Annotated in this window: 40 protein-coding genes and 3 pseudogenes; 20 read left to right on the top strand and 23 right to left on the bottom strand. The window is 58.8% G+C overall.

Annotation, left to right across the window (positions count from 1 at the left end):
* The 8 genes and pseudogenes from ACZCED_RS17025 to ACZCED_RS16990 form a co-directional block, all read right to left on the bottom strand.
* Positions 1 to 208, bottom strand: a pseudogene (locus ACZCED_RS17025) (NADP-specific glutamate dehydrogenase); the annotation flags it as partial.
* Positions 209 to 419: 211 nt separating this feature from the next.
* Complete coding sequence (gene aguB, locus ACZCED_RS17020; RefSeq protein WP_464861270.1) at positions 420 to 1,295, bottom strand: N-carbamoylputrescine amidase; 876 nt, start codon at positions 1,293 to 1,295, stop codon at positions 420 to 422.
* A gap of 67 nt (positions 1,296 to 1,362) precedes the next feature.
* The gene (aguA, locus tag ACZCED_RS17015; RefSeq protein WP_464861269.1) at positions 1,363 to 2,472 is read right to left on the bottom strand and encodes an agmatine deiminase; all 1,110 of its coding nucleotides are present in this window, start codon (positions 2,470 to 2,472) and stop codon (positions 1,363 to 1,365) included.
* 117 nt (positions 2,473 to 2,589) lie between these two features.
* Positions 2,590 to 4,263 (bottom strand): high affinity choline transporter 1, encoded by a 1,674-nt coding sequence (locus tag ACZCED_RS17010; protein WP_462970569.1) that lies wholly within the window; start codon positions 4,261 to 4,263, stop codon positions 2,590 to 2,592.
* A gap of 99 nt (positions 4,264 to 4,362) precedes the next feature.
* Positions 4,363 to 4,908: a 4Fe-4S dicluster domain-containing protein gene (locus ACZCED_RS17005; RefSeq protein ID WP_462970570.1), complete on the bottom strand. Its 546-nt coding sequence runs from the start codon at positions 4,906 to 4,908 to the stop codon at positions 4,363 to 4,365.
* A gap of 106 nt (positions 4,909 to 5,014) precedes the next feature.
* The gene (locus ACZCED_RS17000; protein WP_464861268.1) at positions 5,015 to 8,203 is read right to left on the bottom strand and encodes a putrescine aminotransferase; all 3,189 of its coding nucleotides are present in this window, start codon (positions 8,201 to 8,203) and stop codon (positions 5,015 to 5,017) included.
* Between the two features lie 252 nt (positions 8,204 to 8,455).
* Positions 8,456 to 9,058 (bottom strand): TetR/AcrR family transcriptional regulator, encoded by a 603-nt coding sequence (locus tag ACZCED_RS16995; RefSeq protein WP_464861267.1) that lies wholly within the window; start codon positions 9,056 to 9,058, stop codon positions 8,456 to 8,458.
* A 252-nt stretch (positions 9,059 to 9,310) separates the two neighbouring features.
* Positions 9,311 to 11,128 (bottom strand): sigma-54 interaction domain-containing protein, encoded by a 1,818-nt coding sequence (locus ACZCED_RS16990; RefSeq protein ID WP_464861266.1) that lies wholly within the window; start codon positions 11,126 to 11,128, stop codon positions 9,311 to 9,313.
* Between the two features lie 303 nt (positions 11,129 to 11,431).
* On the opposite strand from ACZCED_RS16990, the gene gabT reads away from it, so the two are divergent.
* From gabT to ACZCED_RS16960, 6 genes are all read left to right on the top strand, one after another.
* Complete coding sequence (gene gabT, locus ACZCED_RS16985) at positions 11,432 to 12,739, top strand: 4-aminobutyrate--2-oxoglutarate transaminase (RefSeq protein ID WP_462970574.1); 1,308 nt, start codon at positions 11,432 to 11,434, stop codon at positions 12,737 to 12,739.
* 37 nt (positions 12,740 to 12,776) lie between these two features.
* Positions 12,777 to 14,537 carry an aldehyde ferredoxin oxidoreductase family protein gene (locus tag ACZCED_RS16980; protein WP_462970575.1) on the top strand — a complete coding sequence of 587 codons (1,761 nt, stop codon included), beginning with the start codon at positions 12,777 to 12,779 and terminating at the stop codon, positions 14,535 to 14,537.
* Between the two features lie 14 nt (positions 14,538 to 14,551).
* Positions 14,552 to 15,529 (top strand): CoA transferase subunit A, encoded by a 978-nt coding sequence (locus ACZCED_RS16975; RefSeq protein ID WP_462970576.1) that lies wholly within the window; start codon positions 14,552 to 14,554, stop codon positions 15,527 to 15,529.
* Positions 15,530 to 15,743: 214 nt separating this feature from the next.
* On the top strand, positions 15,744 to 16,520 hold the full coding sequence (locus tag ACZCED_RS16970; RefSeq protein ID WP_464861265.1) for a CoA-transferase subunit beta: 777 nt from the start codon (positions 15,744 to 15,746) through the stop codon (positions 16,518 to 16,520).
* A gap of 127 nt (positions 16,521 to 16,647) precedes the next feature.
* Positions 16,648 to 18,033 (top strand): transaminase, encoded by a 1,386-nt coding sequence (locus ACZCED_RS16965; RefSeq protein ID WP_462970578.1) that lies wholly within the window; start codon positions 16,648 to 16,650, stop codon positions 18,031 to 18,033.
* Between the two features lie 31 nt (positions 18,034 to 18,064).
* On the top strand, positions 18,065 to 18,865 hold the full coding sequence (locus ACZCED_RS16960; RefSeq protein ID WP_464861264.1) for an SDR family NAD(P)-dependent oxidoreductase: 801 nt from the start codon (positions 18,065 to 18,067) through the stop codon (positions 18,863 to 18,865).
* Positions 18,866 to 19,055: 190 nt separating this feature from the next.
* On the opposite strand, the gene ACZCED_RS16955 is transcribed toward ACZCED_RS16960, so the two are convergent.
* Positions 19,056 to 19,607: a hypothetical protein gene (locus ACZCED_RS16955; RefSeq protein WP_462970580.1), complete on the bottom strand. Its 552-nt coding sequence runs from the start codon at positions 19,605 to 19,607 to the stop codon at positions 19,056 to 19,058.
* Between the two features lie 810 nt (positions 19,608 to 20,417).
* Between ACZCED_RS16955 and ACZCED_RS16950 the strand changes: the two genes are divergently transcribed.
* Positions 20,418 to 23,147, top strand: a complete 2,730-nt coding sequence (locus ACZCED_RS16950; protein ID WP_464861263.1) for a PAS domain-containing hybrid sensor histidine kinase/response regulator — start codon at positions 20,418 to 20,420, stop codon at positions 23,145 to 23,147.
* A 20-nt stretch (positions 23,148 to 23,167) separates the two neighbouring features.
* Here the strand turns inward: ACZCED_RS16950 and ACZCED_RS16945 are convergent, their stop codons facing one another.
* The 5 genes from ACZCED_RS16945 to ACZCED_RS16925 all read right to left on the bottom strand — a co-directional run bounded on the left by ACZCED_RS16945 (position 23,168) and on the right by ACZCED_RS16925 (position 27,816).
* On the bottom strand, positions 23,168 to 23,869 hold the full coding sequence (locus tag ACZCED_RS16945; RefSeq protein WP_462970582.1) for an ABC transporter ATP-binding protein: 702 nt from the start codon (positions 23,867 to 23,869) through the stop codon (positions 23,168 to 23,170).
* A complete protein-coding gene (locus ACZCED_RS16940) occupies positions 23,857 to 24,621 on the bottom strand; it encodes an ABC transporter ATP-binding protein (protein ID WP_464861262.1) in 765 nt (254 codons plus the stop codon). Before ACZCED_RS16940 ends, ACZCED_RS16945 begins: the two co-directional genes overlap by 13 nt.
* Positions 24,614 to 25,612, bottom strand: coding sequence for a branched-chain amino acid ABC transporter permease (locus tag ACZCED_RS16935; protein ID WP_464861261.1), 999 nt, complete (start codon positions 25,610 to 25,612; stop codon positions 24,614 to 24,616). The genes ACZCED_RS16940 and ACZCED_RS16935 overlap by 8 nt, the downstream gene beginning before the upstream one ends.
* Positions 25,605 to 26,519: a branched-chain amino acid ABC transporter permease gene (locus ACZCED_RS16930; RefSeq protein WP_464861260.1), complete on the bottom strand. Its 915-nt coding sequence runs from the start codon at positions 26,517 to 26,519 to the stop codon at positions 25,605 to 25,607. Before ACZCED_RS16930 ends, ACZCED_RS16935 begins: the two co-directional genes overlap by 8 nt.
* A gap of 127 nt (positions 26,520 to 26,646) precedes the next feature.
* A complete protein-coding gene (locus tag ACZCED_RS16925; RefSeq protein WP_464861259.1) occupies positions 26,647 to 27,816 on the bottom strand; it encodes an ABC transporter substrate-binding protein in 1,170 nt (389 codons plus the stop codon).
* A 356-nt stretch (positions 27,817 to 28,172) separates the two neighbouring features.
* Between ACZCED_RS16925 and arfB the strand changes: the two genes are divergently transcribed.
* The 4 genes from arfB (at position 28,173) to ACZCED_RS16905 (ending at position 30,805) form a co-directional block, all read left to right on the top strand.
* Positions 28,173 to 28,586, top strand: a complete 414-nt coding sequence (arfB, locus tag ACZCED_RS16920; protein WP_462971956.1) for an alternative ribosome rescue aminoacyl-tRNA hydrolase ArfB — start codon at positions 28,173 to 28,175, stop codon at positions 28,584 to 28,586.
* Positions 28,587 to 28,617: 31 nt separating this feature from the next.
* Positions 28,618 to 28,983: a translation initiation factor Sui1 gene (locus ACZCED_RS16915; protein ID WP_462971957.1), complete on the top strand. Its 366-nt coding sequence runs from the start codon at positions 28,618 to 28,620 to the stop codon at positions 28,981 to 28,983.
* Positions 28,984 to 29,219: 236 nt separating this feature from the next.
* Positions 29,220 to 29,438 (top strand): PAS domain-containing protein, encoded by a 219-nt coding sequence (locus tag ACZCED_RS16910; RefSeq protein ID WP_462971958.1) that lies wholly within the window; start codon positions 29,220 to 29,222, stop codon positions 29,436 to 29,438.
* A 65-nt stretch (positions 29,439 to 29,503) separates the two neighbouring features.
* The gene (locus ACZCED_RS16905) at positions 29,504 to 30,805 is read left to right on the top strand and encodes a two-component system sensor histidine kinase NtrB (protein WP_462971959.1); all 1,302 of its coding nucleotides are present in this window, start codon (positions 29,504 to 29,506) and stop codon (positions 30,803 to 30,805) included.
* Positions 30,806 to 31,036: 231 nt separating this feature from the next.
* On the opposite strand, the pseudogene ACZCED_RS16900 reads toward ACZCED_RS16905, so the two are convergent.
* Positions 31,037 to 31,603 (bottom strand): annotated as a pseudogene (locus tag ACZCED_RS16900) (ABC transporter ATP-binding protein).
* Between the two features lie 574 nt (positions 31,604 to 32,177).
* Between ACZCED_RS16900 and ACZCED_RS16895 the strand changes: the two are divergent.
* Complete coding sequence (locus ACZCED_RS16895; RefSeq protein WP_464861258.1) at positions 32,178 to 32,855, top strand: HAD family hydrolase; 678 nt, start codon at positions 32,178 to 32,180, stop codon at positions 32,853 to 32,855.
* A gap of 30 nt (positions 32,856 to 32,885) precedes the next feature.
* Here the strand turns inward: ACZCED_RS16895 and ACZCED_RS16890 are convergent, their stop codons facing one another.
* The 8 genes from ACZCED_RS16890 to ACZCED_RS16855 all read right to left on the bottom strand — a co-directional run bounded on the left by ACZCED_RS16890 (position 32,886) and on the right by ACZCED_RS16855 (position 42,318).
* Complete coding sequence (locus tag ACZCED_RS16890; protein WP_464861257.1) at positions 32,886 to 34,034, bottom strand: uroporphyrinogen decarboxylase family protein; 1,149 nt, start codon at positions 34,032 to 34,034, stop codon at positions 32,886 to 32,888.
* Between the two features lie 11 nt (positions 34,035 to 34,045).
* Positions 34,046 to 34,783 carry a FadR/GntR family transcriptional regulator gene (locus ACZCED_RS16885; RefSeq protein ID WP_462971962.1) on the bottom strand — a complete coding sequence of 246 codons (738 nt, stop codon included), beginning with the start codon at positions 34,781 to 34,783 and terminating at the stop codon, positions 34,046 to 34,048.
* 115 nt (positions 34,784 to 34,898) lie between these two features.
* Positions 34,899 to 35,060 (bottom strand): hypothetical protein, encoded by a 162-nt coding sequence (locus ACZCED_RS16880; RefSeq protein WP_462971963.1) that lies wholly within the window; start codon positions 35,058 to 35,060, stop codon positions 34,899 to 34,901.
* A 27-nt stretch (positions 35,061 to 35,087) separates the two neighbouring features.
* The gene (locus ACZCED_RS16875) at positions 35,088 to 36,635 is read right to left on the bottom strand and encodes an L-lactate permease (RefSeq protein WP_462971964.1); all 1,548 of its coding nucleotides are present in this window, start codon (positions 36,633 to 36,635) and stop codon (positions 35,088 to 35,090) included.
* Positions 36,636 to 36,791: 156 nt separating this feature from the next.
* The gene (locus ACZCED_RS16870) at positions 36,792 to 38,330 is read right to left on the bottom strand and encodes a B12-binding domain-containing radical SAM protein (RefSeq protein ID WP_464861256.1); all 1,539 of its coding nucleotides are present in this window, start codon (positions 38,328 to 38,330) and stop codon (positions 36,792 to 36,794) included.
* A gap of 251 nt (positions 38,331 to 38,581) precedes the next feature.
* A complete protein-coding gene (locus tag ACZCED_RS16865) occupies positions 38,582 to 40,444 on the bottom strand; it encodes an ABC-F family ATP-binding cassette domain-containing protein (RefSeq protein ID WP_462971966.1) in 1,863 nt (620 codons plus the stop codon).
* A 241-nt stretch (positions 40,445 to 40,685) separates the two neighbouring features.
* Positions 40,686 to 41,600 (bottom strand): M55 family metallopeptidase, encoded by a 915-nt coding sequence (locus ACZCED_RS16860; RefSeq protein WP_464861255.1) that lies wholly within the window; start codon positions 41,598 to 41,600, stop codon positions 40,686 to 40,688.
* Positions 41,593 to 42,318: a hypothetical protein gene (locus ACZCED_RS16855; protein WP_464861254.1), complete on the bottom strand. Its 726-nt coding sequence runs from the start codon at positions 42,316 to 42,318 to the stop codon at positions 41,593 to 41,595. The genes ACZCED_RS16860 and ACZCED_RS16855 overlap by 8 nt, the downstream gene beginning before the upstream one ends.
* Before the next feature lie 675 nt (positions 42,319 to 42,993).
* Here ACZCED_RS16855 and ACZCED_RS16850 point away from each other — a divergent pair.
* The 8 genes and pseudogenes from ACZCED_RS16850 to ACZCED_RS16815 all read left to right on the top strand — a co-directional run.
* Positions 42,994 to 45,141 carry a cache domain-containing protein gene (locus ACZCED_RS16850; protein WP_464861253.1) on the top strand — a complete coding sequence of 716 codons (2,148 nt, stop codon included), beginning with the start codon at positions 42,994 to 42,996 and terminating at the stop codon, positions 45,139 to 45,141.
* The gene (locus ACZCED_RS16845) at positions 45,134 to 46,549 is read left to right on the top strand and encodes a sigma-54-dependent transcriptional regulator (RefSeq protein WP_464861252.1); all 1,416 of its coding nucleotides are present in this window, start codon (positions 45,134 to 45,136) and stop codon (positions 46,547 to 46,549) included. The genes ACZCED_RS16850 and ACZCED_RS16845 overlap by 8 nt, the downstream gene beginning before the upstream one ends.
* A 264-nt stretch (positions 46,550 to 46,813) precedes the next feature.
* The gene (locus ACZCED_RS16840; protein WP_464861251.1) at positions 46,814 to 48,067 is read left to right on the top strand and encodes an ABC transporter substrate-binding protein; all 1,254 of its coding nucleotides are present in this window, start codon (positions 46,814 to 46,816) and stop codon (positions 48,065 to 48,067) included.
* Between the two features lie 284 nt (positions 48,068 to 48,351).
* Positions 48,352 to 49,239 (top strand): branched-chain amino acid ABC transporter permease, encoded by an 888-nt coding sequence (locus ACZCED_RS16835; protein WP_464861250.1) that lies wholly within the window; start codon positions 48,352 to 48,354, stop codon positions 49,237 to 49,239.
* The gene (locus ACZCED_RS16830) at positions 49,229 to 50,347 is read left to right on the top strand and encodes a branched-chain amino acid ABC transporter permease (protein WP_464861249.1); all 1,119 of its coding nucleotides are present in this window, start codon (positions 49,229 to 49,231) and stop codon (positions 50,345 to 50,347) included. The genes ACZCED_RS16835 and ACZCED_RS16830 overlap by 11 nt, the downstream gene beginning before the upstream one ends.
* A complete protein-coding gene (locus tag ACZCED_RS16825; protein WP_464861248.1) occupies positions 50,334 to 51,059 on the top strand; it encodes an ABC transporter ATP-binding protein in 726 nt (241 codons plus the stop codon). The genes ACZCED_RS16830 and ACZCED_RS16825 overlap by 14 nt, the downstream gene beginning before the upstream one ends.
* Entirely contained in the window at positions 51,046 to 51,756 is a 711-nt protein-coding gene (locus ACZCED_RS16820) for an ABC transporter ATP-binding protein (RefSeq protein ID WP_464861247.1), read from the top strand. Before ACZCED_RS16825 ends, ACZCED_RS16820 begins: the two co-directional genes overlap by 14 nt.
* Before the next feature lie 325 nt (positions 51,757 to 52,081).
* Positions 52,082 to 52,312, top strand: a pseudogene (locus ACZCED_RS16815) (IS110 family transposase); the annotation flags it as partial.

Raw genomic sequence — 52,312 nt, 5'->3', positions numbered from 1 at the left:
CCTGCACCTCGCCCTGGTCGTCCACCCAGGGCACCCGGAACAGGATCACCCGCTCGGGCTCCACCAGGCGCTCTAAAATCTTGGCGGCCCGGTACTCGGGGTTGCGGTCCATCACCGGCTTGATCGAGGCCATCACCTCCATGACCGCCTGGTGAAACTCCCGCTGCCCCGGGTCCTTGTCCTTTACCAGCTGAAGAATGTCAGACATGTGGTTTTCCTCCCGCTAAATAAAAAGTATCCGCCAATCGTGGCGTAAAATAGGTACATGATGCGGGGCAACGGTCTTTTCGGACCGAGCACCGTTTTTGCCGACGGCCAACGCCGGTTCCCGTCAGAATCTACCTTGCACGACCTTTCCGGAACCCCAGAGAAACAGTTGATTGGCCAATGCCGTCAGCCATGCGTCGCAGGTGATGGCTTCATGACGACGGATCTCCATCCAGGGTCAGCAGCCTTTTATAGGCCTCGGGGCGCCTGTCGCGGAACAGCCCCCACGCCGCGCGCTCGGCCGCACAGGCCGTCAGGTCCAGTTCGGCCGTAACGACGCCCGGAGACTGGCGGTCGGCTTGGGCCAGCAGCGCGCCCTTGTTGTCCGTGATGAAGGATGATCCGTAGAAGGTGAGGGTGGATCCGTCGATGGTTTCACTGCCGATGCGGTTCGAGGCGACAACCGGCATGAGGTTGGCGGCGGCATGGCCCTGCATGCAGGTCTGCCAGTGGGGCTGGCTGTCGTAGGACGGGCTCAGGGGTTCGGACCCGATGGCCGTGGGGTAGAGTAGCATCTCGGCGCCCATCAGGGCCATGGATCTGGCCGCTTCGGGAAACCACTGGTCCCAGCAGATGCCCACGCCGATGGCGGCGTAGCGGGTTTTCCAGACCCTGAATCCGGTGTCGCCCGGGCTGAAGTAGTATTTCTCTTCATATCCCGGGCCGTCGGGGATGTGGGTTTTGCGGTAGACTCCCAGTACGCTGCCGTCGGCATCGATCACCGCCAGGCTGTTGAAGAAGGCCTGGCCCTTTTTCTCGAAAAAACTGACCGGCAGCACGACCTGCAGCTCTGCCGCGACTGCCGAGAAGCGGTTGACCGCCGGGTTCTTTTCGAGAGGGGTGGCCAGGGAGAAAAAATCGGGTTTCTCCACCTGGCAAAAGTACAGGTTCTCGAAAAGCTCCTGGAGCAGGACGATTTTGGCACCCTGGCCGGCTGCGGCTCGCACCAGCTTCTCTGCGGCCGAAAGGTTTTCTTTAACGTTGGATGTGCACGGCATCTGGGTTGCCGCCACCTTGATGATGGCCATGGTTTCCTCTATCTTTGGCGATTCTGCAAAAAATCCGATCCGCCCGAGGCGGATAAATGGCTGCGATTTACCGGACCCTGCGTTCACCCATCGGGATCTGCTGGGTGATGCAGTGGATGTTGCCGCCGCCCAAAAGGATCTCCCGGCTCCGGACGCCGACGACCTTGCGATCCGGAAAGAGCCTGGCGAGCAGGTCCATGGCCGCCCGGTCATGGGCGTCGTCGAACAGCGGCATGACGATGCCGCCGTTGGCGATGTAGAAATTGACGTAAGAGGCGGCCAGGCGGTCGCCGGCCCTGCGGGGTTTGGCCGTCTCGCTGGCATCCAGTCCCTGGCATTCCGCTGCGGAGACGACCATCGGATCGGGTTGATGGATCTTGTGGACCACCAGCGGCCGTCCGCGCGCGTCCGTCTCGGTGGACAGTATTTCCAGGGCCTGCCTGGAAATGTCGTACTGGGGATCGCCGCGGTCCTCGGTCCAGGTGAGCAGCACTTCCCCGGGCTTGACGAAACAGCACAGGTTGTCCACATGGCCGTCGGTCTCGTCCATGTAGACGCCTTTGTCCAGCCAGACCACCTTTTGCACATTCAGGTAGGCCATCAACGAGGCCTCGATCTGTTCCCGGTCCAGGTGGGGGTTGCGGTTGCGGTTGAGCAGGCATTCCCGCGTGGTGATCAGGGTGCCCTGGCCGTCCACGTGAAAGGAGCCGCCCTCCATGACCAGGGGCGCCCGGTAGCGGCCGGCCCGTTCGATCTCGAGAACTTTGGCGGCCACCCGGCTGTCGCGGTCCCAGGGGAAGTAGAGGCCGCCGTCCAGCCCTCCCCAGGCGTTGAACCGCCAGTCGACGCCACGGAGATTCCCGCGGCCGTCCACCACGACGGTCGGGCCCACATCGCGCATCCAGGCGTCGTCGGAAGAGATTTCCACCACGCGGACGGATTCCGGCAGCGCGCTTCGGGCATTTTCCCACTGGCCGTGGCTGGCGCCGGCCGTCACCGGCTCGAAGGCGGAGATGGCCTCGGCCACGTCGATGAAGGCGGCCTGGGCGGGTTTGGCGCCCAGGCGCCAGGTGTCCCCCCGCTCGGGCCACAGCATCCAGCAGCCCATGTGGGGTTCAAACTCGGCGGGCATGCGGAAGCCGTCCGCCTGCGGTGTGCTGTCGAATGTTCGGAACATCATGGATTCGTTTAACGGACTGATTTAAAAGTTGTATTCAATTAGGGAGGCGGACGGGAAACCCAGTCGATCGGCGGGTCGCCCGGCCGCACCCAAAGGCTTAACAACGATTGCCTGTCAGCGATCGGTCACCGATACCGTAACATTGACCGGGACATCCGTCTCCCCTTTTTTAAACCACCCCATCCATTTAACCACGGGCATGGGGTTGCCGTCGATGTCCACCAGCGGTTTGGGGGCATCCGCTTTTTGTGTGGCCAGGGAAACCACCACCATGAAGGCAAGGGATCCGACGAGGGCCCAGACGGAGCTGATGTAAAGCGAATCCCACATGGCCCAGTCAAAATAGATGCCGGTCTCGGCACCATTCAGGCCCAGGTCCGTATTGGCTGCCTTGGTCATGGGCAGGTAAATGAAGTAGGCGGTGATCCAGACGGCCAGGCCGCCCCAGAAAGACGCGATGGCGCCGTAGTTGTTGGCTTTTTTCCAGAAATAGGCCGCCGCGTAGGGCACGAAGAGGCTCACCAGCAACAGGGACCAGGCAATCACCATCAGGTTGTAGATCACCTGGAAGTACAGGGCCAGCATCAGCGATACGAAGGTGACGATGGGAACCATGATCTTGGTCATCTTCAGCGTCTGGTGCTCGTCTGCACCGGGATTGAAATACTTGTAGCCGTTGTAGCCGATGATCGACGAGGCCGCCAGGATGGCGCTGTCCGACGAACTCATCAGGGCCGCCACCAGGGCGCTGACGAAAAGGACGGCAAAGAAGGGGCTTAAGTGCTCCACAGCCATGAGCAGCAGGATCTTGTTCAGGGCGTCGTCGATGCTCAGATCCGGGTTGACCTTAAAATAGATCATGCCGATGATCACGGGCATCATGCCGACGGTGACGTAGAGCAGGCCGGCCAGATAGCTGGAATAGGAGGCGGTCTTCTCATCCTTGGCCGACAGCACCCGCTGCATGAGGTCCTGGGCCGGGATGCTGCCGAAACCGATGGCCAGCCAGGCGGCCAGCCAGTAGAACCAGCCGACATAGCCGGTGTAGTACATGAAACCGGCGTTCTCCATCTCCGGGTTGGCCGCCGCTTCCGGTGTGGGGATAAAGGACCATTGGTTGATGCCCATCATGTTGGTGGGCTCGTTGGAGAAGATGGCTTCCCAGCCGCCGGCCAGGGGTATGGCGACGTAGAGCATGATGATCATGCCCACCATGAGGATGATCATCTGGAAGACATCGGTGAGGGTGACGGCCCACATGCCGCCCAGGTAGGTGTAGACCACCAGGATGAAGGTGGAGATGGTGATTCCGGTCCACAGCGGAATGCCGCTGAAATAGTTGATGATGGTGCCGAAGGCCACCAACTGGGCGCCGACCCATCCCATTTCGGCAATGCTCAGGGACGCGGTGGAAAACAGTCCCATGCTTTTTCCGTAGCGCAGTTCGAACAGGTCAACCAGGGTGATGTAGCGGCCGCGGCGCATCAGGCGGGCAAAGAAGAAGCCGGTCAGCAGCAGGCATACGGCGGCCCCCCAGGGGTCGAAGATCACGCCCTGGTTGCCGAAGATGTAGGCGTTTCCGGCGCCTCCCATGCAGGTGCCGGATCCGAACCAGGTGGCAAAGAGCGTCCCCGTGCAAAAGAAGATGCCCAACCGGCGGCCGGCGACGACATAATCGGTGGTGGTGGAGATCTTTTTGGACGCATACCAGCCGATAAACAGCATGAGAACCATGTAGATGCCCAGCCCGATCAGAACCCAGTTGCCATATTGGTACGAACCATCCATGCCGACCTCCTGTATGTAGTTAGAAAACAGTCAAATCGCATCAGCCATTCATGCCGGCAGGCGACCGCCATCGTTGCTTCAGGTGACCACCACCGGTCATCAGCCCAGATAACCGGCAGTGCGGGGCACGCGTACGGCGCCTTTCAGCACTTCAAGGGCCAGGGCCCGGCGCTTTTCTTCCGGCTCACCCGTTTTGCTGCGCTGCTTCATCTGGTCCTTGCGGCAGCCCAGGGAAATCTTGTCGGCTTCCTTGAAAACCAGGGCCCCGTAGTGGCACTCGGCCACGCAGGCCGGCGCGCCGCCGCACAGGTCGCATTTGTAGGCGATGCCGGAGGCGTACTGCTCGATCATGCCGTAGGGGCAGGCGGAAACGCAGTCGCCGCAACTGTCGCATTTCTTGGCATCCACCACCACCACGCCGCGCTCGCTCCGCAATATGGCGCCGGTGGGGCAGGCCTCCAGGCACGACGCCTTGGGGCATTGAAAACAGACACTGGGCACCGAGTAGCCCTCGTGGGCCATATTGTTGACGTGAATCCTCGCCTTGGACGGCATGAACATTCCCTCCTTGACCGCTGAGCAGGCATACACGCATCGGTTGCAGCCGGTACATCGATTGGGAATGGCCATCAGGTGTTTTTCCATTGGTTCCTCCATGATGCCGGTGATCCGCCGCTTGGTTTATCGACGGCCCCGGCTGATTTGAAGTCTCCCCGCGGCAAGCCGCGGGGAATGCGTTCGCTATCGCGGTTCATGCTTCGGATCGAGCCTGTTCAATCAGATCGGCCAGCCCCAATTCGCGCAGTTTTGCCGCTTTCGGCCGTCCGGCTTTATCCCACCCCCGTTGGCGATAATAGAACCCCTTGAGCTCTTCCAGGGTTTCGGGGCTGAGGGTCCTTCCTTCGTGGGGCCCGTTTTCAAGGGCCCGTTTGGTCAGTTTTTCGGAAAGGGTGTCATCGGCAGCGGTAAATCCCGCTGCCAGGTTGAACATGCGCACCAGGTTCCAGACCCGTTCACCGGCTCTGGCCAGGTCCGTGGCGGACACCTGGCGCCCTAAACCGGCCGTCAGCAGTTCGGCCATGATCGTCGTATCCACCGATCCCCAGAAGTCGCAGAAACACATGGACCATTTGGCCCCGTTGACGTTCTGCATGGCCACGACATCGTTGGCCAGGTCTTTCAGCTTGAAGGGGTCGTCGGCGAACAGGGGAAACGCCCGCAAATGGCAGGCACCCCGTTCGCTGGTGGCATAGGCCAGGCCCATGCCGTAATTGCCGCGCGGGTCATAGGCCGGCATTTCCAGTCCCTTGGAATGGGCCGCCTGGTCGGGCTGGCCATACTTGTCCGCCAGCCGGGCGGCGCCCAGGGCCAGATCGCGGCCTCGCTGGGTGGATTGGTTGGCAATCTCATCCAGGACCTGCAGATAGGCGGCGGCGTCACCGAAGGTCAGACCCAGATCGGCGGCTCCCGATTCGGTCAGGGCCATGGCCAGGCCGATCACGTTGCCGGTGGACATGGTGTCCAGTCCCAGGTCGTCACACGCGCGGTTGAATCGCATGACCTGTTCCATGTCGTTGATGTCGCAATTGGATCCGCCCAGGCAGAGGGTCTCGTATTCGGGGCCTTCGACCTGGACGCCGTTGACCGATGTGAAGTTGCCGCATCCCAGCGGACAGGTGGCGCAGGCCCGGTCACCGATACGGATATCCGCCACGGCGTCGGCATCCAGCCGCCGGCGCTGGGGGTTGACACCCTGGGTGAAGTTGCGCGTGGGGTGAATGCCCATTTCGTTGGTCACGTCCACCAGCATGGGCGTGCCCTGTTCCTTGGCCCATTGGTTTTCAATGGTCATCAGGTTGCCCTCCAGGTGCTCGGATACCTTGCCCCAGAATTCGCCGATTTCGGCCACCTGGATGCCCCCGGTGCCCCTGACGGCGATGGCCTTGAGGTTCTTGGCACCGAAGAGGGTGCCGACGCCGCCCCGGCCCATCTGCCGGTAGGACTCCGAACCGACGCAGGCGAAGGGGATCCCGTTCTCGCCGGCCGGCCCGATGGAAAGGCTCTTCATGCCGGGTCCCATTTCCTCTTCCAATGTCCGCTCGGTTTCAAAGATGCCCCTGCCCCACAGTGAATTGGCCTCCTCGATGGTGATTTCGTCGTCTTCAATCCGCAGCCATACCGGCCGGTCGGCTTTGCCGCTGATGACGATGCCGTCATAACCGGCGAATTTGAGTTCGGGCCCGAATGCACCGCCGATGTTGGATTCGAAGATCGTTCCGGTGTGGGGCGATTTGGACACCACGCAGGTCCGGGACCCGGTGGGGGCCAATGTCCCTGCCATGGGGCCGGTCATGACGACGACGGTGTTGTCGGGGGACAGAGGATCGACCGTGGGGTCGACGGATTCGGTGTAGTATTTGGCGCCCAGCCCCCAGCCGCCGATATATTTTCTGGCCCATTCGTCCTTCAACGGTTCGGCGGTCACCTTGCCGGCGGAAAGGTCCACATGCAGCATGTGGCCGGCATACAGGTTGCTGACCTTTTTGCGCTGGGGCAGATCGATGGATTTGAACACATCCTCCAGGCGGGTGAGGACTTCGTCCAATGTTTCCTGGGGGATGTTCAGGGCCGGTTCGAAACGGATGTTCTTGGCGTTGGTGAGCGTCCCGGCGGTCAATACACCGCGGGAGAAGAGACCCGAGGCCACCTTGTAGCCGATGCCGTCCGTCGGAAACTCCATGCCCAGCAACAGCCCCAAGCCCCGCGCCTTGGCCAGTACGCCGGGATAGCGCGCCTTGAGCACGCCAAGCTGTTTGAGGACGTATTCGCCTTTGGTCTTGGCCTGTCCGGCCAGATCCTCCTCGATGAGCACGGTGATGGCCGCCAGGGCCGAGGCACAGGCCAGCGGGTTGCCGCCGGTGGTGGTGGTGTGCATGAAGGGGTTGGGTTCCATGCACGACCAGATTTCAGGCGTGGAGAAAAAGGCGCTCATGGGCACGACGCCGCCCCCCAGGGCTTTGCCGAAACACATGATGTCCGGGGTCACATCCCAGTGATCGACGCCGAAAATCTCTCCGGTGCGGCCAAAACCGGTCTGAACCTCGTCGGCGATCAGCAGCACGCCGTAATGGTTGCAGACCTCGCGCACACGGGGCAAAAAGTCGTCCGGCGGCACGATGGCGCCGGCCTCGCCCTGGACCGGTTCGATCACCACGGCGGCAATGTCCTGGCCGACGGCCTTGGCCGCCGCCAGCATGCGCTCCACGGCATCGGCATCCCCGAAGGGCACATGCTGTACCCCGTCCAGCAGCGGCAGCAGGGGTTTGCGGAAGACTTTTTTGCCGATGAGCGACAAACTGCCCAGGGTCTTGCCGTGAAATCCCTTGAGCATGGCGATAAAGCCCTTTTTCCCGGTATACAGCTTGGCCAGCTTCATGGCCCCTTCCACCGCCTCGGTGCCGGAGTTGGCGAAGAAGCCGTATTGAATCTTTCCCGGTGTCAGCAGGGCCAGCACATGGCCCAGTTCGGCCCTGAGCGGATCCAGGAGCTCCTGGCTGTACTGGGGCGAACGGTCCAGCTGGGCTTTGACCGCGGCAACGATTTTGGGGTGCCGGATGCCGTACGAGTAAAGGCCGAACCCGCCCAGGATGTCCAGAAACTCGCGCCCCAGGGCATCCACCAGCACCGACCCCTGGCCGGTCCACTCCGTATAGGCAAAATTGCCGGACTCGGTGACCGACTTGCGGTATTCCAAAAAGCCCTTGTTGATGTGGTCCCGGAAATTGCGCACCGTTTTCCTGGCGATCTCCTGCCGGACCTCGAGGGGTGTCTGGTCCAGCGGGGTCAGGATGGTATCGACCATCTTGCGCGCCTCGGCATAGGCCGACTGAATGTCTCTTCCCTGGTAGTCGCTTTTGAAATGCTCGTCGTAATCTCGCATTCGATGCTCCTTCGTTAAAATGGTTCGACCGCCGAAACGGTCGGCGTTCGGTGACCGGATGGGTGACCGGTCGTTCGAAAACTATTAATTGAACGTTCGTTTAATTTTATCGTCTACGTCTGCGTTTCGCATGCTTGCTTCCTGCTGCGCGGGTCGGTCCGGGTTGGACAGGGCCGCACCTGCGATTCCTGCATGGTGCGAGAGACGATAAACCGACTGATGCAAGAAACCGTGTGCAACGCCGGCGATGCTTTAAAATTCGCCGTTTTTCAAGGCGCTGACCAGGACGTTACGGGCCGTTTGCGCAAAATCATCGAAGTGCTTGCCGTCGGCTAAAAACTGGGAGTGAAACTCCAGCCCTTCCATCAGGGTGACAATATAGTCGGCAGCCTTGGTCGCATCCTTGACCCTGATGATGCCCTTGTCATTGAAATAGATCAGCTTTTCACACAGGTAGTCCCGCAGCCATTTGAACATGACCCGGAAGCGCGACAAGATCTGTTCGTTTCTCAAGCTCAGGTAATAAAAACCGAAATGCACGCCCGGATCCACGGTTCGATTCCACTTGAACGAAAACAGCACGTCGATGATTGCATTGAAGTGTTCGTGGTCATCCACTATGTGGTCGAAGTCGATCATTGCCGGGGACTGATATTTTTCGATCAGCAGGTCGACGAGCTCGAGCTTCATGTTTTCTTTGTTCTTGAAGTAGTGGATGATCAGGCTCGGATGAATGCCTATCCGGTTGGCTATCTTGCTGATGGACGTACCTTCGAGTCCCTCCTGGATAAGCACCCGATAATAGCTCTCGAGGATATCCGGTTTTCTGAGTGCCGCGCTCTTGTTTTTCCTCATGCCCCGTTTGCTCCCGATCCAGGCGACCGCCTGCCGGTCTGCAGCGGTCCCCAGGCAGTATCTTCGCAATTTGTATACCAAAAATGCATTCGTCCAGATTCGTCGCCCCCATCACCGGGCCTGGCGCGCGGACGGACGGTTGCCGTGAACGTTTGGGGGCCTCAAAAATGACAAACGGCATAAATTAATGCAATTTCGCATAAAGGCGGTTCCCGTAATTGCCGGGGCGGGCGGCGACGTCGGGGAAGGGCCTTACCGAGACCGGCAGCGCTGCAATTTCCTGGCGATCGTGGATTGATTGATGCCGAGGGCTTCGGCCGCCCGGGCCTGGGTGCCGTATTTCTCGAGGGCCTGGTCCAGAATGCGCTGTTCCACGGCGGCCATCATCTGCGGCAGGGTCTCGCCGTTTTCCATCATATCGATCCCGCAGGTGACCTGGGGGGGGGCCTGAGCGGTCACCGCCGTAGGCAGATCGTCGAAATCGATTCGCTGGGATTCCGACATGACCACCAGCCGCTCGCAAATGTTCATCAACTCGCGCACGTTGCCCGGATATTGATAGGCCAGCAGCGCATCCATGGCCCGGCGACTGAGCCGCGGGGGGGTCGCACCCTTTAATTTGGCGTTGAAATGACTGAGATAGTGCAGGATCAGGGGGAGCTTACAGGCCTCGCGTTCGCGAAGGGAGGGGATCGATATGGGCACGACGTTGAGTCGATAAAACAGATCCAGGCGAAATTGCCCCAGTTCAACCATTTTTCCAAGATCCCGATGGGTGGCGCAGACGATGCGGACATTCAGCCTTTTGGCGGTGGTGCCGCCGACCCGCGCCACCTGTCCGTCTTCCAGGAAGCGCAGCAGTTTGACCTGCGATGCAATGGGCAGTTCCGCGATTTCGTCCAGAAAAAGGATCCCCCCGTCGGCCAGTTCAAAATAACCCGGTTTTCCCTTTTGCGCCGCACCCGTAAAGGCGCCTTTTTCATAGCCGAACAGTTCGCTTTCCACCAGGCTCTCGGGGATGGCGCCGCAATTGATATGGATCATGGGCTTTTCAGCCCTGGCCGAGTAGCGGTGGATCAGGTTGGCAACCACCCCTTTGCCGGTTCCCGATTCCCCTACAATCAGGACGGTGGAGTCCACCTGGCTGACCTTGCGCGCCTGGCGCAGGGCCTGGATCAGATTGGCGCTTCGGGCAACAATCTGCCCCGATTCCAGTTCGGCGATCTGCATCTCCTGCATCCGGCGCTGGATCTGGTCATTTTTGGCCAGCTGCGCTTCGAGTTCTTCCCGCAGGGCATCGATTTCGGTGATGTCGCGCTCGTTGACCACCACCCGTATCAGCTCACCGGCCGGATTGAAGACCGGGTTTCCGGTCAGCATCAATTTTCGTCCCGAGCGCGTATGCTGCAGTATGTTTTCGCGCTTGCGGCTTTGCATCACCTTGAGGGTGACCGAGGTGTCGATAAACCCTTCATCGACCAGCTCAATGATTTTGCGGCCGATGACATCCGTGGCGCGCAGCATGTTGAGCCGTTCGGAGGCGGCATTGATGCGCAGGATGGTGCCGTCGCCGTCGCAGATGAACAGGCCGTCGTCGCTCGACGAGATGATGGCGTCCAGTTCCTGGCTCAGTTCCTGGTAGGAAAGCATCCGGCGGGTGGTTTTCTCCAGTTCGGTGCGGTCTTCGAGCACGCACAACACGCCGATGATGGCCTCTTTGTAAATCATCGGCGCCAGGCGCGCCAGGTAGGAAATCTCACCGGCCTGGAATGACAATCCGCGCCGATCGCGCCGATCTTGAAGCACCTGGCTGGCATGCGGCCATAAATCCGGCAGCGTGTTGGGCAGCAGGCTGCCGGGAAACAGCCCCAGGGTCTTTTGCACCCGGTGGTTGGAGATGACCACCGTACCCAACGGATCCAATACGAAAATGGCGTTGCCGGACGCGTTGAGCAGGGCTTTGGAAAACAGTCGCCAGTTGCGGGCGACCCGGTCGTCGCCCCGGCGCGTGAACAGCAGGGTGCTCAATTGGGACGATGGCGGGCTCATCTTTCGATCGCGGGATTTCATGCATCAGGCATAACCACAAAAGGATCGATTATGCAATACTGCATTTTTTGGGCTGCCGGTTGATGGGCGCATCCCGGCCAGCGATCGATCAACCGGCCGGGCACTGCCGGCCAATGATGTCGATACCCGCCTGAGTGCATTTCAAACGGTTCGCAGGCGGGTATCCGGGCGTGTGGCAAAACCCGGCTAAAGGCGATGGTACGGCAATTGCTTTGTTATCGGGTCATCGTTTCAATGGACGATATACACCATGAACAACGCCGTTCACGTTTCTTATTCATCATCAACAAAGGAGTGACCCATATGCCAGCCCGCAATCACGAATTACTGGAAAAACGCAACCAGCATGTCCCCCAGGGGCCCTTCAACACCACCCCCGCATTTATCAGGGAAGCCCGCGGGGCGGTCATGGTGGATGTCGACGGCCGTGAACTGATCGATTTTGCCGGCGGCATCGGGGTGAACAATGTGGGGCACTGCCATCCCAAGGTGGTGGCAGCCATCCAGGACCAGGCGGCCAAGTTCATCCACACCTGTTTTCACGTAGCCATGTACGAGCCTTACGTGGAATTGGCCGAACGCCTCAACGGGTTGGCACCCGGCGATGCCGCCAAAATGACCCTATTTGCCAACAGTGGCGCCGAAGCGGTGGAAAACGCCGTCAAGATCGCCCGGTATGCCACCAAACGGCCGGCCATTATTTGCTTCGAAAACGCCTTCCACGGGCGTACCCTGCTGGCCATGACCCTGACCAGCAAGGTCAAGCCATACAAGTTCGGATACGGGCCATACGCACCGGAAGTCTATCGGATGCCATACGCGTATTGCTACCGGTGTCCTTTCGGCCTCACTCACCCGACCTGCAATACGGCCTGTGCCGACTATCTGGAGGAATTCTTCGTCAGCCACGTGGCCGCCGAGCAGACTGCCGCCGTAATCGCCGAGCCCATCCAGGGAGAAGGTGGATTCGTCACCCCGCCGCCCGAGTATTTTGCCAAATTGAAGTCCATTTGCGAAAAGCACGGCATTCTCCTGATCGCCGACGAGGTGCAAAGCGGTGCCGGCCGGACCGGCACGTTCTTCGCCATCGATCATTGGGGCGTGACCCCCGATATCATCACCATGGCCAAGAGCTTTGCCGGCGGCATGCCCCTGTCCGCGGTGATCGGCCGCGCCGACCTGATGAACGCATCCCATGTGGGCGGTCTGGGGGGGACGTATGGAGGCAACCCGGTATCCTGCCGGGCCGCTCTGGCGGTCATGGAGATCCTGCTCGAAGACGGCCTGATGGACCGGGCGGTCTTGTTGGGTGATACCCTGCGGGCACGCTTTACCGCCATGCAGGAGCGCTATGCGATCATCGGTGATGTGCGCGGCAAAGGTCCGATGCTGGCCATGGAACTGGTGGAGGACCGCGAATCCAAAAAACCGGCCACCGATAAAGCCAAGGCACTGGTGAGCCGCTGTTTTGAAAAGGGGTTGGTATTGCTTTCCTGCGGTAATTTCGGCAACGTCATCCGCACCCTGATGCCGCTGGTCATCACCGATGACCAGCTGGAAAAGGGACTGGCCATACTCGAAGAGAGCCTCTCGGAAGTCTCACGCTCCTGATTTCAGGACAGCCCTCAATGGTAAAGGAAATAAAACGATGCATGCTTATTTTCAAAAGGCACTGACGGTCGATGTGAGCAATCGATCCAGCGAGACGGAGGTGCTGAGCGACGCAATGCTCAGCGCCTGCATGGGCGGCAAGGGTCTGGGCACCCACCTGCTGCTGGATCGAAATCCGATCGGTGTGGATCCCTTTTCTCCCGACAACCACCTGGTGTTTGCCCTGGGGCCGGCCACGGACAGCCCCCTCCACGGGTCGTGCCGCCACGGCATGTTCGCCAAATCCCCGCTGACCGGCCTTTACAGCGAATCTTATGCCGGCGGCAGTGCGGCCATCGCCATGAGCCGGGCCGGTTTTGATGCCTTTTTGATCAAGGGGGCCGCGGACCGTCCGTTGTGGCTGGAGATCAGCGACCAGGGCGTATTTTTTCACGATGCGGACGACCTGTGGGGGCTGGATACGTTCGAAACCGAGGCGGTTTTGCGCAAGCGGGTCGCAGCCGCGTCGCCGGGAATTCTGGTGATCGGCCCGGCCGGGGAAAACTGCGTGCGCTTCGCCATTGTCAAAAATGACGGCTGGCGGGTATGCGGGCGCACGGGTATGGGCGCGGTACTGGGTTCCAAAAAGATCAAGGCGATCGTTTTCCACGGCGGACAGAAGCGCTCTTTTGCCGATGCGCAGGGACTTAAAGCCTATGCCAAGGAGAAACTGGCCCTTTACAAGGACCATGCCGTCACCCAGGCCTACCGCAACAACGGTACGCCCATGATGGTGGATATCCTCAACAAGGCGGGTGGCTTTCCCAGCCGTTACTGGTCGCAGGGATCGGTGAAGCATGTTGAAGCAATCAATGCCCAGAGCATGCAGCAGCGCTGTCAGCCCAAACCCAAGGCCTGCCGGACCTGTTTTCTGGCCTGCGGCAAATCGGTTCGCGTCCAGCAGGGGCGCCACCAGGGATTGACCCTGGAAGGGCCGGAATACGAAACCATCTACGCCTTCGGCGGGCTGTGCATGATCGACCAGATCGAGGAAATCGTCTATTTGAACGACCTGTGCGATCGCCTGGGGCTCGACACCATGAGTGCGGGAAACCTGGCCGCCTTTGCCATCGAAGCCCGACGACGGGGCAAAATCGATCTCGAGATCGACTACAACCAGCCCGACCAGATCGCCGCGCTGCTCAAAAAAATCGTGCTGCGGCAGGATGTGGGCGGACTGCTGGCCGATGGGATCCGGCCGGCCAGCGAAGAGCTGGGCCTGGAAGAGATCGCCGTTCACGTCAAGGGACTCGAACCGTCGGGTTACGATCCCCGGGTGCTCAAGGGAATGGGCCTGGCCTACGCCGTGGCCGACCGGGGCGCCTGCCACCTGCGCACCACCTTCTACAAGCCGGAACTGGCCGGCCTCATCGACCCGGACCAGATTGAAGACAAGGCCGCCATGTTCATCGATTTCGAGGACCGCTGCACGCTTTTCGACACCCTGATCCTCTGCCGGTTCTACCGCGATTTGTACCCCTGGGAGGAGATCGGCAACATGATCGCCCTGACTACCGGTGAAAGCATGCGCAAGCCGGATCTCCAGGCGCTGGCGGCCCGTGTCACCGACAGCGCCCGCCGCTTTAATTTACGAGAGGGCCTGCGGGCCACCGACGACTGGCTGCCCAAACGGCTGTTGAACGAAACCCTGCCTGACGGGCGCCGCATGGCGTCCGCCGACCTGAGACAACTGGTGGACGACTACTATCGTTTGAGAGGATGGCTCGACACGGGGCAGCTGCAGGATGCGGGCGCCTAAGGGAAGAAACGCATATGAATGTCAATGCCAACAAAGTGATGTCCCTGGCGGACGCCGTTTCCCGATTCATCCCCGACGGCGCCCACCTCTCCATCGGCGGATTCACCATCAACCGCAATCCCATGGCGGCGGTGTATGAAATCATCCGCCAGAAAAAATGCGGCCTGCACCTCTACGCGCACTCCAACGGCCAGGGGGTCGACGAACTGATCGGGGCCGGCTGCGTGGACCGGCTCGAGATCGCCTATGCCGGCAGCGGGCGGTTCGCGTCCACCTGCATCCGTTTCCGCAAAGCGGTCGAATCCGGGCAGCTGCCGGTCGAGGACTACACCAACTACCAGATGACCCTGCGGTTCATGGCCGGTGCCATAGGCGTCCCGTTCCTGCCGACGCGTTCCTCGCTGGGATCGGACATCGTCAACCGGTGGGGGTTTTCAAAAGCGGCGCGGCAGGCGGATCCGCGCGTTCCCGATCGCAAACTGGTGGTCATGGACAACCCCTTCGACGGCTGGTGCGATACCGACCGGGTGGTTCTGGTGCCGGCCATCAACCCGGATGTCACCATCATTCACGTACAGGCCGCCGACCGCCAGGGAACCGCCCGTATCAGCGGGCTGCCCTTTGCCGACGTGGAGCAGGCCAAGGCTGCCAGGCACCTCATCGTCACCTGTGAGACGCTGGTCGACGACGATCTCCTGCGCGGGGCGCCGGAACGCAACCAGATCCCTTTTTTCTGCGTGGACGCCGTGGTGCATGCCCCCATGGGGGCCTGGCCCACCGCCTGCTACCGGCATTACGACTATGACCCGACCCGACTGCATCAATACCGCCACGCGGCATTGGACGACGGGCGATATCAGGCCTATCTGGAAACCGAAGTATTCTCGTCACCGAACCATGCGGAGATGATGGCACGAATCGATCCCGGTCAGCTGGAGAAGATCAAGGCCGATCCGCGAACCGGGTATGCGGTGGGGCTCGATCGCCGCTGAAGTGTTCATCCAGAACGGGCATCTTGCGGTCCAGGCCGTCGTTCTCACTCCCTGGAAATCCTCAACGGTGCGCTGCACCGCCTGCGGTTTCCAGGTCGCTGCGGCCTCGGCCTGAACCAAAATCTGCCCATTCTGAACGAACACTGAACGATAAACCGACAATCCGATACCCTGCCTCCATAAGACAAGGGAAAGGGTAAAGAAGAAGGATCCCATGTCCACTGAGACGAACTATACCAGCCGGGAGATGATGGCCGTTGCCGCCGCCAGGGAGATCCGCGACGGCGACATCGTGTTTTGCGGCACGGGCATCTCCATGCTGGCCGCCATGGCGGCCAAGCATATCAGCGCACCCAACAGCGTGATTTTTTTCGAAACCGGTGCCATCGATTCCCAGCTGGAGGAGGTGCCCCTGGCCGTGGGCGATTCACGGGTGATGTTCGCCACCTCGGTCAACGGCGGCCTGGCGGATGCCTTCGCCACCATGCAAAACCGTTTTACCGGCCGGCAGGTGGTGGGCATCATGGGCGCCGCCCAGGTCGACATTTACGGCAACCTGAACTCCACCGTCATCGGCGACTACCACCAGCCCGCGGTGCGGTTTTCGGGCAGCGGCGGCGCCTGTGACGTGGCCTCCTTCGTCAGCCGGACGATCATCTTCATGCAGCACGCCAGGCGAAAATTCGTCCCTAAACTGGATTACCTGACCAGCCCCGGATGGCTCGACGGGCCCGACGGCCGCAAAAAGGCCGGGCTGCCGGACGGCGGGCCTTCCTGCGTGATCACCAACATGGCCATCATGGGATTCGACCCGGATACCAAGCGGATGGTGCTGAAAGGCTGTTTCCCGGGCGTGACAGAAACGGAGGTTCTCGACAACATGGGCTTTGCCGTGGACACGTCCCAGGCCACGCAGATCCCGCCGCCGTCCGCCGAAGAACTATCCATCTTGAGAGACAGGTGCGATCCCCAGCGCCTGATCCTGGGGTGAGGGACGTCATCCTGCCGAGAACCCTGCCGCCTAATCCAGCGCTTTCCCGACAGGATCGACGGGTCGGTACCAGGATGGGCGGCCCGTTTGTTTGGACGCATCGATCCTTTCCACCAAGGAGCAGTGCATGACCCGGCCGCAACGGATGATCACCGACCGCCAGCTCGAGACCCTGATGAATCGCGAAATCGCGACCTATGAAACGCGCACCCCCCGGTCGAAGGCGGTGTTCGACCAGGCCCAGGCGTACCTGCTCAACGGCGTTCCCATGCCCTGGATGGGGGACTGGGGGACCGGTTATCCCCTGTTCATCGACTACGCCACGGGCAACCGGATCGTCGACCTGGACGGCCACACCTACGTGGACTTCTGCCTGGGCGACACCGGTGCCATGTTCGGTCACTCACCGGCGGCCACGGCCGCTGCCGTGGCCGCCCAGGTGCAACGGGGCATCACCACCATGATGCCCGACGAGGACGCCCTGTGGGTGGGCAGGGATCTCGGCCGGCGGTTCGGGCTGCCCTTCTGGCAGGTCGCCATGACCGCCACGGAGGCCAACCGCTATGTCATCCGCATTTGCCGGACATTGACCCGGCGGCCGAAAATCCTGGTTTTCAACGAGTGCTACCATGGCAGCGTCGACGAGGCCCTGGTCCACATCGGGCCCGACGGGCGCCTGTCCCTGCGCAGCGAATACGACATCAACCCCGGGATTCCCAAGGACGCGCTGACGCGGGTGGTGGAATTCAACGACGTTCCCGCGCTGGAAGCGGCCCTCGCCCACCGGGATGTGGCCTGCGTGCTGGCCGAGCCGGTGATGACCAACTGCGGCATGGTGCTGCCGGCACCCGGCTATCACGCCCGGCTGCGCGACGCCTGCAGCCGGTACGGCACCTACCTGGTCATCGACGAAACCCACACCTTCTCATCCGGACCCGGCGGCTACACCGCCGCCCATGGCCTGCGGCCGGATTTCATCACCCTGGGCAAATGCATTGCCGGCGGCATCCCGGTGGCGGTCTACGGGTTTACCAAAGAGATGGCCGACGGCATCAATGCGTCATTCGGCCGCAAAGGCCTTTCCGACCCCATGGGCATCGGCGGCACCCTTTCCGGAAATGTCCTGGCCGTCAAGGCCATGCGGGCGACCCTTTCCGATGTAGCCACCCCGGCGGCCTTCGAGCGGATGATCAACGGCGCTGATCGCATGGCCGATGGGTTGGAGGCATCCATCGCGACCCATCGCCTGCCTTGGAGCGTCACGCGCTGCGGCGCCCGGGCCGAACTGCAGTTCATCCCCCACCCGCCAGCCACCGGCGGCGAAGCCAAGGCCGCCTTCGACTGGGGGATGATTTATTACACCCACCTCTACCTGGCCAACCGGGGAATCATCATTACACCGTTCCACAACATGATGCTCGTACCGCCCGTGGCCTCCGATGACGATATCGACCGCCTGGTCGAGACCTGGGGCGCATGCATGGACGAGATCGCCCACCTGGCCCGTTCCTGAGGCCACGGCCCGTAACGGATTGGAGACCTTTATGTCCATCAACGAGAAACGGTTCAAAAACCGGGTGGCCCTGGTCACCGGGTGCGGCAGCCAGTACGGCATCGGTTTTGCCACGGCGGCACTGCTGATGAGAAGCGGGGCAGCCGTCGCCATCACCTCGACCACCGACCGGATCTTCAAACGGCAGGCGGCCCTCGACGCATCGGGGGTAAGGGCCGTGGCCCGCACGGCCGACCTGACCCGCATGGATCAGACCTGTGCCCTGGTTGAGCATGTCGTCAGCCGATTCGGTCGCATCGACATCCTGGTCAACAACGCCGGCATGTCCCAGGTGGGCGATCCCGAGGCCATCGTTCACCTGGCGCAGCTGCCGCCCCATGAGTGGCACAAATCCATCGACCGCAACCTGACCACCTGCTTCAACGTCACCCACGCGGTGTTGCCCCACATGCTGAAAAACAGGTACGGCCGCATCGTCAACGTCTCCTCGGTCACCGGCCCGCTGGTGAGCAATCCGGGAGAGGCGGCCTACAGCGCGGCCAAGGCCGCCATGGTCGGCATGGGCCGCAGCCTGGCCATGGAGGTGGCCCGCGACGGCGTCACCGTCAACAGCGTGGCCCGGGGATGGATCGAGACGGGGTCATCCACCGAGGAAGAGAAAACGGCCGGGGCGCATACGCCCATGGGACGGTCCGGAACGCCGCAAGAGGTCGCCGACCTGATCGCTTTTCTCGCCTCCGACGAAGCCACCTACATCACCGGTCAGACCCTCGTCATCGACGGCGGCAACACGATTCAGGACTACAAGGGGCCGGGAGAGGGGTATTATTGATTCCGTTGGCATGCTTCAACGAATGGCAGTAAATGAAGATCATGCGGGTTCGAAAGCTTTATCATTCTAACCCGCATGACGGTGATGAATCACTGCTGCAAGTCCATTTTCACCGTCCATTCGTTCACAGGGACGAATCCCGGCATCCGGATTCGTCCCCACGATGGCCCGATCAAAAAAAAATGGTTGATCAGAAGTAGACCCGCAAGCCGAATTTGATGCCGAAGTCGTAATTGTCACTGTCGTTGTCGTTGATGTATATGTCCTCCGTCGCCAGGCCCATGTAAAAATTGGCGTCGACCGCAACATAGTCGCGGAAGAACCACTTGATTCCAATCCGTGGAACGAATGCCACAGCGTTCTGGTTCTCGCCGGCATCCCAATTGAGCGCATTCAACCCGAGGTCGGCTCCAAAATAGGGAATCATTCGGGCCCAATCGGAGCCGAACATATGATACTCGGCGAACCCGCCCAACCCATAGCGCACCACATCCCCGTCCCTGGTTCTGGAATAGTTGCCGAATCCACCGATTTCCAAATGGCGGCCCAGAAAATAGCCGTAACGCAGATCCACGTCAAAATCCACTCCCCCGCCGGGCCCCTCGAAATCGATGTATCCGGTGAAGCCTAACTCCTTGGTACCCTTCTCGAGCATGGGTGCCATCCGATCCTGGTCCTGAGCCGCGGCGATGCCTGCGAACAGCAGCAAAGCCGGAAGAACGATCCACAGCACTTTTTTCATCTCCATTCTCCTTTTTTAAGATGTTCAACCCGATTCGTTTATGGTGGCTGGTGCGACCTTCGATCCAACAATGCGCTGCGATACGGTGCCGGCGGTGCGACCGGCAATTTGAGCGGTCGCATGCTGAAAGATCGATGGGTTCGGGGGGACTGCGCTGTCACCAATAGATACAATTATCTATGTACGGAATATCGTCCGGATTGAGGCCAATACGAAAAACCTTACGACTATAAAAACATCGGGGTTACTTGTAATTAATCAACAGACGCCTGAGGCAGATTCTTGTAATAGTTGCAAAGGTATCGAATGAGAAAGGAGGAACGATCTACTACATTCGACTACTATAGATAAAATGGATTGGCCGCAGGGGTCAAGAATCGATTGCGTGTCTAAGAAATTATTCTGGGATGCCGGAATGTCGGATGGCCGGAAGCAGGCGGTTGTCACCGGTAACTCCAATGCGTCCCTTGATTCATGGGGTTGGGATTAATTGAATAATCCACGCATCGACCACACGTCAATTCCTGTGATTTCCGCAACAAGCTCCCGACGTGGTTCCGCCGACGGTTCAAACCACCTTCTAACCGAGATACCCCAACATCTTGTATTTTGTTACCAAATTGATATGCTAAAAGAACATGCCGGATTGCCTGTCGTTGATTTAAGCTCTTAAGAACCACCTGGCTCACTATCTTAATGAATGTATGGCCAAAACTGTGGGATACCATCCCTATCGCTGAATGGTTCAGCTTCCACGATTCATGCAGGAATCTGTAAATCAATCAGATCGTAAAAGCACAGGGGCATAGGATGTCTACCAAACCGACATATGAAGCGCTTGAGCAGCGAGTACGAATATTGGAGAAATCTTATTTCGAACTCAAGCAGGCGGAGGAGGCCATTCGAGAGAGAGAGGCACTTTTCAGGAACCTGTTCGAACACCACGCCACGGTTCAACTGATCATCGATCCGGATAGCGGCAAGATCCTGGACGCGAATAATTCGGCAGTAATGTTCTACGGATGGACGAGGGAACAGCTCCAGGAAATGAGGATCCAGGACATCAATACCCTTTCACCCGAAGAAATAAAGCAGGAGATGGAAAAGGCCAGGACCGACCAGCGAACCCATTTTGAATTCCGCCACCGGCGAGCGGATGGATCTGTCCGGGACGTGGAGGTGTTCAGCAGCAAACTGGAAGCAAAAGGAAAAGATCTCCTTCACTCCGTTATCCATGACATCAACGCGCGAAAGCAGACCGAGCAGGCCTTACGCGAGAGCGAAGAGATATTTAGGTCTTTTTTAGAAAACAGTCCCATTTATGTTTTTTTTAAGGATAAAAACATAAGAGCCATCAGACTAAGTAAAAATTATGAACAAATGATCGGCAGACCGTTAAATGAAATTCTTGGCAAAAACATGGAGGAACTATTTCCATCCGAATTTGCAGAAAAAATGGTTGCCGACGATAAAAGAATATTAAATGAAGGCAAGCCTGTTGTTGTAGAAGAGGAATTCAATGGAAGATATTACAGCACCACCAAATTCCCGATTGTTATTGATTCGCAAAACGTTTATCTGGCTGGATATACAATAGATATTACCGATCGCAAGCGGGCGGAAGCGGCGCTGCGCAAGAACGAAGACCTACTCAGCAGCATCTATCGCGCCGCCCCTACCGGCATCGGCGTGGTGAGCAACCGGATGTTATTGACCGTCAACGACCGGATTTGCGAGATGACCGGTTACAACCGGGAAGACCTGATCGGCAAGAGCGCCCGCATCCTGTACCCCGACGATGCTGATTTCGATTATGTGGGCAGTGAGAAGTACCGCCAAATCAGTGAACGCGGAACAGGCACGGTGGAAACACGCTGGCAGCGAAGGGACGGGCAGGTGATTGACGTGCTGATGAGTTCGACGCCCATCAATCCCCATGATTTGGCCGCGGGGGTGACCTTCACCGCCCTCGACATCACCGAACGCAAGCAGGCGGAAACGGAGCTGCGCAGATCCCACCAGATGTTCCTCACCGTGCTGGACGGCATTGACGCCACCATTTACGTGGCGGATATGGACAGCCATGAAATCCTGTTCATGAACAAACACATGATCGATGCCTTCGGGGGGGATTTCACCGGTCGGGTCTGCTATGAGGCCTTTCGCGGGGAAACGGCACCTTGCGGCCACTGTGCCAATGACCGGTTGCTGGACGCCGACGGCCACCCCACAGGTGTGTGTGTCTGGGAAACACAGAACCTGCTTGTCGGAAAATGGTACATCAACCACGACAGGGCCATCCGCTGGTTGGACGGGCGAATGGTAAGACTGCAGATTGCCTTCGACGTTACCCATATCAAGGAAATGGAACAGGAGAGTAAACGGATCGGAGAACAACTAAAACAGGCCCAGAAAATGGAATCGGTCGGCCGGCTGGCCGGCGGTGTGGCCCACGACTTCAACAACATGCTGGGGGCGATCCTTGGCTATGCTGAATTGGGCATGTCGGAGGTCAGCCCGGCTGATCCGACTCATGGAATCCTAAAAGATATCCAAAAAGCAGCGCAACGGTCCGCTGATCTCACCCGGCAGCTCCTGGCTTTTGCCCGTAAACAGACCGTGACGCCCAAGGTCCTCGATCTGAACAAGACCGTGGAAGGGATACTCAAGATGCTACGCCAGCTCATCGGCGAAAACATCGACTTGGTTTGGCTGCCGGGCAAGGAGCTCGCTCCGGTCAGGATGGACCCCTCCCAGATCGAACAATTGCTGGCCAACCTGTGCGTCAACGCACGGGACGCTATCAACGATACGGGCAAAATCACCGTCGAGACGGGTATCGCCACCTTCGACGAAACCCACTGCGCCATGCATGTGGGCGCCGTCCCCGGCGAGTATGTATGGATGGCCGTGAGCGACAATGGTTGCGGCATGGACGCCGGGACGCTCTCGCACCTGTTCGAACCGTTTTTCACCACCAAGGAGGTGGGCAAAGGAACCGGCCTGGGGTTGTCCACCGTCTATGGCATGGTCAAGCAGAACAACGGCTTCATCGATGTAATCAGCCAGCCTGGCCAGGGCGCGACCTTCAAGATTTACCTCCCCAGACACGAGGCCGAGACTGGTCGGGCAGCGAAGATGGATGTGGCCCCACCGTCTGCCCGTGGTCTCGAAACCATCCTATTGGTGGAAGACGAGCCCATGATCCTGGATATCGCCGTGAAGGTTCTCGAGCGCCAGGGGTACAGGGTGATGGCAGCCGCTACGCCGGGTGAGGCGATACGTCTGGCACGGGAGTATGCCGGCAAAATCCACCTGCTCATGACCGATGTGGTCATGCCCGAGATGAACGGCAGGGACCTGGCAAAAAACCTGTTGTCCCTTTACCCGAACATCAAGCGCCTGTTCATGTCCGGCTACACGGCCGACGTCATCGCTCATCACGGCGTGCTGGACGAAGGTGTTCAGTTCATCCAGAAACCGTTTTCAGTGCAGGCTCTGGCTGCCAAGGTTCGAGAGGTGTTGGACGATACGAAATAGGTCATTTTGCGACACTCATTCTATACCCCAAGGTAGCGGGCTTTCAGTGCTTCGTTTCCAGCCAGTTCGGCAGAGCTGCCCCGCCACACCACCCGGCCGTTTTCCATGATGCAGTGCCGGTCGGCGAGTTGAAGCAGGGCATCGAGGTTTTTGTCGATTACCAGGATGGCGTGACCGTTGTTTTTCAGCAGGACCAGTGCCCGCCAGATCTCCCTGCGGATCAGTGGGGCCAGGCCCTCGGTGGCCTCGTCCAGGATGAGCAGCTTGGGGTTGGTCATCAGAGCGCGCGCCACGGCGAGCATTTGCTGCTCACCGCCGGACAGCTGGTTGCCGTAGTGCTTCAGCCGGTTCGCCAGGCGGGGGAAAATGGACAAGACAACATCCAGGGTATAGGCTGGCGTCGTGCCCAGGCGGTTGGCGGCGGTGGCCACCATGTTCTCATAGACCGTCAGGTTCGGGAAAATCTGGCGGCCTTCCGGCACCAGCCCGATGCCCATCCGGGCGATGGCATGACTGGGCAGCCGATCGATGGCGGATCCGCCAAAAACGATCCGGCCCGAGCAGATCGGTGTCAGCCCCATGATGGATCGCACCGTGGTGCTTTTGCCCATGCCGTTTCTGCCCAGCAGGGTGACCACTTCGCCTTCGCCGATATGGAGGCTGACGCCGAACAGGGCCTGGCTTTTACCATAAAAGGTTTCGATCGTTTCTACGTCGAGCATCCGTTTGCCTCGTCGCCCAGGTATGCCTCCCTCACCTGCGGATGGGTGCGGATTTCATCCGGTGCGCCGCTGGCAATGGCCTGTCCGTAGACCATCACCGTGATGCGGTCGGCAAGGGAGAAGACGGCACCCATGTCGTGCTCCACCAGCAGGATGGTAACCTCGGCTTTCAACCGTCGAATCAATTTAGTCAATTCCACGGCCCCGCCGGGCCCCATGCCGGCATAGGGTTCGTCCAGAAGCAGCATCTTCGGATGGCCGGCCAGGGCCATGCCCACCTCGAGCTGCCGCTTTTCACCGTGGGACAGATTGGCTGCCGGCACGTCCGCGCGGGCTTCCAGATCAACGCGCGCCATTGCCGGAAGCACCCGCCGTCGTACCACCGGATCGTCGACGGCCTTTTTCCAGAAGCGGAAACTGTGGCCACGGTGGGCCTGGATGGCCAGTGAGAGGTTCTGGCGTACGGTGAGATGGGTGAACACCGAGGTGATCTGGTAGGATCGGGCCAGACCCAACTGCGCCCGCCGGTAGGCCGGCATCCGGGTGATCCGCCGGCCGCTAAAGAGAATCTGCCCGCTGTCGGGCAGGATTTCGCCGCACAGCTGGTTCAAGACCGTGGTCTTGCCGGCTCCGTTGGGGCCGATCAGGGCATGCAGCTCGCCGCTGGCCACCTCCAGTGAGAAGTTGTCGCTGGCCTGGACAGCACCGAAATGTTTGTTGATCGATTGGACCGAAAGCAGCGATTCAGTCATGGTTGCCGTTTTCCTCTGCGATCAACCCGTAAATGCCCCGTTTGGCGAACAGCACCACCAGGACCAGGAACGGGCCTAAATACATCATCCAGTGTTCCGTGTAGATCGATAGAAACGCTTCCAGCAGCAGCAGCGTTGCAGCGCCCAGAACAGGGCCGAACAGCGTTCCCATGCCCCCGAGCAGCACCATGATCAGGATCTCGCCGGAGCGGGTCCAGTGCATCAGCCCGGGGCTGACATACTCGGTCTGGTTGGCGATCAATGCGCCGGCCAGACCCGCACCGGCGCCGGCAATGACAAAGCAGACCAACCGGTAGCGGAAGGTTGGAAAACCCAGGGATTCCATGCGTCTTTTATTTTCCTTGCAGCCCCGGATCACCATCCCGAAGCGGGAGTGAACCAGCCGGCAAGAGAAGAAGAGGAATACGGCCAGCGCGGCCAGGCAGAGGTAATAAAACTGGGTATCATCGTTTAAATCCATGCCCGGAACGGTGTTGCGGGCAAAAAGACTGATCCCGTCGTCACCGCCATAGGCTTCCAGGGAGACAAAGAAGTAATAGAGCATCTGGGCAAATGCCAGGGTGATCATGATAAAATGCATGCCGCTGGTGCGCAGGCTCAGGGCGCCGATCACGGCGGCGGCAGCCGCGGACAATAAGACGGCAGCCGGCCAGACGAGCAACCCGCTCTGGTGGCCGCCAATCTTGACGGGCCAGGTCAGAATCGGTGTGCCCTCGAAGCCATGCACGGACAGGATGCAGACGGTATAGGCGCCGATGCCGAAAAAGGCGGCATGGCCCAGGCTGACCAGGCCTCCGAAACCCAGCATCAGATCCAGGCTGACGGCGGCCAGGGCATAAATCAGGATGCGGCTGAACAGGGACACCAGATAGGGTTCGCCGGCCGCGCCGGCAACGACGGGCAAGGCCAACAGCAGCCCGGCGCCTGCGGTTACGGACAAGGTTTTGCGGTTGAGCGGCAGTTTATGCATGGGCCGGAAGCAGCCCCCGCGGGCGGCATACCAGAACCGCCGCCATGAGAATATAGATCGACATGGATGCCAGGGAGGCCGCGATGCCGTCGGCATATGCCGCCGAAAGAAACAGGCGCAGCAGCACGGGCAGAAAGGCCCGACCGAGGGTGTCCACCAGGCCCACGAGCAAGGCCCCCACCAGGGCGCCGCGAATCGAACCGATCCCGCCGATGACGATCACCACGAATGTGAGGATGAGGATGCTTTCTCCCATGCCGGCCTCCACCGCCAGAATGGGGCCGGCCATCACGCCGGCCAGTCCCGCCAGCAGGGTCCCCAATCCAAAAACCAGGGTATAGAGGACCCGGATGTTCACCCCCAGGGCGCCGGCCATCTCGCGGTTGCTGGCGCCGGCGCGAATCTGCATGCCGATGCGGGTGCGGGTAAACAGCAGGTAGAGCGTTGCCCCGACCAGCATGCCCACGACAATGACGGCAATGCGGTAGGCGGGGTAGGGGATGCCGGCAATGAGTTCGACGCTGCCGGCCAGCCACGGCGGTACATCCATAAACAGGGGCTGGCGTCCCCAGAGCACTCGCATCAGTTCATTGAAAAACATGATCAGGCCGAAGGTCGCCAGCACCTGATCCAGATGGTCTTTCCTGTATAGCCGCCGCATCACCAGCATTTCCACCAGCATGCCGGCCAGCGCAGCCGCCGGCAGGGCCGCCAGGATGCCCAGGATAAATGACCCGGTGCGGGCGGTCACCGTGGCGCCGACATAGGCACCGATCATGTAAAACGAGCCATGGGCCAGATTGATCACCTGCATGATGCCGAAAACCAACGTCAGCCCGGCGGACATCAGAAACAGGGTGATGCCCAGTTGGAGGCCGTTGAAGAGTTGTTCGATGAAAAGTAGCATGTTGTCAGAGGTCTGAAGTCGGAGGTCGGAATTAAGGGATTGAGGAATTGTGGAATTTAGGGATTATCGGCGTATTACCTCCTATTCCCCGATACCAACATTCCTTAATCCCGGAATCCGTCAATTCTCATTCCATTTTGCACTGCTCGACATACACATTGCTGTGGTCGGTAAAGACCGCCTTGAGGGTCCTGTTCGTATAGGTGCCGTCGGCGTCCTTGATCACTTCGCGGATATAGAGATCCTGGACCGGGTGCTGATTGGCGGAAAAGGCGAATTTGCCGCGCACGGTCGCAAAATCGGCCTTGCGGATAGCCTCGCGCAGGGCATCCAGATTCGATACATCCCCTTTTACCTGCTTCAGCGCGCTGCCCAGCAGGCGTGCGGCATCGTAGCCCTGGCTGGCGTAAAGGGTGGGGGTGCGGCCATAGGCCGTTTTAAAGGCGTCGACAAACTGCCGGTTGGCCGGATTGTCCAAATCGTGGGACCATTGCGATCCGTTCTTCACCCCGATGGCCGCATCCTTGACCGCCTGAAGCAGGCGTTCGTCAAAGGAAAAGGCCGGCCCGAACACCGGGGTGGTCTGATTCAGGCCCGCCTGGGCGTATTGTTTAAGAAAATTGATGCCCATGCCCCCGGGCAGGAAAAAGAAAACGGCATCCGGTCTGGCGGCACGCAGGGCGGTGATCTCGGCGGCGTAGTCCGACTGGCCCAGCTTGGTGTAGACCTCGCCGGCGACGGCACCCTGGTAGTAGCGTTTGAATCCGGCCAGATGATCCTTGCCGGCCGGATAATTGGGGGCCAGCAGGTAGACGTTCTTAAACCCGGCATCCGTGACGTACTTGCCCACGACCTCGTCGAGGTTGTCGTTTTGGTAGGCCACGTTGAAGTAATTCCTGTGGCAACCTTTTCCGGCCAGCAGGGACGGCCCGGCGTTGGCGCTCACATAGATCACATCCTGCTGCACCACCTTGGGCACCACGGCGATGGCCACATTGGAAAAAACGATGCCGGTCATGATCTTGACCCCGTCGTGCTTGATGAGGCGCTCGGCGATCTGTTTGGCTTTTTCCGGTTTGCGGCCGTCGTCATCCACGAGCAGTTCCACCGGCACGCCGCCCAGCCGGCCGTTTTCCTGGTCGATGGCCAACTGGAAGCCGTCGCGAATCTCCTCGCCAAGATAGCCGGCCTTGGTGGACAGCGTGGTTATCATGCCGATTTTAACCGGTTCGACGGCCTGGGCCAGGCCTGCCATCAACGCCACGATCATCGTCACAGCTATCAGCAATCGTTTCATGTCTCTCCCTTCGCTTCCCTGTGGGTTGCTGTTGAAACCATTATTTGGATGCAGGTGTCGCTGCGGTATTCGGCGTTACTACTTATAGAAACATGGTCCAATATGCAAGGGTTATTTTTCTTCAACGCCGCTGCTTCATCGTCGACCTTGCCAACCGGGAAATCTCTCTGGTATGGTCCGCAGCAAGATCGGCGGATTCGTGAATCGCGATAGCGTGCGCATTCCCCGCCGCTTGCGGCGGGGTCAGCAAGCGAACAGGAAGTCGATATTCATCCTTGCGATGTTACGCAGCAATCCGACTTTTCGCGAGTCGATAAATAGGTTGGCGCTTCCTGAACACCAAGGGTGCATGTAAAATGCTATCGATTTCCAACCGGCTGGCTATACCGGACGATGAGATTGAAATGACGGCCATTCGCGCCCAGGGCGCCGGTGGGCAGAATGTGAACAAGGTGTCCTCGGCAGTGCATCTGCGCTTTGACATCGGTGCCTCGACCCTGCCGGAATCCGTCAAGCAGCAGGTGCTGCGATGCCGGGACCAGCGCATCACGAAACACGGCGTGATCGTGATCAAGGCTCAGCAATATCGCACCCTGGAAAAAAACCGGGAAGCGGCGCTGATGCGCCTGGTGCACCTGATCCGCAGCGCCCTGGTGCCGGTCAAAAAACGCAAACCCACCCGGCCCACCCGTGGTTCCGAGCGGCGGCGCATGGACAGCAAGAACCGGCGGGGGAAACAGAAGGTGCTGCGACGCAAAGTGAGCTTTTGAACCGCCTGAAAAAGCAGTCGAAAGGATGGATATGGCACGGTTTGAAGACAGGAACACCCGGTTAGTCTACTCCACCGAGCATGGTCGGACCTGCCCGGCCTGCAACCGGCAATTGGACCGCTGCAACTGCCGGAAAAAGACAGCGCAGCCGACTGGGGACGGTATCGTCAGGGTTGGAAGGGCCACCAAAGGTCGCAAAGGCAAGGGCGTGACCGTGATTACGGGCCTTCCCCTGGATGACGAAGCACTGAAGCAGGTGGCTAAAACGCTCAAGCAGAAATGCGGCAGCGGGGGAACGGTCAGGGCCGGCACCATCGAAATCCAGGGCGATCACCGGGATGGATTGATGGCCGAGCTGAAAGGCATGGGGTACACGGTCAGGCGGTCGGGGGGGTGAACGTCACCTAAGTGATCCGGTATCACCGTTCGTTAACCTGCCCCTTTTCTTGTCATGTCAATGATTAACCTGTATAGTATGAATTGCCAGACCAACCACGACGGGTCGCTTTTTCATTTAACACCCGCCAACGCCGCTTACTCGCCCATTTCTGCTTTTTCCTGCCCACGTTGATAGCGGTGTAAAGCTCCCTGCCAGGAGGTGCCCGCATTATTTGAGCAAGAACGATAAAACCGTTGGCGGCCGCCGAGATGACCTCGATCTTCGTGGACACCCGCCTTCCTGTCAAGCGCTGCACCCCCGCGGCGGCCAGGTTCATCCAACTGATACCCACCGATATCGGTAGGCCGTTGAGCGACACTGGCACCGGCTTTCCGGGGGTCGAACTGGCGGGCTATGCGATGAACGCCCTGAACCGTCATCCACAGCCTATTAACCGCGCCATGGCAGAGTAAGGCAGAGATGATTTCCATCGGAGCCGCGGGTCGGATCGGAGGCCGCTTCCCTAAACGGAACGAAAATGGAAAATGGCCATGAAAAAATAGACCGCTCGACACTCAGGGCGCGTGCCGAAAGGCAGCTAAAAGACGTTCCCGCCGATACTGATGACATGGAGGGAATGTCGGCCGGTGCAATGATGAAGAGGATCAACGCGCTTCGCGTGCGGCAGAGCGCGTTGAAAATGCAAAACCAAGAGCTGCGCCGCATCCAAGGAGCGCTCGAAGCGGCGCGGGATCGGTTTTCCAATTTGTATGACCACGCGCCGGTCGGCTACCTGACGGCCAATGAAAAGGGAACCATCCAAGAGGCCAACCTCACCTTCGCTGAATTGATGGGGATGCCGCGATCGGCATTCGTGGGAAGACCCTTCAGCCGTTTCATCCAACGCGAGGACCAGGATGTCTACTACCTTCGTCACAAGTACCTGCTGGAATCCGGAACTGCGCAATCATATAGATTGCGGTTGGTGAGAAATGACGGCAGCGAGTTTTATGCCAACCTGCAATGCATGCTTGTCAGTCAGAGCGACGGCCAGCGCAGGCAGTCCAGGATCATCGTCAGCAATGTCACGGAACAGAAGAAGCGTGAGTGGCAGCAGCAACAGGCGCAAAAGATGGAGGCCATCGCCAATCTGGCCGGTGGGATTGCCCACCAGTTCAATAACGGGTTATCCGTGATCGTGGGAACCCTCGACATGCTTGAAATGGATGTGCCCAGGGATGAGAAAACGTCTCAGTATATCTCCTCGATGCGTAAATCAGCGGATCAGATGGAGCGGTTGACGACCCAGTTGCTTGCCTATGCCCGGGGAGGCAATTATGAGGGCAGGGACGTTTCACTGAGTGATTTCGTGCGCAACACACTGCCCCTGCTCCAACACACCCTCGACCCGTCGATCGATTTGGTGACCAGTCTGCCGGTTGCCATCTTGAAAACCCGGGGGGATTCGTCCCAGTTGCTGATGGTTTTGTCTGCCGTCCTCTCCAATGCGGCAGAGGCGATCGATGGCAAAGGCCGCATAAAGATCACCTGCAGGAATCGGTTGATCACCAGGGAGGACGCAACGGGGTTCCCGGGACTGTTCCCCGGACCCTATGTCATTCTGGCCATTGAAGATAACGGGCGGGGCATGGATGAAGCAACCAGGAGACGGGTGTTCGAACCGTTTTTCACGACCAAGGAAGTTGGCCGGGGGCTGGGCTTGGCGGCAGTATATGGCATCATCAAAAGTTACGGCGGTTGGATATCCGTTGAGTCGCAATTGGACCGGGGAACCCGCGTGCGTATCTACCTGCCTGCCGTTTCCAAAGGAAGGGGGTGAGGAAAATTGGGTGCGGTGTATAGCACTTCGATCCGCCGTACGGGTCCGGAACCATTGGGTTTCTCAACCCTGCTGACGTCACGGCGGTAAAGCCTTCAAGACCCGTGATTCCGCCCATGGGTTTCTTTCCCCTTGACCATGACTACGCCGCCAGGCAGCGTTGCTGGATTTCTTCATTCGCGGCCTTTCTTCGGCCATGCCTTCGTAGCTGACCCGACCCTTGTCGATGACCTATCCGCGGTCCGAGATGCCCAGGGCAAAGTGGGCGTTCTGTTCGGTCAGAAGGATCGCCACGTCCGTCTTCAGTGAGCTGATGATCTCGCCGATGCTTTCGACAATAGTCGGGGCCAGGGCTTCGCAGGGCTCGTCGAGGAGCAACATGCGGGGGTTGCCCATCAGCGCCCTGGCCAGGGACAGCATCTGCTGTTCACCGCCGCTGAGCGCCCCGCCCTTGTGGGCCTTGAGTTTCACCAGCAGAGGGTAGACCTCGAAAATGTCTGCCTCGGTCCAGGCCTTTTGTCCGGGGCGCGCTGGAAGGGTCGCGGCCGCCAGATTTTACATGACGCTGAGGTCCGGGAAGATCCGACGGTCTTCGGGAACCAAGCCAATGCCCTGGCGGACGCTGGCATAGACCGGCAGCCCGGTGATGTCCCTGCCGTCGAAATAGACCTTGCCCGCGGTCGGGCGGAAGCCGCCGGAGACGGAATTATAAAAGGTCGTCTTGCCGGCGCCGTTGGGTCCGATTAGCGCGGTCAGTTCACCCGGGGCCACCTCGAGGGAGATATCCCAGATGACCATGTAACGGCCATAGGCGTGCCCGAGATTTTCAATTTTCAGTATGGGGGTGTCGCTCATGATGTGCGTTTTATCCCTGTTCGAATCCAGTGGGTCAGTGAGCCGTCTGCCTGGAGCAGGGTGATCAGGCTGACCTAAAGGGCACAGGCAATGCGTTTATGTGTGGCAATGGAGGGGCTGGCAAGGCTCCGTTCAACCTGGGAAATAAATACATCGGAGCATTCGGCTTTTTCGGCAACAAGCTTGAGGGTGGGATTTTTTTGTTTACGGTGATGCCGAATCTGTTTTCCGATGTTTTCCATAGATCCATAAATTAACTAATACGTTATTTGAATTAGTTATATGTTAATTTATTGTGCGTCTATATTCAATGGTTCTCGTTCAAGTCAAGGTGACACCTATAGCACTCCCACGTGCAAATCGGTCACGCGGTATTACATTGGGGGACTGTTTTAAGGCTTGGATCCGACAGCGGATGACCGGGGATGGATGGTGGAGGGCCAAAGCTGGCAACAGGATCCGGACTTGAAAAACCATGGCATCAGGGGTAAGCGTCGTCCTTTAAATTGGAGTGAACATGAACGATCATCGCACCAACGGCTTTCAGGCCGTCATTTTCGATCTGGACGGCACACTGCTGGACACCTTGGCGGACATCGGGGATTCGGTGAACCGGATGCTGGCGGAATACGGGTTTCCCGGTCACACCATGGATGATTACCGGCGCTTCATCGGCAACGGCATCCGGATGCTGGTCACGCGGGCGCTGCCCATCGAGGGCCGTTCCGAGGAAATGCTTTCCACCTGTGTCCACCGTGCACGCGAAATCTATTGGGAGAACTGGAATCGCAAGACCCGGCCATACGAGGGCGTCACGGATCTCTTGGACCACCTCAACGCCAGGGGATTGCCGCTGGCGGTGCTCTCCAACAAGCCGCATGATTTTACCGTGCGCTACGTAAACGCTTATTTTGACCGGTGGGATTTCAAAGTGGTCATGGGGCAGAACGAACATTTCCCGGTCAAGCCTGACCCGGCGTCGGCGCTGGACATCGCCCGGCAGATGGGCCTGGCGCCGGAGGCTTTTCTTTTTGTGGGCGACAGCGCCGTGGATATGAAGACGGCCCTTGCCGCGGGCATGCACGCCGTGGGTGCGGCCTGGGGCTTCAGGGGACCGCAGGAACTGCGGGAGAACGGTTGCCGGACGCTGGTCGATCACCCGCTGGAAATCCTGCCGCTGCTGGAAGCGCAATAACCCACCCCGCCGGAAAGCAAAAGGGTACGGTCAAACGCCCGAGGCTCCCATTCTTTGGCGCACAAATTCTGAAAAGCTTTCCCTTGTGGGCATGTCAACATGGACATCGTCCAGATTCTCAGCAACAGGCAGGCGGCCGTAGGCGCGGCACGCCGCCACGGCGGCGTGGACGTGTTCCGGCGGGGTCTCGGCGGCAATCTGGTTCAGATGGATCATGCAGCGGCCGTCCCGCGCCAGTTTGTCGATATAGTGCCTGACCCGTTGCACGATCGCCTCGACCGGTCCATCCTTGATCAGTGTCGCATCGATGCCGGCGGCCACCGACAGGTCGTGTTGCCGGGCATATTGCTTCACCCGCTCGGGCCCGACTTCATGCAGGTCGGGATCCAGCACGCTCAGGGAACCGGGACTGCAGCGGCATTTTTGTGAAAAGAACCGTTCGGGGTCACGGCTTCTGGCATCTCCCCAGTTTCCCCGGGTAATCAGACTGCCACCCAGGTTGCGTCTCAACCGCTGCGTATAAGCGACCACATATTCATCCATCATGTCCAGGCTGATCATCGGTGGAGAGGCCCATGCATCGCGCCCGTCCATGATCAGGCCGGGGATGCCGGCTTCCTTTCGCAGGGTTTCAAGGTATGGACTAAGCACGTCATCGCAAAGGAATTTGAAAAGCCGGTGGGCAAAAGCGGGCCTTTCGAACATGTCGGTAACGAGGTTCTCATATCCCCGGATGTTGACGGCCAGGCTGAATGGGGCGGTAAAATAGACCCGGTCGAGCCGGCCTGCCAAGTCCAGGAAATTGCGGTTGATCTTCAGGACCCAGGGCATTCGACCGGACCGGTATGGGTCGGGCGGTGAAAGGCGATCCAGATCCGAAGGCGCCCCGATCAGCGGGCGGGTGCGATCCGTATCGGGTATCCCGCCGGGGTGATAAACGACCCGTTGCCCCAGCGCTTCGGCCTCGATATTATACACGTCCCAGAAATTGCTGAGAACATCCAATCGGTAGTATTCGGTGACCAGGAGCTGCACCCGGACGAAGGTGTCGGCATCCGTGAAAAAACGGTTGGTCGAAACCCCGGCAAGATGCGCCGAATGATCGTTGCTCTGGGCGCCGACGATCACGCGACGGGGCGCTTCCGTTTTTCCCGGATCGGTTTTTGAGCCTGTTGACATGGTGGTCTAATCTACTCCGCTTGATGATCGTTGGATGAAATGACGAGGTTTCGAATTGCAGTTAAATGATCAGCCATCAATTGCCTTGCAGTATTTGAATCCGCACTTTTCACGGCTTTTACGATTTCCCGGTGCCCTTTCAGGGACAGTCGATTTCTCTGCGGGCTCTGCGAATAGGCATGTCGGCTTTTCAGGAAAATGTGATCCAGCAGTTCGACGACCTGCAGCAGGACGGCGTTGCCGGTGGCCCTGGCCAGCGCGCGGTGAAAATCCTGATCGAGATCCATTGACGCGGTGCTGTCGTCCAGATTATTTTGTTGCCGTTGAAGAATCTCCTGCAGAATCGAGAGATCTTTTTCGGTCGCGTTTCTGGCGGCCAGTCCGGCGATCTGGGGTTCGAGCAGCTCCCTGAACTGGAAAATTTCAGCGATGGTGTTTTTTTCATGGTTTATCGCCCTGGCCAGAAAATCGACCACAGACGACTCCTCTTCCAGGATAATGTAGGTCCCGCTCCCCGGCCTGCTTTTCAAAATTCTTTTCTGTTCCAGTATCCGGATGGCTTCGCGCACGGAATGGCGGGAAACCTTGAAGATCGCCGCCAGTTCTCTTTCCGGCGGGAGCTGGTCGCCGTGCTTCAGGCGTCCTTCATCGATCAGCGCCTGTATCTGGATGACGATCTGTTCATGAAGCTTGGTTTTGGTAACCGCTTTCAGGGAGTTCGTCAGGTTTGTTCCCGCGTTTTCAACCATCGGACGCCTCTTGATCCTTTGAATTCTCCCCGCGGCAAGCCGCGGGGAATCTTCACCGTAAGGCTAAAAAATCGATTTTCAGTTCGCTCGCTGTCGCGGTTCACGAAAGGAACGGTCAGCCGTTTTTCATGACAACCAGCATATTGGCGATAAATATCGCCATGAGCACTTTTACCTGGAGCATCGAGCCGTGCATGGCAGCCGCATAGAGCAAAAAGGGGATTGCCAGCATCAGAACCAGCGCCGTGGTCCTCAGTGAATCAGCGTGTTTTTTCAAAAACCTCTCCATAAATGTCATTCCCGTTCATCGAATAAAGGAAAACAGCATGGTGACCAGACCAACGACACCGGTTATCAACAGCCCGTATTTAAGGGTCGCCTTGAGCACCGGGCCCTCTTTTCCCGAGAGGCCGACGGTTGAACACCCCACGAGGATCTTGGCCGGGGCGATCATGCTGCCAAGCGCGCCGCCGGTTGTCTGGGCGGCGAGGATCAGGCCCGCACTGAGACCGGCCAGCTGGGCGGTCTCCTGCTGGAGAACCCCGAAAACAACATTGGAGTTGGTATTGCTGCCGGTCATGAAGGCGCCCAGAAGGCCGATCCACGGTGAAACCAGGGGGTAAACCGAGCCGAAAACCCGGCTTATCCCTTCAGCCAGGACGGTGATCATCTGGCAGTGATCCATGATCATGGCAAAACACACCATGCTGACGATACCCAGGCTGGTGGGCACACCGCTTTTAATCGTTTTCCGGACGATGGTCCTCAAGGCATCGGATCGATAAAAGCCCCTGGAACGATAAACCAAAAAACCGACAATGGTTGCATATAAAAGCAAGGCGCCGCCATGGCCGAATAGGTTGATGGCTTTGCCGTTCCCGGCCGGGGTGACCCATCCTTTCAGTGACATGATCTCCGGAAATGCCAACGTCAGGTTGACCTGCCCGAGAAAGGCCTCGACCGCGGGAACCATGACGCCGGAAGAGACGATGACGATGAGAATGAAATAGGCCGACAGCGCCCACCCCAGTCCCATCTCCGATTGCGTCTGCGAAGGCGGCACCCGGTTGTAGATTTTCAGTTTTGCGACCACGAGGCCGCTGCACAGGCCCACCAGGCTCGCCCCGAAGCCGCCCAGCGTCCACATCCCGGAAACGGCAAGCAGGTATTGCGTGCCGGCCATGGCCGTCCCGATGACAAGGATCGCCACCGCACTGTGCCTGGTCATTTTCCAACCGCCGTACACGTGCACAGCACAGATTCCGCAAAGGAAAGTGGTAATTCCGAGGAGGATGGCCGACCACGGTGCAAGATAGGTTGCGCTGAGACCGGAGACGGCTATGAGCGCCTGGAAGGACGCCCCCATCGAACCGAAGGTGACCGACCATGAATGGCCGATCGCGGGAACGGCAACGGCGACCACGGGGGAAAACCCGAGGCCCACCAACAGCGGCGCCACCACCGCTATCGGAACGCCGTAACCGGCAACGCCTTGCAGGAATGACGAAAAAATCCATCCGAAGATCAGAATCTGGATGGATTTGTCTCCGCTGAAGCGCTGGATGCCGATGCCGATGGCCTCGATGGCCCCGGTTTCATTGACCACGTTATACAAGAGCAGCGCCGCCCAGATGATATAGAGCACGTTGAGGGACAGCAGAGCGCCTTTGGCCTGGGAATGGGCGATTAGTATGGGGTGGGCGCCAAAAAAAACGGTTGCCGTGATCAGCGAGACCAGCCAGCCGGCGGCGCCGGCACGCGACCCGCTCCAGTTTTTAAAAATCATCAAAACCAGAACGGTTAAAATCGGGGAGAACGCAACGATCCATTTAACGAAAAACAAATCAGTCATCTCACAACCAATACCAAGTCAGGGTTGATGAACGGACCAATCCAAATTGGTTGAACCAATTTGGATCAAATCCGTCGATTTGTCAAACCATAAAAGGGAAGGCTTCAGGCGCTCGCTGATGCGGTTCCACGATGACGGGCAGTCGGGAACGTGACCTCAGCCATTCAGCAGATTGAAAAATGGGGCATGGTTGGAGGTGAAAAAAGGCGGATCGTTGTTCAGGATCGCCCGGATGGTGGGATGGCGTTTAACGGTCTTGGACAGAAAGCGCCGCACCCGGTCCCGGCTCCAGCCCTGCGGATGGACAAACTCACGATACAAGGCCAGGTCGCCTTCGTAGAAATCCATCGTATCCAGATCGCCGGCCTCGTCGCTGTAAGCGGGAAGGTTGAAGATGGCCAGATTGAGAAAATCGATCGACGGTGCATGGTCAAGGGTGAATGCCAGCGTCCGTTCGGCGCTGTGCTCGTTTTCCGCCGGTGTGCCGAAAAGCAGATACACGTAAGTGGCGATGCCCGCCCGGTGAAGGGTGTCCAGCGCGCGGGATACGGTATCGATGTGGATGCCTTTGCCAAGGGCATCGAGCACATCCTGGTCACCGGACTCGACCCCCAGCTTGAGCATGACGCATCCGGATGTTTTCAGGCCTTTTGCCACGTCAGGGTCGGTGAGGTGCCGGGTGACCCGGGCGAACCCGTACCAGGGCACGCCGGGCGGGTAGTCGATCAGGTGCCCCAGCAGCCGCGGTGAGAGGGCGTTGTCCAGAAAATGGACCAGCCCGGCCGAGATTTGTTCGGCGATCCGCTTGAGATCGTCCACCGTCGCCTGCGGGCTGCCGGCCGAGTAGGCTGAATTTTCGGCGGTTTCCGGGCAGAAGGCGCATTTTTTCCAGTAGCACCCTCTCGAGGTGCTGTACGGCAGCACCCGCGCCGGAGCGAAATAGCGGTCGGGAAGATCCAAGGAAAAGTCATACCCGCTGACGGAGTGGTCAATGACTTCTCTGCCCGTGCACAACTCGATCAGCCGGCCTTCGCCCGGGCCGGCGACCATTTCGTCGACCAGCCCCGCAAACGGGTTGCCCATGCCGGGAATGTTCAACCAGGAGGTCACCAGGCCCCCTCCGCAGACGATGGTTGCCCGGGGCAGTCGGCTGCGGATGAACCCGATCATGGCAAAGGCGCTTAGGGCCTGGCTCATGAAATTGATCGACACGCCGACGATCGCCGGTTCCCGCTGGTCGAAAAGATCCGACAGCGACGCTGAAAAGATGGAATAAAACGGGTTGGATTCGAATTGCTCGGCGGCCTGCAACAGATCTGCGCTGCGAACCGGCGAAAGCACCGAAGACCCATAGTTGGACAGGGAGAGGGAGGTGTCGAACTCACGGCCCGCCATGTGAAGGACCCGGTTGGTGTCCATGACGGCGCGTTTGTAGCGGTCGCGGTTGCGGTAAAGCTCCGGGGAGCGCAGGGCGTTGATATTGGCCGCCCGGCCGGCCAGTGCCCGCCGGGACCAGGTGTCACCGGCGGTTATCGGCCGGTGGAGCATTCCCCGGATGGCATCGATACTGGCATCATAGATCCGGCAGTCGACTCCTTGGGCACGCAGCGCCCCGGCCAGTTTGGCCAGCCCTGCCGGGGGTTCGCAGGGTTTGGAGACCGGCGGGCAGATCAGTAAAATCGATTTTTTTGTCACTAGTGTATCGGAAATGCACGCTTATGATTATGGAATCGAGGAATTAAGGGATTGAGGAATTATGGCGTTTAAGTAGCGCGGGCCGGTTTCTTCCGGTTAAGGTTCATGCATCGGGCTGTATGACAGACCGCGGCTGGAAGCCGCTCCTACAATTCCCGAATCCCTCAATCCCATAATTCCTCAATCTCTCAACAGCTCAAAGGGCGATGGTTGACCTCGGGCATCGGAACGCTGTCATCGGTCTTCAGTTGTCAGGCGTCCAGTTCGGCCAATCGTTTTTCAAATTTCTTCTCCAGACGCAGCCGCTGATCGTCCATCTGCTCCATCTCGGCGAATCGGGTTTCGATGATCTCCTGGCAGGCCTGGATTTTCTGGGAAAGGGGACCGATCCGGGCGCCATCGCCCTGCTCGGATGCTTCGACCATCTCCCGGTTCAGCCGGTCGAGCAGGGCCTCGTTTTTTTCAATGGCCGCCTCTGCCGCGGCGATCGCTTCGTCCATGGGCTTGAGCACCTTGGATTTCTCGGTGATGATTTCCGATCGCAGGCGTCTGAGTTCTTTCTTGGTCAACCGGGGCAGCGCCGGTGCATGGTCGTCCTCACCCTCGCCCCGGTGGCGGGTCATGGATGCATCATCCCCCCAGCCGCCCTTTTCCAGGAAACCCTGGTAACTGCCGTCGAACATGCGGGCGCCGGTGTCATCGAAGACGATCAACCGGTCGGCCAGGGCGTGCAGGAACATCTCGTTGTGGGTGACCATGATCACGGCGCCGTCGAAATTGTCGATGGCGGCCAGCAGGGCGTCGCAGGCGTCCATGTCCAGATGGTTGGTGGGTTCGTCCAGCATCAGCAGGTTTACCGGGGTGACCAGCAGTTTGCCCAGCATCACCCGGCTTTTCTCACCGCCGGAGAGAACGCCGATCTTCTTCAGGGCGCTGTCGCCCTCGAACATCATGGCCCCGCAGATGTTGCGGGCCTTCTGGCGGTCCACGTCCGGCTGGGCGTAGAGGAGTTCCTCTTCCACGGTCCGGCTGTCCACCAGGCTCTGGATGTTGGTCTGCTCGAACACCCCGGAAACGACCTGCGGGTTGTAGGTGATCTTGCCCGATGCCGGGGGCAGGCTGCCGGCCAGTACCTTGAGCAGGGTAGTCTTGCCCCTGCCGTTTTTACCCACGACGCAGATCCGCTCCCCGGCCAGGATCGAGAATTCCAGGTTTTGGAAAAGCGGCCGCTGGGACCCCCAGGCAAACGAGAGACCTTCGACGGTGCACACCTGCTTGGCCCTGAAAGGCTTGCTGCGAAAGGAAAATTCCAGGTTCTTGGCCTGCTCCAGCTTGTCCTTTTTCTCCATTTTGGCCAGGGTCTTGACCCGGGACTGGACCATGTTGGCCAGTCGGGCCTTGGCCCGGAACCGGGAGATGAACAGGCGGATCTCCTTTTCGCGGCGTTCGTCGTTGAGCCGGGTCTTTTCGTAAATCTCTTCATCCTGGGCGATGCGGTCGTAGTATTTTTCCGTATTGCCTTCGATCTTCCTGGCCTTTTTGCGGTGAATGCCCACGGTGTGGGTCACCAGCTTGTCCATGAACCCCCGGTCGTGGGTGATCAGCATCAGTTCATGGGGCCAGGAGAGCAGAAAATTTTCGATCCAGCGGATGGAGGTGATGTCCAGGTAGTTGGTGGGCTCGTCCAGCAGCAGCAGGTCCGGTTCCGAGACCAGCACCTTGGCCAGGTTGAGCCGCACCTGGAACCCGCCGGAAAAATCATGGGGGCTCCTGACCATGTCACCGTCGGAGAACCCCAACCCGGCCAGGATTTTCTCCACCTTCCAGTGGTGGTCTTTTTCCGATGCGATCAATCCTTTCATGCCCTCGGCCAGCACCGTATTTTCGGTGAACTGGATGTGCTGCTCCACGTGGCCGATGCGGTACCCTTTGGGCATGGTGACGGCCCCCTCATCATAGCCTTCGTCGCCGACGATGATGCGAAACAGGGTCGACTTGCCGTGGCCGTTGCGCCCCACCAGGCCGATGCGCTCCTTTGAATTGATCTTGAAGCTGACCCCGTCGAAAAGCACGCGGCCGCCAAAGCTCTTGTGCAGGTTGTCGATACTAATCATTTAGTTATATTGGACGGCTTTGTAAAAACCCCGATATCTGCGTTACGCTGCATCCCTCGTCACTGCGGCGTACAGCAAGTACGCCTCACTCCTCAGGATTTGCACACCTTGATCTCGAACTTTTTACAAACCCGTCTGAAATCTGATTTTTCAATAGGCCATCACCAGTCGACGGTCCATTTTCATCAGGGTTGCAGAGATCTCTTTCCGGGTGGAGGTATAGAGGAAGGCGGTCCGGGTGTCAATGTCGGGACTCGATCTTCAACCGGCGGCGGACCCATATTCTTCCCAGGCGACCGACCAGATTGTACAGATTCAGGCTGTAGGGAAGGGTCTTTTCGGCCAGCGGTGGCAGGTAGCACAGGCGGATCAGGCTGGTGTACAGATCGTGAATATCCTCGGCGTCGATACGCACCGTTGCGCCGCAGCGTTCAAACCCCCACGGGTCGGCCATCTTTGCGGCAGCCGCCGCTCCGTCCCGAATGGTGATGTCGGCATGGAAGGCGCCGGCGGGACGATACGGCTTCACGGAAACGTCGGCCAGCGATTCAGTGGCCGTTCGTGCCAGGCCGTTTCGCCATCGGCCCGCATCCAGGGCTTCCGGCGGGATAGTCTTGTCGATGGGAAACGTGTGAATCCCCGTTATGCGTTCGCTGGCCTGGGAGCAGGCCACCGGGCAGCCGGAAAAGAACACCGCCGGGATGCCGTGGGGCGCCAGGGATGCGGCGAACAATTCCACTTCCGCCAGGGGACGGCCGGCCACCGTCAGCGAGGCCAGGCGCGAGGTCAGCGTGTGGGCCAAAAATCCATGGGTGCCCGCTGCCGCGTGCATGCCGATCATCATCAGTGCATCGGCGTCCTTGGGATCACCCAGGCCCGGCACGGGACCTTGATAATAACCGCTGACGACCCGGGCGCGACGGTCGATCATCTCCGGTACGAGGTTGTAGCCGGTGCGGTGAAAGTCCTTGACCGTCACCCGCTCGACACCGGCATCGAAAAGGCCCTTGACCACGGCGTCCACATCCCGGGACATGGCGGCGCAGGCCCGCGCCCAGGGTTTGGTCAGAAACGATGAAGCCCGGTAGCTGCCGCAGCCGCTGCTGCCCTCGATGTCGGCCAGGACCAGAATGTGACGGTATCGGTGCTTATCCAAGGGCGGCTGCACAGAGCGGGGCAGGTGCCGGTGTAAGGCCGAAGCAATAGCGGTCCCGGCGGTATTCAAGGTCCCGGATCAGGGCTTTCTTGAAACCGTCCGGTCCGTGCCGGTCCATCAGCCGGCTGCGATAGGCGGCGATGTCAACGGTTTCCAGCTGCATGCGCAGGGTCTTGAAGATTCTGGGGATGCGTTGGCCGGGTGTCTGCACGTGATGCAGGCCGGCGCTGTAGGTCAGCAGCATCCGTCCCTGCGGGATGCTGCCGATGATGTCGGCGATGCCGCCCCTCACGGTCATGGGCCGGCCGTCCTTGTCCAGGCCATTGGCCCGCATCATGCGGCCTTCGGGCATGATGACCACCATGCTGTCCGGCTTCATCGTGGCCAGTACCTGATTCCATGTGCGGTCGTTTTTGCGGGTGACGGCGACTACATTTTTGGCCACCATGCGGAAAAAAAACCCCATGACAGGCCGCCGGGTGGCTTTGTCGGCCACGGGCATGAGGCCCTTAAAGGCGATGCGTCTGATAAATTCATCGGGAAACCCGCCGACGAACAGGGGTTCGTAGAGGCTGGTGTGGTTGAGGAAAACCACCAGGCGCAGACCACGCCAGGGCTGCGGGGGGGGCGGGTGGACCCAGCGGATGTCGAACCGATAAAACAGGCGGCTGAGCCTGTTGATGCCCCGCAGCATGGCATAGATGCATTCTTCTCGCATGGTACGCCCCGGTATCAGAAAATAAGATTAGGATTGCCAGGTTGATCGACTGATTTCAGTTAGCGCACAACATCTTGATAGTACATGGTTATTTCAAATTTGACAAAAGTTTTACAATTAAAGAGAGTGGGCGGAAAGGTTCCCCGAACCGGCTGCCCGCCGCTCAACGGGCATCGGAGGGAAAATCCGGAGAGACCGATTTGAACCGCGATAGCGAGCGCATTCCTCGCCGCTTGCGGCTGGGTTAGCGAGCGAACTGAAAACGATTTTTAGTCCTTACGGTGAAGATTCCCCGCGGCTTGCCGCGGGGAGGGTTCAACTTGACTGCCGCCTGCATGAAACCCTCGAGTGAAGTCATGATTGGGCCTTGGTCGGCATGGTTGTTGTTATGGGAAGGGTTTCATTGTAAAGGAGAAGGGGAGAATAGACGTCGCGGCAGGCCGCCAAACCATGGTCGCGTCGCAGTAGCGCCCTATGGAACCGCTCCGGTTGCAGGCGCTTGTCGATCAGGATAGCCGCCCGCTATCTGGAGATGGTACAGCCGCCCGTCACTGCGCTTGAACCGCGACAGCGAGCACGTTCCCCGTCGCTTGCGGCGGGGTTGGCGAGCGAACAGGAAATCGATTTTCGTCCTTGCGGTGAAGGTTTCCCGCGGCTTGCCGCGGGGAGGGTTCAATGGGAAAAATCATGGATCACAAGAAAACCTATGTGTGGGTGTCAATCGGGCTGGTGGTCATCCTGATCCTGGCCGGTGTAACCTACAACAGCACACGGCTGGTCACTGAAAAAACGATCGACAATCACCAGCAGCAAATTGCTGCGGGTGCTGCGAAAACCGTTGACCTATGGCTATCCCAACACGTGCGGATCGTCGATGCCACGGCGGCCGTCGTGCAGCAGATCCCCATTGCCGACAATCCGCAAATCCTCAGACTGTTAAAGATGGCCATGGCAGCCGGCAACTTTTCCGACGTGTATATCGGTTTGAAGGACGGCACGATGATTGACGGTGCCGACTGGATCCCTCCCGACGGGTATGATCCGAGGGTTCGCCCCTGGTATAAGAAGGCGATTGCCGACAATCACACGACCTTCACGACGCCCTATGTGGATATGACCACCAATAAAATGGTCATCGCCATTGTCCGGCCGTTGGTCGTGGACAATGACTTCGTAGGGGTGGTCAGCGCGGACATCATATTGGATACGCTCAGGCAGAATGTGATGAACGTCAAGATCGGAAAATCCGGTTATACCTTCATCATCGACAACCAGGGCACGGTGCTCGTGCATCCGGATGAAGCCCTGCTGATGACCACCAAAATTCAGGAATCGGATGAAAGCCTGCATCAGATTCTGACCGTCTTCAATACCGCCGGTTCAGGTTCATACGACTATCGGTACAGAGGAGAAGACAAGATCCTCTCTTTTCAGAAACTGACCTATACGGACTGGTTTTTGTGTACGACGGTTCTGAAAAAAGAGGCCCACACGCTGGCCAAGAACACGGCCATGCTGTTCGCCATGGGCATGGTGTTCAAGATACTGGGGGTTCTCATCGCGCTCCTGTGCCTGGTCGTCGTCGGCAGTGTCCTGATTCTGGTGATATCCAAAAGGCGGTTCGAAAGGATCGTCAGGCAGCACAAGGAAATCGTATCCGGCAAGGACAAAGACCTGATCGGTGAAATCAGCCGGAGAAAAGAGATCGAGACGCGCTACCAGACCCTGTTCAACGTGGCGACCAATGCCATCATGCTCAGCAAGCACTTTCGCTTCATCGAGTGCAATCAAAAGGCGATGGTCATGTTTGGATACGACCATGCGCAGATTATCGGCCAAACGATGCTGGACCTGTCATCGGATGTTCAGCAGGATGGGCAGGAGAGTCGATCGAAGTTCGATCAGATCATCGAACGGCTGGCGTCCGGGGAGCAGGTCATTTTCGAGTGGGCCTTCAAGCGCTCGGATGGGACGGAGTTTCCCGCCGAAGTGGGGCTTAAGACCCTGCAGCTCGACAGCGAGACAGTGACCCTTTACAGCATCTGGGATATTTCCAAAAGAGCCAACGCCGAACATGAGCTTCGCCAGGTTCAAAAAATGGCGGCGATGGGTGAAATGCTCAGCGCCATCGCCCACCAGTGGCGCCAGCCCTTGAATGCCCTGTCCACGTATATCGCCAGCCTGCCGAGTGCTTTTTACAATCACCTCATCACCAAGGAATTCATCGAGAAACTGGTCAAGGAAGCCGACTCCCAGATTCAGTTCATGTCCCTGACCATCAATGACTTCAGGCAATATTTCCGACCCTCCAAGTCCAAACAGGCCTTTGACGTTCAGGATGCCATTGAAAGCGCGGTGAAACTGATCAACCCCCAACTGCGGCAAAATGCCATCACATTGGAGATCAACGACCTCGCAAAAGTCCAGGAACGATTTATCTTCGGCTACAAGAATGAATTCGTGCATGTTCTGGTGAACATCATTTCCAATGCCAAAGATGCCATCAAGGAGAAGGCTGAACAAACCGGCCAGGATCAATTTCCCCGGATGATCGACCTGCACGTGAAGACCGAGGCGAGCGCCCTCGTCCTGCAGATCCGGGATACCGGCTGCGGCATCCCGGAGTCGCTGCTGACCAAAGTGTTCACCCCCTACTTCACCACCAAAGGAACGGCCACCGGGACAGGCATCGGGCTTTACATGGCCAAGCGGATCGTCGAAAAGGAAATGCTCGGGCAGATTTCGGTCGAGAACCTGCCCGTCGGGGCCCGGTTTACGATACGGTTGCCCCTGTCGGACCTGAAAGGCAAACGGCATGCTTAATTTCTCCGATGTGCAGACCCACGTCATCCTGGTCGACGACGAACAGTCGGAACTGGATGCCTACAGCTTCCTTCTCCAGTCCATGGGGATAAAAAATATCACCACGGTCAGCGACAGCAGAAACCTGCTGGCCGTGCTCGAAGACCGCCATCCAAGCATCGTTTTTCTCGATTTGAACATGCCCCACAAGCCCGGCAAAGCGGTGCTGGCCGAACTCCGCGGAACCTATCCCCAGACGCCGGTGATCATCTGTACGGCCAATTCAGATATCGAAATGGCCGTGGAATGCCTCAAGCTCGGCGCCCATGACTACCTGGTCAAACCGATCAATCTCGAGACTTTCGGATCCGCATTGAGAAACGCCCTCGAAATTTCGTCGTTGAGAAATGAAGTCATGACGTTGAAAGGGCTCACTTTCCACAAGCAACTGCGGCACCCCGAACACTTTTCCGCCATCATTACCAACAACCGTATGATGATCAGCCTGTTTCACTATATCGAGTCGATTGCCGCCAGCGGCCAGCCCGTGTTGATAACGGGGGAGACCGGTTCCGGTAAAGAGTTGCTGGCCAGGGCCATTCATGATGTCTGCGGCTGTAACGGAGAATTTGTGGCCGTGGATGTGTCGGGCCTGGATGACACGCTTTTTTCAGATACCCTGTTCGGCCACCGAAAAGGCGCTTATACCAGTGCCGAAAAAGACCGCACCGGGTTGATTGAAAGCGCCGCTGGGGGAACCTTGTTCCTGGATGAAATCGGCGATCTGAACAAGACCTCCCAGGTCAAACTGCTGCGACTGCTCCAGGAAGGGGTCTATTACCCGCTCGGCGACGACCACCCCAGAAAGTGCCGTGCACGGGTTGTTGCCGCGACCAACCAAACCGTCAACCATCTTAGCGGAATGGCGGATAAATTCCGCATCGACCTGTATTACCGGCTTTCCACCCACCTGATCCGGATCCCGCCGTTGAGGGAAAGGCTGGAGGACATCCCGCTGCTGGTCGCCTTTCTTGCGGACCAGGCGGCGAAACGCATGGGCAAGAATATCGCCATCGTCAGCAACAGTCTGTTGGACGTGCTTGCGTCCCTGCCCTTTCCCGGTAATGTTCGCGAACTGAAGACGTATATATACGATGCGGTGGCCCAGTGTCATTCAGACACGTTGACCGAGCACGACATCATCGACCGGCTCCATCCGGGACAGACGCCCGGCAACCCGACGTCCTCGCCAGGGCTGCCGGTTTCCCTCGAGTCGATTTTCGGGCAGTTTCCCACCCTCACGCAATTGACCGGCTATGCGGTTGACCAAGCCCTGGAAGCCTCCGGCAACAATCAGAGCGAAGCGGCGAAATTGTTGGGAATCTCCAAGCAGGCCTTGAACAAACGGCTCAAAAAAAGAAAAGCCTGACCCGGTCAACCTTGGTTGACCGGGTCAACCAAGGTTGACCGGCCACGTTGACCCGCCCGACCATTCCCCGGTCTTTCGATCCCCTTCGATCCGCTCATTCCCTTTACATTCAGATGCTTGAGACACCCTCGGCCGGTTGGCACGGCTGTTGCCATAGCCATTATGGCAAACGATCGGATGGTGTATCCGGATCACCCACCTGGATGGCCTGCCCCGGGCAGGCTGAGAGCAGCGGAACTCAACCCAATCAAGGAGGCCAAGGAGATGAACAACAAACGTACGCGATGGATGGGCATACTGACCACATTGGGAATCGGTTTTTTCATGATCGCAGCCGTTGCCGCCGCACCGGCGATGGCCGCTGACGACGTCGTCAGGATCGGCAATATCATCCCCCTGTCCGGGCCGTCTGCCTCCGTCGGGCAGCAGGGCAAGAACGCCCGGGAGATGGCGGTTGAAGAGATCAATGCCGCCGGCGGCATCAAGTCTCTTGGCGGAGCCAAACTTGAACTGCTCTTTGCCGATTCGGAGTCGAAACCCGAAAAAGGTGTGGCCGAGGCCGAAAGACTCATCAATACCGAAAAGGTGAATGTGCTCACCGGTTGCTGGAACTCCGCCGTCACCTATCCGACAACGGCCGTCGCCGAACGCTATGGGGTCCCTTTTATCGTGCCGGTGTCCGTGTCGGACAAGATTACGGAGCAGGGATTCAAGAATGTGTTCAGGATCGCCGCCAAGGATTCGTGGTGGACCCGGGATCAGTTCTCGTTTCTCAAGGACATGGAAAAGGAATTCAATACCAAGGTCAAGAAACTGGCCTTCGTCTATGAAAACGGCGACTGGGGCAAAGGGTTCGCCGGACAGTGGAAACAGCTGGCCCAGGAAGGCGGCTATGAGGTGGTCCTGGACGAACCGTATCCGTCTACCGCCACCGACCTGAGCCCCGTGGTCCAGAAAATCCGCCGCTCCCGGGCAGACGTTTTGATGCTGGTCTCCAATGCCGCCGATGCCATTCTGCTGACCAACACCCTGGCCGAGTACAAGGTCAACCTGAAGGCGATCATCACCAGCGGCGGCGGCCATGCGGATCCCTCGTTCATGCAGGCGGCCGGCGACAATGCCCGGTACATCTTCGATATCGTGGAGTGGGAAACCGACGTCAACAAGGCCGGTGCCAAAGAAACCAACCAACGATACAAAGACAAATACGGCACCAACCTGACCGGTGAGGCCGTGGACGCCTACCTGGCCATGTACCTGATCAAGGAGGCCCTGGAGCAGGCCGGCAGCCTCGACCCGGCCAAGATCCGGCAGACGCTTGCCGACATCGAACTCAAGGACGGGCCCGGCATGATCGTCGGTTACGACGCGGTCAACTTCGACGAAACCGGACAGAACGCCAATGCCTCCCTGGTCATGGTTCAGATCAATGACATCGGCAATGGCCTGGAACGGATCTCGTGCTGGCCCATGAGCGCCAGAAGAGCCGGATACAAACCGGTGTTCCCCAAGCCCTGACGATATTTGCCCCCATGGCCGCCATGATGCGCGCGAATGTGGCGGCCATGGGAAGCGAAGTGCCGGCGGGCGGACGGCTGACGCAGTCGTGGCGGCCTTGAGGCCGACTGCCAGGGGCCCTGATCGAGAAAGCGGCCGATTCGCCATGATCGTGCGGCATGCCGCTCAATCACTGCCCGCGGCCATTGCGCCTGCATTCCCGGCATCACGGTTTTCGGTATAGGCGAACCCCATGGGGACGACGATTCGGCGAGGATCGCCAATCATGCGAAGTGGAGGGACGGATGATCTATTTCATCGAAGATGCAATTAACGGAATCATGATGGGATCCATATATGGATTGACCGCACTCGGCCTGACCATCATTTTCGGGGTGCTCAAGGTGGTCAACTTTGCCCACGGTTCCCTGCTGATGGTCGGGATGTATATTGCCTTCTGGACGGTGACGCTGACCGGGCTGCATCCCTATCTCTCCCTGATTTTCGTCCTCCCGCTGATGTTTCTTTTCGGCTACTTTCTCCAGGATATTGTGATCAAGCCTATTTTCAAAGCCGAAAAGGATGTCCGCGAGCCGCTGACGGTGATCATCGTGACCACCGGCGTCTGGTACGTCCTCGACAATCTGACCCTGCTGCTGTTCGGTCCCCAGTATCGGTCGATTGCGGAAAATCCCCTGAAAGGACAAATGATCGAGATCGGCGAAATTTTCATTTCCGTACCCAAGTTGTGGGGATGCGTGACCGCCGTCGTCACGGCCGTCGGGGTCTATTACTTTTTCCAGCGCACGCGGACGGGTCGCGCCATCCGGGCGACCAGCCTGGATCGCGATGCGGCAAGCCTCTCCGGCATCAATCAATTCAAGATCTACAATCTGGCGTTCGGCATCGGGGCCGCCGTGACCGGGATCGCCGGCGTCACCCTGATTCCATTTTACAACATCTTCCCCACCGTGGGCGTTCTCTTCGACATCAAGGGCTTTATCATCGTCGTCCTGGGCGGGCTGGGAAGCATCCACGGGGCGATCATCGGCGGCGTGATCATCGGGCTCATCGAATCCATCGGGCCCCAGTTCATGACCGCCACATGGACCGAAGCCATTGTGTACGGACTTTTTCTGCTGGTCCTTTTCATCAAACCCTCGGGCTTGTTCGGAGTCAAATATGACTGGTAAGGAATTCACAGCACCTGAGAAGCCGGAAACAGAAGGCGCGAATGCCGGGGTGCCGGAGGAATCGGCCGATTCGATGGCCACGGCGGTGATCAAGGACACGATCAACAAGGTGCTGCTGGTATCGGTTGCGGTGCTCGCATTCGGCCTGCCGCTGATCGTCAACAGCCCGACCTGGCTTCACATCATCGTCCTGATTTATTTTTACGCCTACCTCACCACTTCCTGGAACATGGTCGGTGGATTCGCCGGGGTCCTGCCCCTGGGCCATGCGGTTTTCATCGGCATCGGCGCCTATTCGTCGACCATCCTTTCCCTGCAGTATGGCGTGAGCCCATGGATCGGCATGCTGATCGGAGGCCTCATCTCCGTGGCCGTGGGGGTGCTGATCGGTCTGCCGACCTTCAAGATGCGCGGTGCCTACTTCGCCCTGGCCACGATCGCTTTTGCCGAGGGCTTCCGGGTCATGGTCGAGAATATCGATTACCTCGGGCCGCTCAAGGTCAACGGTCCCCGGGGCCTCCAGATCCCGCCACTCAACACGGGGCTGGCCAATTTCATGTTTTCCGGCAAGGAGCCTTACTACTATATTATCCTGCTGATGCTGATCGCCGTATTGGCGCTGACCTGGTTTATCTCCAGGTCCAAGCTGGGATACTACCTGAATGCCGGCGGGGAGGAGCCCGAGGCCGCCATGGCCCTGGGCGTGAATGTATCACGGGCCAAGCTGGTGGCCATGGCCATGAGTTCGTTTCTCACCGCCCTGGCAGGCACCTTTTATGCGCAATTCTCGCTCTTTATTCATCCCCGCAGCATCATCTCCCTGGACACGTCGTTCGAGATCGCCTTCATTGCCCTGATCGGGGGCAGGGGGTCCATTGCCGGTCCGGTGCTCGGCGCGCTGCTGCTGCGGCCGGTCAGCGATTTTTCCAGGATCTATTTCGCTGATTCGCTGCCGGGTATGCATTTGATCATTTACGGGGTCGTACTGATCCTGGTGATGATCTACCAACCCAGGGGTCTTCAGGAGCCGCTTTCCCGGGTTTATGGCCACATCGTCACCAGACTGGCGGATAGCTTCAAAAAGAGGGTGGTACATGAGAATTCTTGAAGTAAACGACATCACCATGCGATTTGGCGGGCTGACCGCGGTCGATCATCTCGACCTGCACATTGACGAGGGCGAAATCTTAGGGTTGATCGGGCCCAACGGCGCAGGCAAATCCACGGCATTCAACTGTATCGCCGGCGTGCATACCCCCTCCGAAGGCGAGATCAGATTCTGCGGCGAGGTGATCAACCGGCAAAAGCCGTGGACGCTCTGCAAGAAGGGACTGGCCCGGACCTTTCAGATCGTCAAACCGTTCGCCACGAAAAGCGTGCTTTACAATGTCATGGTGGGCGCATTCGCCACCACCGACAAGACCGAGAAGGCCCGCGAAAAGGCCCTGACGGTGCTGGACACGCTGAATTTTACCGACAAGAAGGATATGAAAGCGGGCAACCTGACCATCGCCGACCGCAAACGGCTCGAAATCGCCAGGGCCCTGGCCACCGACCCCAGGCTGCTTCTGCTGGACGAGGTCATGGCCGGGTTGCGGCCGGCCGAAGTCGACGAGGTGGTGGGCGTCATCCAGCACATCCGGCAACAAGGGGTCACGATCTTCGTCATCGAGCACATCATGCGGGCCGTCATGGCCCTTTCCGACCGGATCGTCGTCATCCACTTCGGCAATAAAATCGCCGAGGGCACACCCAAAGAAGTGGCTTCCGATGAAAACGTGATCAAAGCCTATCTAGGAGCGGAGTATGGCATTTCTTGAGATCAGGAATATCGATGCCTTTTATGGTGATGTCCAGGTCCTTTTCGATCTTTCCCTGAACGTGGCGGAAGGCGAGGTGGTCAGCATCATCGGCGGCAACGGCGCCGGCAAATCGACGCTGCTGCGCACCATTTCGGGGCTCATCAAACCGGCCGGCGGAGAAATCATTTTCGACGACCGCCCGATCCAGACGCTCCCGCCCGAGGAGATCGTGGGCTGCGGGATCGTCCACGTACCCGAGGGGCGGCGCCTGTTTTCGCTCATGACCATCAAGGACAACCTGATCGTGGGGGCCTACAACAAGCGGGCGGACATGCACAAGGAAGAGACCTTGAAGCAGGTGTACGCCATGCTGCCGCGACTGGCCGAGCGCGAGAATCAGATGGCCTTGACCCTTTCCGGCGGTGAGCAGCAGATGGTGGCCATCGGCAGGGGGCTGATGGCCATGCCCCGGATTCTCATGCTGGACGAACCGTCGCTCGGGCTGGCACCGGTTCTGGTGAACAGCATCTTCGAGACCATTCGTAAAATTGCCGACCAGGGCACCACCGTGCTCCTGGTGGAGCAGGATGTCAACCACTCCCTCTCCCTGAGCGACCGCGGATATGTGCTCGAGCATGGCCGCGTGGCCATGGAGGGCGCCGCTGCCGACTTGCTCGCCGATCCCCATATAAAAGAGGCCTACCTGGGGATTTGAGCGGTCGGTGTCGTTCGGGCTGCCCGCCAGGCCCGCCTTCGCTGTTCAGGCGAACATCGGTGACAAGGATATTGCCATCGTGGTGATGGGTTCCTTTGCTACGATGCGTTGGATAAATCACTCTCAGATTTTCCTTGCGATATCCAATTGAAAATCAACCAATCGTCGAAAAAGGGCAACCACCAGATTTAGTGGTCGGCCACTTTTGTGCTCATGGAGGGACTAATAGACATAATATTTGAAAGGCCTGCCCCTTGCGACATGGGTTAAGCTGTGTGAACCATTCGGTCATAACGGCTCAGAGCCACAACCAAGGAGGCAGGCCATGAAGACAAAAGTATTATACATTGGGTTGGATGTCCACCAAAACACGATTGACGTTGCATTAGCACCTGGTCGATCAAACGATAAAGTAAGATCCTACGGGAAAATCGACAGCACGCTCGATGCATTAAACAAAGTTATTGAGAAGTTGCGATCCAAAACAGTTGAACTTCGATTCGTCTATGAAGCCGGTCCCTGCGGTTATCAAATCTACCGGCATCTTAGCTCTAAA

This window comes from Desulfosarcina sp. (genome assembly GCF_055467485.1).
The sequence above is the reverse complement of the archived record's forward strand: the minus strand, read 5'-3'. Positions and strand labels throughout refer to the sequence as shown.

Coding starts and splice junctions, on each gene's coding strand:
- aguB (WP_464861270.1), bottom strand. CDS start 1,295: ATGGCCATCATCAAGGTGGCGGCAACCCAGATGCCGTGCACATCCAAC.
- aguA (WP_464861269.1), bottom strand. CDS start 2,472: ATGTTCCGAACATTCGACAGCACACCGCAGGCGGACGGCTTCCGCATG.
- ACZCED_RS17010 (WP_462970569.1), bottom strand. CDS start 4,263: ATGGATGGTTCGTACCAATATGGCAACTGGGTTCTGATCGGGCTGGGC.
- ACZCED_RS17005 (WP_462970570.1), bottom strand. CDS start 4,908: ATGGAAAAACACCTGATGGCCATTCCCAATCGATGTACCGGCTGCAAC.
- ACZCED_RS17000 (WP_464861268.1), bottom strand. CDS start 8,203: ATGCGAGATTACGACGAGCATTTCAAAAGCGACTACCAGGGAAGAGAC.
- ACZCED_RS16995 (WP_464861267.1), bottom strand. CDS start 9,058: ATGAGGAAAAACAAGAGCGCGGCACTCAGAAAACCGGATATCCTCGAG.
- ACZCED_RS16990 (WP_464861266.1), bottom strand. CDS start 11,128: ATGAAATCCCGCGATCGAAAGATGAGCCCGCCATCGTCCCAATTGAGC.
- gabT (WP_462970574.1), top strand. CDS start 11,432: ATGCCAGCCCGCAATCACGAATTACTGGAAAAACGCAACCAGCATGTC.
- ACZCED_RS16980 (WP_462970575.1), top strand. CDS start 12,777: ATGCATGCTTATTTTCAAAAGGCACTGACGGTCGATGTGAGCAATCGA.
- ACZCED_RS16975 (WP_462970576.1), top strand. CDS start 14,552: ATGAATGTCAATGCCAACAAAGTGATGTCCCTGGCGGACGCCGTTTCC.
- ACZCED_RS16970 (WP_464861265.1), top strand. CDS start 15,744: ATGTCCACTGAGACGAACTATACCAGCCGGGAGATGATGGCCGTTGCC.
- ACZCED_RS16965 (WP_462970578.1), top strand. CDS start 16,648: ATGACCCGGCCGCAACGGATGATCACCGACCGCCAGCTCGAGACCCTG.
- ACZCED_RS16960 (WP_464861264.1), top strand. CDS start 18,065: ATGTCCATCAACGAGAAACGGTTCAAAAACCGGGTGGCCCTGGTCACC.
- ACZCED_RS16955 (WP_462970580.1), bottom strand. CDS start 19,607: ATGAAAAAAGTGCTGTGGATCGTTCTTCCGGCTTTGCTGCTGTTCGCA.
- ACZCED_RS16950 (WP_464861263.1), top strand. CDS start 20,418: ATGTCTACCAAACCGACATATGAAGCGCTTGAGCAGCGAGTACGAATA.
- ACZCED_RS16945 (WP_462970582.1), bottom strand. CDS start 23,869: ATGCTCGACGTAGAAACGATCGAAACCTTTTATGGTAAAAGCCAGGCC.
- ACZCED_RS16940 (WP_464861262.1), bottom strand. CDS start 24,621: ATGACTGAATCGCTGCTTTCGGTCCAATCGATCAACAAACATTTCGGT.
- ACZCED_RS16935 (WP_464861261.1), bottom strand. CDS start 25,612: ATGCATAAACTGCCGCTCAACCGCAAAACCTTGTCCGTAACCGCAGGC.
- ACZCED_RS16930 (WP_464861260.1), bottom strand. CDS start 26,519: ATGCTACTTTTCATCGAACAACTCTTCAACGGCCTCCAACTGGGCATC.
- ACZCED_RS16925 (WP_464861259.1), bottom strand. CDS start 27,816: ATGAAACGATTGCTGATAGCTGTGACGATGATCGTGGCGTTGATGGCA.
- arfB (WP_462971956.1), top strand. CDS start 28,173: ATGCTATCGATTTCCAACCGGCTGGCTATACCGGACGATGAGATTGAA.
- ACZCED_RS16915 (WP_462971957.1), top strand. CDS start 28,618: ATGGCACGGTTTGAAGACAGGAACACCCGGTTAGTCTACTCCACCGAG.
- ACZCED_RS16905 (WP_462971959.1), top strand. CDS start 29,504: ATGGAAAATGGCCATGAAAAAATAGACCGCTCGACACTCAGGGCGCGT.
- ACZCED_RS16895 (WP_464861258.1), top strand. CDS start 32,178: ATGAACGATCATCGCACCAACGGCTTTCAGGCCGTCATTTTCGATCTG.
- ACZCED_RS16890 (WP_464861257.1), bottom strand. CDS start 34,034: ATGTCAACAGGCTCAAAAACCGATCCGGGAAAAACGGAAGCGCCCCGT.
- ACZCED_RS16885 (WP_462971962.1), bottom strand. CDS start 34,783: ATGGTTGAAAACGCGGGAACAAACCTGACGAACTCCCTGAAAGCGGTT.
- ACZCED_RS16875 (WP_462971964.1), bottom strand. CDS start 36,635: ATGACTGATTTGTTTTTCGTTAAATGGATCGTTGCGTTCTCCCCGATT.
- ACZCED_RS16865 (WP_462971966.1), bottom strand. CDS start 40,444: ATGATTAGTATCGACAACCTGCACAAGAGCTTTGGCGGCCGCGTGCTT.
- ACZCED_RS16855 (WP_464861254.1), bottom strand. CDS start 42,318: ATGCGAGAAGAATGCATCTATGCCATGCTGCGGGGCATCAACAGGCTC.
- ACZCED_RS16850 (WP_464861253.1), top strand. CDS start 42,994: ATGGGAAAAATCATGGATCACAAGAAAACCTATGTGTGGGTGTCAATC.
- ACZCED_RS16845 (WP_464861252.1), top strand. CDS start 45,134: ATGCTTAATTTCTCCGATGTGCAGACCCACGTCATCCTGGTCGACGAC.
- ACZCED_RS16840 (WP_464861251.1), top strand. CDS start 46,814: ATGAACAACAAACGTACGCGATGGATGGGCATACTGACCACATTGGGA.
- ACZCED_RS16835 (WP_464861250.1), top strand. CDS start 48,352: ATGATCTATTTCATCGAAGATGCAATTAACGGAATCATGATGGGATCC.
- ACZCED_RS16830 (WP_464861249.1), top strand. CDS start 49,229: ATGACTGGTAAGGAATTCACAGCACCTGAGAAGCCGGAAACAGAAGGC.
- ACZCED_RS16825 (WP_464861248.1), top strand. CDS start 50,334: ATGAGAATTCTTGAAGTAAACGACATCACCATGCGATTTGGCGGGCTG.
- ACZCED_RS16820 (WP_464861247.1), top strand. CDS start 51,046: ATGGCATTTCTTGAGATCAGGAATATCGATGCCTTTTATGGTGATGTC.